General features: G+C 64.8%; 54 protein-coding genes and 1 tRNA gene (1 of these 55 running past the window's edge). 31 read left to right on the forward strand and 24 right to left on the reverse strand.

Going from position 1 to position 54,737, the window contains the following annotated elements; all coding sequences use genetic code 11:
* Nucleotides 1-138: 138 nt before the first annotated feature.
* Nucleotides 139-1,338, reverse strand: a complete 1,200-nt coding sequence (locus AC0L3C_RS32125; RefSeq protein WP_473264463.1) for a DNA recombination protein RmuC — start codon at nucleotides 1,336-1,338, stop codon at nucleotides 139-141.
* 170 nt (nucleotides 1,339-1,508) lie between these two features.
* Here AC0L3C_RS32125 and def point away from each other — a divergent pair, with 170 nt between their 5' ends.
* The 4 genes from def (at nucleotide 1,509) to AC0L3C_RS32145 (ending at nucleotide 4,191) form a co-directional block, all read left to right on the forward strand.
* Nucleotides 1,509-2,033: a peptide deformylase gene (def, locus tag AC0L3C_RS32130; RefSeq protein ID WP_473264462.1), complete on the forward strand. Its 525-nt coding sequence runs from the start codon at nucleotides 1,509-1,511 to the stop codon at nucleotides 2,031-2,033.
* 126 nt (nucleotides 2,034-2,159) lie between these two features.
* Nucleotides 2,160-3,095: a methionyl-tRNA formyltransferase gene (fmt, locus tag AC0L3C_RS32135; protein WP_473409951.1), complete on the forward strand. Its 936-nt coding sequence runs from the start codon at nucleotides 2,160-2,162 to the stop codon at nucleotides 3,093-3,095.
* Nucleotides 3,095-3,832 carry a tRNA pseudouridine(38-40) synthase TruA gene (truA, locus tag AC0L3C_RS32140; RefSeq protein WP_473409952.1) on the forward strand — a complete coding sequence of 246 codons (738 nt, stop codon included), beginning with the start codon at nucleotides 3,095-3,097 and terminating at the stop codon, nucleotides 3,830-3,832. Before fmt ends, truA begins: the two co-directional genes overlap by 1 nt.
* Before the next feature lie 23 nt (nucleotides 3,833-3,855).
* Nucleotides 3,856-4,191 carry a GIY-YIG nuclease family protein gene (locus tag AC0L3C_RS32145; protein ID WP_473278859.1) on the forward strand — a complete coding sequence of 112 codons (336 nt, stop codon included), beginning with the start codon at nucleotides 3,856-3,858 and terminating at the stop codon, nucleotides 4,189-4,191.
* Between the two features lie 151 nt (nucleotides 4,192-4,342).
* On the opposite strand, the gene dapE is transcribed toward AC0L3C_RS32145, so the two are convergent.
* From dapE to rpmH, 11 genes are all read right to left on the reverse strand, one after another.
* Complete coding sequence (gene dapE / locus AC0L3C_RS32150) at nucleotides 4,343-5,509, reverse strand: succinyl-diaminopimelate desuccinylase (RefSeq protein ID WP_473409953.1); 1,167 nt, start codon at nucleotides 5,507-5,509, stop codon at nucleotides 4,343-4,345.
* Nucleotides 5,506-6,159 carry a DUF805 domain-containing protein gene (locus tag AC0L3C_RS32155; RefSeq protein WP_473409954.1) on the reverse strand — a complete coding sequence of 218 codons (654 nt, stop codon included), beginning with the start codon at nucleotides 6,157-6,159 and terminating at the stop codon, nucleotides 5,506-5,508. Before AC0L3C_RS32155 ends, dapE begins: the two co-directional genes overlap by 4 nt.
* A 232-nt stretch (nucleotides 6,160-6,391) precedes the next feature.
* Entirely contained in the window at nucleotides 6,392-7,237 is an 846-nt protein-coding gene (dapD, locus tag AC0L3C_RS32160) for a 2,3,4,5-tetrahydropyridine-2,6-dicarboxylate N-succinyltransferase (RefSeq protein ID WP_473264456.1), read from the reverse strand.
* 189 nt (nucleotides 7,238-7,426) lie between these two features.
* Nucleotides 7,427-8,122, reverse strand: coding sequence for a pyrimidine 5'-nucleotidase (locus AC0L3C_RS32165; protein WP_473409955.1), 696 nt, complete (start codon nucleotides 8,120-8,122; stop codon nucleotides 7,427-7,429).
* A 196-nt stretch (nucleotides 8,123-8,318) separates the two neighbouring features.
* Nucleotides 8,319-9,305 carry a DUF1036 domain-containing protein gene (locus AC0L3C_RS32170; protein WP_473409993.1) on the reverse strand — a complete coding sequence of 329 codons (987 nt, stop codon included), beginning with the start codon at nucleotides 9,303-9,305 and terminating at the stop codon, nucleotides 8,319-8,321.
* A gap of 155 nt (nucleotides 9,306-9,460) precedes the next feature.
* On the reverse strand, nucleotides 9,461-10,348 hold the full coding sequence (gene argB, locus AC0L3C_RS32175) for an acetylglutamate kinase (protein ID WP_007597683.1): 888 nt from the start codon (nucleotides 10,346-10,348) through the stop codon (nucleotides 9,461-9,463).
* A gap of 110 nt (nucleotides 10,349-10,458) precedes the next feature.
* Entirely contained in the window at nucleotides 10,459-10,785 is a 327-nt protein-coding gene (locus tag AC0L3C_RS32180) for a DUF423 domain-containing protein (protein ID WP_473264493.1), read from the reverse strand.
* Between the two features lie 38 nt (nucleotides 10,786-10,823).
* Nucleotides 10,824-11,477 carry a ribosome biogenesis GTP-binding protein YihA/YsxC gene (gene yihA / locus AC0L3C_RS32185; RefSeq protein ID WP_473409956.1) on the reverse strand — a complete coding sequence of 218 codons (654 nt, stop codon included), beginning with the start codon at nucleotides 11,475-11,477 and terminating at the stop codon, nucleotides 10,824-10,826.
* 98 nt (nucleotides 11,478-11,575) lie between these two features.
* A complete protein-coding gene (gene yidC / locus AC0L3C_RS32190; RefSeq protein WP_473409957.1) occupies nucleotides 11,576-13,423 on the reverse strand; it encodes a membrane protein insertase YidC in 1,848 nt (615 codons plus the stop codon).
* Nucleotides 13,424-13,436: 13 nt separating this feature from the next.
* Nucleotides 13,437-13,892 (reverse strand): ribonuclease P protein component, encoded by a 456-nt coding sequence (rnpA, locus tag AC0L3C_RS32195; RefSeq protein WP_473409958.1) that lies wholly within the window; start codon nucleotides 13,890-13,892, stop codon nucleotides 13,437-13,439.
* 27 nt (nucleotides 13,893-13,919) lie between these two features.
* Nucleotides 13,920-14,054 (reverse strand): 50S ribosomal protein L34, encoded by a 135-nt coding sequence (rpmH, locus tag AC0L3C_RS32200; RefSeq protein WP_008542748.1) that lies wholly within the window; start codon nucleotides 14,052-14,054, stop codon nucleotides 13,920-13,922.
* A 384-nt stretch (nucleotides 14,055-14,438) separates the two neighbouring features.
* On the opposite strand from rpmH, the gene AC0L3C_RS32205 reads away from it, so the two are divergent.
* Entirely contained in the window at nucleotides 14,439-15,938 is a 1,500-nt protein-coding gene (locus tag AC0L3C_RS32205; protein ID WP_473264451.1) for an ATP-binding protein, read from the forward strand.
* Between the two features lie 162 nt (nucleotides 15,939-16,100).
* Nucleotides 16,101-16,177 (forward strand) — tRNA-Arg (locus AC0L3C_RS32210).
* 197 nt (nucleotides 16,178-16,374) lie between these two features.
* On the opposite strand, the gene AC0L3C_RS32215 is transcribed toward AC0L3C_RS32210, so the two are convergent.
* Together AC0L3C_RS32215 and AC0L3C_RS32220 are read right to left on the reverse strand one after the other, a co-directional pair.
* Nucleotides 16,375-16,899: a PaaI family thioesterase gene (locus AC0L3C_RS32215; RefSeq protein WP_473264450.1), complete on the reverse strand. Its 525-nt coding sequence runs from the start codon at nucleotides 16,897-16,899 to the stop codon at nucleotides 16,375-16,377.
* A 5-nt stretch (nucleotides 16,900-16,904) separates the two neighbouring features.
* Nucleotides 16,905-17,876, reverse strand: a complete 972-nt coding sequence (locus AC0L3C_RS32220; RefSeq protein ID WP_473409959.1) for a quinone oxidoreductase family protein — start codon at nucleotides 17,874-17,876, stop codon at nucleotides 16,905-16,907.
* A gap of 151 nt (nucleotides 17,877-18,027) precedes the next feature.
* Between AC0L3C_RS32220 and AC0L3C_RS32225 the strand changes: the two genes are divergently transcribed.
* Nucleotides 18,028-18,573 carry a TetR/AcrR family transcriptional regulator gene (locus tag AC0L3C_RS32225; protein ID WP_473409960.1) on the forward strand — a complete coding sequence of 182 codons (546 nt, stop codon included), beginning with the start codon at nucleotides 18,028-18,030 and terminating at the stop codon, nucleotides 18,571-18,573.
* A 260-nt stretch (nucleotides 18,574-18,833) separates the two neighbouring features.
* Here the strand turns inward: AC0L3C_RS32225 and AC0L3C_RS32230 are convergent, their stop codons facing one another.
* Nucleotides 18,834-19,193, reverse strand: a complete 360-nt coding sequence (locus tag AC0L3C_RS32230) for a hypothetical protein (protein WP_473264447.1) — start codon at nucleotides 19,191-19,193, stop codon at nucleotides 18,834-18,836.
* 100 nt (nucleotides 19,194-19,293) lie between these two features.
* Here AC0L3C_RS32230 and AC0L3C_RS32235 point away from each other — a divergent pair, with 100 nt between their 5' ends.
* On the forward strand, nucleotides 19,294-19,779 hold the full coding sequence (locus AC0L3C_RS32235) for a hypothetical protein (RefSeq protein ID WP_106941182.1): 486 nt from the start codon (nucleotides 19,294-19,296) through the stop codon (nucleotides 19,777-19,779).
* A 195-nt stretch (nucleotides 19,780-19,974) separates the two neighbouring features.
* Nucleotides 19,975-20,133 (forward strand): hypothetical protein, encoded by a 159-nt coding sequence (locus AC0L3C_RS32240; RefSeq protein ID WP_473409961.1) that lies wholly within the window; start codon nucleotides 19,975-19,977, stop codon nucleotides 20,131-20,133.
* Between the two features lie 32 nt (nucleotides 20,134-20,165).
* On the opposite strand, the gene AC0L3C_RS32245 is transcribed toward AC0L3C_RS32240, so the two are convergent.
* The 3 genes from AC0L3C_RS32245 to AC0L3C_RS32255 all read right to left on the reverse strand — a co-directional run bounded on the left by AC0L3C_RS32245 (nucleotide 20,166) and on the right by AC0L3C_RS32255 (nucleotide 25,088).
* Nucleotides 20,166-21,188, reverse strand: coding sequence for an LLM class flavin-dependent oxidoreductase (locus AC0L3C_RS32245; RefSeq protein ID WP_473409962.1), 1,023 nt, complete (start codon nucleotides 21,186-21,188; stop codon nucleotides 20,166-20,168).
* Between the two features lie 408 nt (nucleotides 21,189-21,596).
* Nucleotides 21,597-22,295 carry an outer membrane protein gene (locus AC0L3C_RS32250; RefSeq protein ID WP_473409963.1) on the reverse strand — a complete coding sequence of 233 codons (699 nt, stop codon included), beginning with the start codon at nucleotides 22,293-22,295 and terminating at the stop codon, nucleotides 21,597-21,599.
* A gap of 771 nt (nucleotides 22,296-23,066) precedes the next feature.
* Nucleotides 23,067-25,088 (reverse strand): YgiQ family radical SAM protein, encoded by a 2,022-nt coding sequence (locus AC0L3C_RS32255; protein ID WP_473264442.1) that lies wholly within the window; start codon nucleotides 25,086-25,088, stop codon nucleotides 23,067-23,069.
* A gap of 255 nt (nucleotides 25,089-25,343) precedes the next feature.
* Here AC0L3C_RS32255 and AC0L3C_RS32260 point away from each other — a divergent pair, with 255 nt between their 5' ends.
* On the forward strand, nucleotides 25,344-25,508 hold the full coding sequence (locus AC0L3C_RS32260; RefSeq protein ID WP_275174072.1) for a hypothetical protein: 165 nt from the start codon (nucleotides 25,344-25,346) through the stop codon (nucleotides 25,506-25,508).
* A gap of 6 nt (nucleotides 25,509-25,514) precedes the next feature.
* Here the strand turns inward: AC0L3C_RS32260 and AC0L3C_RS32265 are convergent, their stop codons facing one another.
* Together AC0L3C_RS32265 and AC0L3C_RS32270 are read right to left on the reverse strand one after the other, a co-directional pair.
* Complete coding sequence (locus AC0L3C_RS32265) at nucleotides 25,515-26,180, reverse strand: GntR family transcriptional regulator (RefSeq protein ID WP_473409964.1); 666 nt, start codon at nucleotides 26,178-26,180, stop codon at nucleotides 25,515-25,517.
* 8 nt (nucleotides 26,181-26,188) lie between these two features.
* A complete protein-coding gene (locus tag AC0L3C_RS32270; RefSeq protein ID WP_473409965.1) occupies nucleotides 26,189-27,601 on the reverse strand; it encodes an FAD-binding oxidoreductase in 1,413 nt (470 codons plus the stop codon).
* A gap of 179 nt (nucleotides 27,602-27,780) precedes the next feature.
* Here AC0L3C_RS32270 and AC0L3C_RS32275 point away from each other — a divergent pair, with 179 nt between their 5' ends.
* The 10 genes from AC0L3C_RS32275 to AC0L3C_RS32320 all read left to right on the forward strand — a co-directional run bounded on the left by AC0L3C_RS32275 (nucleotide 27,781) and on the right by AC0L3C_RS32320 (nucleotide 41,432).
* Entirely contained in the window at nucleotides 27,781-28,665 is an 885-nt protein-coding gene (locus AC0L3C_RS32275; RefSeq protein WP_473409966.1) for a dihydrodipicolinate synthase family protein, read from the forward strand.
* A gap of 206 nt (nucleotides 28,666-28,871) precedes the next feature.
* The gene (locus AC0L3C_RS32280; RefSeq protein WP_473409967.1) at nucleotides 28,872-31,196 is read left to right on the forward strand and encodes a TonB-dependent siderophore receptor; all 2,325 of its coding nucleotides are present in this window, start codon (nucleotides 28,872-28,874) and stop codon (nucleotides 31,194-31,196) included.
* 63 nt (nucleotides 31,197-31,259) lie between these two features.
* Nucleotides 31,260-32,453 (forward strand): PepSY-associated TM helix domain-containing protein, encoded by a 1,194-nt coding sequence (locus AC0L3C_RS32285; RefSeq protein WP_473278786.1) that lies wholly within the window; start codon nucleotides 31,260-31,262, stop codon nucleotides 32,451-32,453.
* Nucleotides 32,454-32,531: 78 nt separating this feature from the next.
* Nucleotides 32,532-33,764, forward strand: coding sequence for a rhodanese-like domain-containing protein (locus tag AC0L3C_RS32290; RefSeq protein WP_473409968.1), 1,233 nt, complete (start codon nucleotides 32,532-32,534; stop codon nucleotides 33,762-33,764).
* A gap of 99 nt (nucleotides 33,765-33,863) precedes the next feature.
* Nucleotides 33,864-35,108: a phosphoglycerate dehydrogenase gene (gene serA / locus AC0L3C_RS32295; RefSeq protein WP_473409969.1), complete on the forward strand. Its 1,245-nt coding sequence runs from the start codon at nucleotides 33,864-33,866 to the stop codon at nucleotides 35,106-35,108.
* Between the two features lie 82 nt (nucleotides 35,109-35,190).
* Nucleotides 35,191-36,852, forward strand: a complete 1,662-nt coding sequence (locus tag AC0L3C_RS32300) for a tannase/feruloyl esterase family alpha/beta hydrolase (protein ID WP_473409970.1) — start codon at nucleotides 35,191-35,193, stop codon at nucleotides 36,850-36,852.
* Nucleotides 36,853-36,901: 49 nt separating this feature from the next.
* Nucleotides 36,902-37,375, forward strand: coding sequence for a MarR family winged helix-turn-helix transcriptional regulator (locus AC0L3C_RS32305; RefSeq protein WP_473264432.1), 474 nt, complete (start codon nucleotides 36,902-36,904; stop codon nucleotides 37,373-37,375).
* Nucleotides 37,376-37,386: 11 nt separating this feature from the next.
* The gene (locus tag AC0L3C_RS32310) at nucleotides 37,387-38,157 is read left to right on the forward strand and encodes an enoyl-CoA hydratase (protein ID WP_473264431.1); all 771 of its coding nucleotides are present in this window, start codon (nucleotides 37,387-37,389) and stop codon (nucleotides 38,155-38,157) included.
* 126 nt (nucleotides 38,158-38,283) lie between these two features.
* Nucleotides 38,284-40,365, forward strand: a complete 2,082-nt coding sequence (locus AC0L3C_RS32315; protein ID WP_473409971.1) for a methyl-accepting chemotaxis protein — start codon at nucleotides 38,284-38,286, stop codon at nucleotides 40,363-40,365.
* A 125-nt stretch (nucleotides 40,366-40,490) separates the two neighbouring features.
* Nucleotides 40,491-41,432: a dihydrodipicolinate synthase family protein gene (locus tag AC0L3C_RS32320; protein WP_473409972.1), complete on the forward strand. Its 942-nt coding sequence runs from the start codon at nucleotides 40,491-40,493 to the stop codon at nucleotides 41,430-41,432.
* A gap of 206 nt (nucleotides 41,433-41,638) precedes the next feature.
* Here AC0L3C_RS32320 and AC0L3C_RS32325 read toward each other — a convergent pair whose 3' ends face one another.
* From AC0L3C_RS32325 to AC0L3C_RS32335, 3 genes are read right to left on the reverse strand one after another with little or no spacing between them, the layout of a single operon-like run.
* Nucleotides 41,639-42,337, reverse strand: a complete 699-nt coding sequence (locus AC0L3C_RS32325; protein ID WP_473409973.1) for a DUF1045 domain-containing protein — start codon at nucleotides 42,335-42,337, stop codon at nucleotides 41,639-41,641.
* An 18-nt stretch (nucleotides 42,338-42,355) separates the two neighbouring features.
* Nucleotides 42,356-43,549, reverse strand: coding sequence for an alpha-D-ribose 1-methylphosphonate 5-triphosphate diphosphatase (locus AC0L3C_RS32330; protein ID WP_473409974.1), 1,194 nt, complete (start codon nucleotides 43,547-43,549; stop codon nucleotides 42,356-42,358).
* Entirely contained in the window at nucleotides 43,546-44,205 is a 660-nt protein-coding gene (locus tag AC0L3C_RS32335) for an LbetaH domain-containing protein (RefSeq protein ID WP_473409975.1), read from the reverse strand. Before AC0L3C_RS32335 ends, AC0L3C_RS32330 begins: the two co-directional genes overlap by 4 nt.
* A gap of 183 nt (nucleotides 44,206-44,388) precedes the next feature.
* On the opposite strand from AC0L3C_RS32335, the gene phnC reads away from it, so the two are divergent.
* The 4 genes from phnC to phnE (AC0L3C_RS32355) all read left to right on the forward strand — a co-directional run bounded on the left by phnC (nucleotide 44,389) and on the right by phnE (AC0L3C_RS32355) (nucleotide 48,003).
* Nucleotides 44,389-45,198, forward strand: coding sequence for a phosphonate ABC transporter ATP-binding protein (gene phnC / locus AC0L3C_RS32340; protein WP_473409976.1), 810 nt, complete (start codon nucleotides 44,389-44,391; stop codon nucleotides 45,196-45,198).
* A 63-nt stretch (nucleotides 45,199-45,261) separates the two neighbouring features.
* Entirely contained in the window at nucleotides 45,262-46,197 is a 936-nt protein-coding gene (gene phnD, locus AC0L3C_RS32345; protein WP_473264422.1) for a phosphonate ABC transporter substrate-binding protein, read from the forward strand.
* A 76-nt stretch (nucleotides 46,198-46,273) separates the two neighbouring features.
* On the forward strand, nucleotides 46,274-47,158 hold the full coding sequence (phnE, locus tag AC0L3C_RS32350) for a phosphonate ABC transporter, permease protein PhnE (RefSeq protein WP_473264421.1): 885 nt from the start codon (nucleotides 46,274-46,276) through the stop codon (nucleotides 47,156-47,158).
* Nucleotides 47,116-48,003: a phosphonate ABC transporter, permease protein PhnE gene (phnE, locus tag AC0L3C_RS32355; protein WP_473278772.1), complete on the forward strand. Its 888-nt coding sequence runs from the start codon at nucleotides 47,116-47,118 to the stop codon at nucleotides 48,001-48,003. The genes phnE (AC0L3C_RS32350) and phnE (AC0L3C_RS32355) overlap by 43 nt, the downstream gene beginning before the upstream one ends.
* A 135-nt stretch (nucleotides 48,004-48,138) precedes the next feature.
* On the opposite strand, the gene phnF is transcribed toward phnE (AC0L3C_RS32355), so the two are convergent.
* Nucleotides 48,139-48,867, reverse strand: coding sequence for a phosphonate metabolism transcriptional regulator PhnF (phnF, locus tag AC0L3C_RS32360; RefSeq protein ID WP_473409977.1), 729 nt, complete (start codon nucleotides 48,865-48,867; stop codon nucleotides 48,139-48,141).
* 119 nt (nucleotides 48,868-48,986) lie between these two features.
* Between phnF and phnG the strand changes: the two genes are divergently transcribed.
* The 7 genes in view from phnG to AC0L3C_RS32395 are tightly spaced (at most 22 nt apart) and all read left to right on the forward strand, a layout consistent with a single transcriptional unit that may run on beyond the window.
* Nucleotides 48,987-49,451, forward strand: a complete 465-nt coding sequence (gene phnG / locus AC0L3C_RS32365; RefSeq protein WP_473409978.1) for a phosphonate C-P lyase system protein PhnG — start codon at nucleotides 48,987-48,989, stop codon at nucleotides 49,449-49,451.
* A 4-nt stretch (nucleotides 49,452-49,455) separates the two neighbouring features.
* Nucleotides 49,456-50,064, forward strand: a complete 609-nt coding sequence (gene phnH, locus AC0L3C_RS32370; RefSeq protein WP_473409979.1) for a phosphonate C-P lyase system protein PhnH — start codon at nucleotides 49,456-49,458, stop codon at nucleotides 50,062-50,064.
* A 2-nt stretch (nucleotides 50,065-50,066) separates the two neighbouring features.
* A complete protein-coding gene (locus AC0L3C_RS32375; RefSeq protein ID WP_473264415.1) occupies nucleotides 50,067-51,182 on the forward strand; it encodes a carbon-phosphorus lyase complex subunit in 1,116 nt (371 codons plus the stop codon).
* A complete protein-coding gene (locus AC0L3C_RS32380) occupies nucleotides 51,179-52,075 on the forward strand; it encodes an alpha-D-ribose 1-methylphosphonate 5-phosphate C-P-lyase PhnJ (protein ID WP_473409980.1) in 897 nt (298 codons plus the stop codon). The genes AC0L3C_RS32375 and AC0L3C_RS32380 overlap by 4 nt, the downstream gene beginning before the upstream one ends.
* The gene (phnK, locus tag AC0L3C_RS32385) at nucleotides 52,068-52,865 is read left to right on the forward strand and encodes a phosphonate C-P lyase system protein PhnK (protein ID WP_473409981.1); all 798 of its coding nucleotides are present in this window, start codon (nucleotides 52,068-52,070) and stop codon (nucleotides 52,863-52,865) included. Before AC0L3C_RS32380 ends, phnK begins: the two co-directional genes overlap by 8 nt.
* 22 nt (nucleotides 52,866-52,887) lie before the next feature.
* A complete protein-coding gene (gene phnL / locus AC0L3C_RS32390) occupies nucleotides 52,888-53,586 on the forward strand; it encodes a phosphonate C-P lyase system protein PhnL (RefSeq protein ID WP_473278766.1) in 699 nt (232 codons plus the stop codon).
* A gap of 11 nt (nucleotides 53,587-53,597) precedes the next feature.
* Nucleotides 53,598-54,737: the 5' portion of an alpha-D-ribose 1-methylphosphonate 5-triphosphate diphosphatase gene (locus AC0L3C_RS32395; protein WP_473409982.1), read on the forward strand. The gene runs 15 nt beyond the window's last position; only the first 1,140 of its 1,155 coding nucleotides appear in the window; it begins with the start codon at nucleotides 53,598-53,600; its stop codon lies beyond the right edge, outside the window.

A 54,737-nucleotide genomic window follows, 5' to 3' on the forward strand; every position in this document is an offset into this window, starting at 1 on the left:
CCTGCGCGGCGAAGGCGAACGCCTCTCCGGCGGCGGCCGCTCGTCCGGCCTGATGAGCTTCCTCAAGATCGGCGACCCCGCCCCCGGCGGCCAGAAGACGGCCCGCCCCCCCCGCCCCACGACAGTGTGTTCTATATTCTACTCCCCCGCCTGGAGCTTCCGCGGGAACAGTTCGGCAGCGCCGGTCGCCACGAGATGTGGGGCTTCGGGCGCATCGCTCTTGCTGAAATCGAGCTCCTCGATCCGGCCCGCGCGCTTCTCGATCTTGTCGGCGGAGATCAGGATCTGGCGGACGTCTTCGTTGGCGTCGGCAAAGTGCTTCTGCAATTTCAGCACGCGGTCGCGCAGGCGGCCGAGATCGTCGCCGAGCTTGATCACCTCGGTCTGGATCTGGTCGGCAGCGTCGCGCATACGCGCGTCCTTCATGATCTGCTGCATCACCTGGATCGCCAGCATCAACAGCGAGGGCGACACCAGCACGACACGGGCGCGATACGCCTTCTGAATCACGTCGTCGAAACCGTCGTGGATTTCGGCGTAGACCGATTCCGATGGCACGAACATCAGCGCCATGTCCTGGGTCTCGCCGGCGACGAGATATTTTTCCGCAATGTCGCTGACATGCTTCATCACGTCGCCGCGCAGCCGCTGCGTGGCGATCCGCTTCTCCTCGTCGCTGCGCGCGTCATGCAGCGCGGTCATCGCTTCCAGCGGAAATTTCGCATCGATGCAGAGTGGCCGCTGGTCGGGCAGGAACACGACGCAGTCCGGACGCTTGCCGGTCGAGAGCGTGAACTGGAACTCGTAGGCGCCCTTCGGCAGACCGTCCTGGACGATCGCCTCCATCCGCGCCTGACCGAAGGCGCCGCGCGACTGCTTGTTGGCGAGCACGTCGCGCAGGGTCGTCACCTGCGTCGTGAGGTCGGTGAGGTTCTTGTGCGCGCTGTCGATGATGCCGAGCCGCTCGTGCAGCGCGCGCAGGCTCTCCATGGTGTTGCGGGTGGTGTGCTCCATGGACTGGCCGACCCGGTGGGTCACCGAATCCAGCCGCTCGTTGACCGCGCGTGCCATGTCGGCCTGGCGGCCGGCCAGCGTCTGGGTCATGGCGTCGACGCGGCCCGAAGCCTCGCTCTGGGCATGCAGCATCTGGCTGATGCGCTCCTCGAGCTCGTCGGCGCGGATCGCGTTGGCCATCGCGAGTTCCGCCCCCCGCCGCCCGGAGCGTGCGATCACGACCGCAATCACCACCATCAGGATGAGGACCAGGGCGCCAAAGCCGATCAGCGCGTCCACGGTGCGCACCGGCCAGTCGCCGAGCATGAAAATGATCTCGTTCATGCCCTGCTTCTAGCCGATTCGCGCGCTGACACGAACGAATAGCGAACATTTATGGCAAACGCCCTGCCAACATTTATGGTTAACGAAAGGCGAAGTTTTATGGTTAGCGGAGGGTTAACGGGGTTCCCGGCCGGATTGACCGCATCGAACGCGCGGCTTAAATCGCGGCCATGGCCCTCAGAGAAATCATCATCCTGCCCGACAAGCAGCTGCGTCTGGTCTCCAAGCCGATCGAGAAGGTCACGCCGGAGATCCGCAAGCTTGCCGACGACATGTTCGAGACCATGTACGACGCGCCCGGGATCGGGCTCGCGGCGATCCAGGTCGCGCAGCCGTTGCGGTTGATCACCATGGACCTTGCCAAGCCCGACCAGGACGGCGAGACCAAGCCCGAGCCGCGCGTCTTCATCAATCCGGAAATCATCGCCTCCTCCGAGGACCTGTCGGTTTACGAGGAAGGCTGCCTGTCGATCCCCGAATATTACGAGGAGGTCGAGCGCCCCGCGAAGGTGCGGGTGCGCTACACCGATCTCGACGGCAAGCTGCACGAGGAGGACGCCGAAGGTCTCTACGCCACCTGCATCCAGCACGAGATCGACCATCTCAACGGCGTGCTGTTCGTCGACTATCTGTCAAAGCTCAAGCGCGACCGCGTGCTGAAGAAGTTCGAGAAAGCCGCCAAGCGCGCGGAGTGAGTCTCTCGCCGTCATGGCCGGGCTTGACCCGGCCATCCACGCCTTGCTTGCTTTCTCGCCAAGACCGTGGATGCCCGGGACAAGCCCGGGCATGACGGAGAAACAAGCCTTACCGAGCGCCGCCACATGCCCCTCCGCCTGATCTTCATGGGCACGCCCGATTTCTCCGTGCCGACGCTGCTCGAACTGGTCGCGCATGGCCACGAGATCGCGGCCGTGTATACGCGCGCGCCGAAGCCCGGCGGCCGGCGCGGGCTGCAATTGCAGCCGACCCCGGTGGAAGAGGCCGCGCGAAAGCTCGGCGTGCCCGTGCTGACGCCGAAGACTTTGAAAACGCCGGAGGCGCTGGCAGAATTTCGCGCCTTCGACGCCGATGCGGCCGTCGTCGTTGCCTATGGCATGATCCTGCCGCAGGCGATCCTCGATGCGCCAAAGCTCGGCTGCTACAATCTGCACGCTTCGCTGCTGCCGCGCTGGCGCGGAGCTGCTCCCATCAACCGCGCGATCATGGCCGGCGATGCCGAGAGCGGCGTGATGGTGATGAAGATGGATGTTGGCCTCGACACCGGCGACGTCGCCATGGCCGAGCGTCTCGCGATCACGGACAACATGACCGCGCTCGAGCTGCATGATCGTCTGTCCCGGCTCGGTGCCGATCTGATGGTGCGCGCCATGGCTGCGCTCGATCGCGGCGGGCTCCAGTTGAAGAAGCAGAGCGAGGATGGCGTCACCTACGCCGCCAAGATCGACAAGGCCGAAGCGCGGATCGACTGGACCAGGCCCGCGCGCGAGGTGCTGCGCCATATCCACGGCCTGTCGCCGTTTCCCGGCGCCTGGGCCGAGCTCACCGGCGTGAGCGAGAACGCGCGGGTAAAAATCCTGCGCTGTGAATTGGCGAAGGGTTCGGGCGCGCCGGGCGAGGTGCTCGACGATCACCTCACCATCGCCTGCGGTGAGGGCGCAATCCGCCTGATCGAGCTCCAGCGCGAAGGCAAGGCGCGCATGCAGGCCGCGGATTTCCTGCGCGGCGTGCCGCTCAAGCCGCCGATGCGGCTGGCCTGATGCCCCGCTACAAGCTCATCATCGAATATGACGGCGCGCCGTTCTTCGGCTGGCAGGTGCAGGAGACGCTGCCCTCGGTGCAGGGGGCGCTGGAAGCGGCCGTGAAGGCGATGACCGGCGCGGATGCGCGCGTGCACGGAGCGGGCCGCACCGATGCCGGGGTGCATGCGCGCGGCCAGGTCGCGCATGTCGATGTCGACAAGCAGTTTCCGCCGGGCCGTTTTCGCGATGGCTTGAATGCGCATCTGCGCCCGCATCCGGTGGCGGTGCTCGAGGCGGACATCGTGCCTGATAGCTTTGAGGCGCGCTTCTCGGCCGTGAAGCGCCACTACCGCTATCGCATCGTCAACACCCGCGCCAATCTCGCGCTCGATGCCGGCCACGCCTGGCGCGTGCCGCGCCGGCTCGACGCCGATGCGATGCATGCGGCGGCGCAATGCCTGCTCGGCAAGCACGATTTCACCACCTTCCGCGATACCGAGTGCCAGGCCAGATCGCCGGAGAAAACGCTCGATCAGCTCGACGTGCTGCGCGACGGACGCGAGATCACGATTCTCACCTCGGCGCGCTCGTTCCTGCACAGCCAGGTGCGCTCGATGGTGGGGTCGCTGATGTGGGTCGGCGAAGGCCGCTGGACCGCCGACGATCTCTCCGCAGCCCTCGCCGCCCGCAACCGCGCCGCCTGCGGCATCGTCGCCCCGCCGGACGGGCTGTACCTGATGCAGGTGGATTATTAGAGCGTGATGCCGCCACTGGCGTCATGGCCGGGCTTGTCCCGGCCATCCACGTGCGGCAACATGCGACCATGCATGGGGGATGGGTGTACATCCTGGCGAGCGCGGCCAACGGCATTTTATATGTCGGTGTGACGAATGACATTATTCGTCGCGTGTACGAGCATCGAAATGGACTCGTGCCTGGCTTCACCAAGAAGTACGGAGTCAAGCTGCTCGTCTATTTCGAGCGCTATGAAGACATCCAGACTGCCATCCAGCGCGAGCACAACATCAAGCATTGGTCACGGACGTGGAAGGTCAGGCTAATCCTGAAGGACAATCCCGAATGGAAGGACCTTTACGATACGATTGTCCAGTAAGGCGGGCCTGAGCTCCCGCCACAGGCGTCATGGCCGGGCTTGTCCCGGCCATCCACGAACTTTCCTGCAAGGACGCCGAAGAACGTGGATGCCCGGGACAAGCCCGGGCATGACGGCGGACTGATTGGCGGCAGCGAGATAGCCTCACAGCCTACCCAAAATACCTCGTCAAAATCCCGCGATACACCTTCGTCAGCTGCTCCAAATCCCTGACCGGCACGCGCTCGTCGATTTGGTGCATGGTCTGGCCGACCAGGCCGAACTCGATCACCGGGCAATAGCTCGAGATGAAGCGCGCATCCGAGGTGCCGCCTGAGGTCGACAGCTCCGGCTTGCGGCCCGTCACTTCCTCGATCGCGGACACCGCGAGTTCGGTGAACGGGCCAGGCTTGGTCACGAACACATTCGAGTTCGAGGGCTCCCAGACGATGCGGGCGCGGATGCGGTTGCCGCAGGCTTTTGTCAGCCGCGTCTCGACCAGCTCGCGCAGGCTCGCCTGGGTGTGGTTGTCGTTGTAGCGGATGTTGAATTTTGCGCGGGCTTGGCCTGGGATGACGTTATTGGCGGTGTTGCCGACGTCGACCGAGGTGAATTCGAGATTGGAAGCCTGGAACTGCGCGCTGCCATGGTCGAGCGGCTCGTCGGAGATCGCCACGATCAGCCGCGCGATGTCAGGCACCGGATTGGCGGCGCGGTGCGGATAGGCGACGTGGCCCTGCACGCCGTCGACATACAGCGTGCCGGATTGCGAGCCGCGGCGGCCGACCTTGATGGTGTCGCCGAGGGTCTCGACATTGGAGGGCTCGCCGAGCACGCAATGATCGAATTTCTCGCCGCGCTCGGCCGCCCACTTCAACAGCTTGATGGTGCCGTTGATGGAGACGTCTTCCTCGTCGCCGGTGATCAGAAACGAGATCGAGCCTTTGACATCGGCGCGCGGCTTGCCGTCGTTGGCGGCAAGATGCTCCAGCACCGCGGCGACCGAGCAAGCGATGCCGCCCTTCATGTCGACCGCGCCGCGGCCATGCAGAAAGCCGTCCTTCACCTCGCCCGAGAACGCGCCGACGCTCCAGGCGCTCTCGTCGCCAGGCGGCACCACGTCGGTGTGGCCGGCAAAAGTGATGTGCGGCCCGTCAGTGCCGATCCGCGCATAGAGATTGTCGACGTCGGCGGTGCCAGGCTCGCTGAAGGTGACGCGGTGGCATGTGAAGCCGGCCACGGTGAGAGCTTGTTCGAGCACGCCCAGCGCACCGGCATCGGCCGGAGTTACCGAGGGGCAGCGGATGAGATCGCGGGCGATCGAGAGAGCATCGGTCATACGCTCCGCTTAACATGCATGCCGCCGGGTGGGCTAGCACTGGGCGGGACAAATTCGATCTCGCTCTGCTGGTCCCAGCTGTTCGCCGCAGGCGAGGCGGGCGCGGAGCCACCTTCAACGTCGGCCAGTGGATCAGGGCCGAACCGGTTGTCGCCGGAGGTGCCTGGCACAATGAACATTTCCACGAGGCCCCAAAACCACGGAATGTGCACGGCCCAGGCGAGGGCAAGAACCCAGTTTGATTCGGTGGGTAGCAGGTCTGAGAATTGGTCGAACAACGCGGGCACGACGAAAAAGGGAACCAGCCACCAGCCGCTCCGGTCGCGATCGTGCAGCCGCTTGGTCGCTGTTGCGAGGTAGATCCACAGGAATAGCGAGCTGCCGAGCACCTTGAGGATGAGGGTCGCGCGATCGGTCGTAGCCAGCAGACGGTAGGCCCTGGGATCGACCACGTTGAAGATGTCATCGACACCGAAATCGAAGTCGACCTTGAGGTTGAAAGCGAAAGTTGCGGCCCCGTTCAGCACCTTGATGGCCTGGTCGATCATCCCAAGCAGGGCCGCCAACACCATGACGATCAGCAGCGCCTGCCACAGCACTGCGCGATTGATGCGGCCGTCGAAACGGAAGAGATACCAGGTCCAGTCCATGCCAAAGGCTCCGGGCGGGAGAGGTCGCCCGGATGTTGGTCGAGATTGGGGGAGGGTGGGTTCGATGCCGCTGCTAGACCCGTCATCCTGAGGTGCGAGGCCTGCGGTGCAGAGCACCGCAGGGGGAGCCTCGAAGGATGAGCGGCCACGATGCTGCCAGCAGCCGGGCCGTCGCCCTTCGAGGCTCGCCGAAGAGGCGAGCACCTCAGGGTGACGGTGAGATAGTTAGTCCCTAATCCCGCAGCAGCTCGTTGATGCTGGTCTTGGAGCGTGTGCGTTCGTCGACGCGCTTGACGATGACGGCGCAGGCGGTGCTCGGGCCGATCTGGCCGTTCTTCATGGGCTTGCCGGGCAGCGCGCCGGGAACGACGACCGAATACTCGGGCACTTCGCCGATAAAGACCTCGCCGGTGTCGCGGTCGACGATCTTGGTCGACGCACCCAGGAATACGCCCATCGACAGCACCGCGCCCTTGCGCACGATCACGCCCTCGGCGACCTCGGAGCGCGCGCCGATGAAGCAATCGTCCTCGATGATCACAGGCTCGGCCTGCAGCGGCTCGAGCACGCCGCCGATACCGACGCCGCCGGAGATGTGCACGCGCTTGCCGATCTGCGCGCAGGAGCCGACGGTCGACCAGGTGTCGATCATGGTGGATTCATCGACATAGGCGCCGAGATTGACGAAGGACGGCATCAGCACGACGTTGCGCGCAATGAAGGCCGAGCGGCGCACGATGGCGCCGGGGACGGCGCGGAAACCGGCGTCGCGAAAGCGGTTCTCGCCCCAGCCGTCGAACTTGGAGGGCACCTTGTCCCACCAGGTCGCCTTGCCGGGGCCGCCGGGAATGGCGCCCATGTCGTTGAGGCGGAACGAGAGCAGCACCGCCTTCTTCAGCCACTGATTGACCTTCCACTTGCCGTCGGCCCCGCGCTCGGCAACGCGGGCCTCGCCCTTGTCCAGAATCTCCAGCGCGTGATCCACTGCCTCGCGAACCTCGCCCTTGGTCGAGGTCGAAACGCCGTCGCGCGCCTCGAAGGCGCCGTTGATGGTGGATTCGAGGGCGGACAGGGACATCGGGATTTCCTCACAGGCAGGCGGGAATTTGCGGTGATTTGGAGCGCTTTTTCGGGATTTGGGGGGACGGAGTCAAGCTTGGTTCGGTGTCATCACCCGCGAAAGCGGGTGATCCAGTACGCCGCGGCGGTCGTGATGACTCGAGACGGCGGCGATTACTGGATACCCCGCCTTCGCGGGGTATGACGGCTACCTTGGTTGGGACAGCCTCCCCAAGAACCCCGCCAGATCATCCGTGACGTGGTCGACATGGGCGGCGTCCCGGCCCGCCAATTCCCAGTCCTCGCGCACGACCTCTTTCGTCCCATCCGGTATCACCAGCACGGTGGTCATGCCGAGCTCGTGCGGGACAGTGAGGTTGCGGGCGAGGTCCTCGAACATCGCGGCGCGGGTCGGATCGACCGAATGGTCGGCGAGAAACTTGCGGTAGGTCTGCGGCGCCGGCTTCGGCTCGAACTCGGCGGCGATGATGTCGAACACGCCGTCGAAATGCGTGGCAAAGCCGAGCCGCGCCAGCACCGCATCGACATGATCGACCGAGCCGTTGGTCAGGATCAGCTTTCGCCCCGGCAGTTTTGCAATGGCCTCGCCGAGTGCCGGGTTCGGCTCCAGCGGCGAGTGATCGATCTTGTGGACGTAGGCGAGATAGTCGTCGGCGCGGACGCCATGCAGGGTCATCATGCCGCGCATGGTGGTGCCGAAACGCTGGTAATAATCCTTCTGGATCTTGCGCGCTTCCACCGGCGTCAGATTCAGCCAGTTGCAAACGAACTCGGTGATCCGAGCATCGACCTGCTGCCACAGATTGACGTGGTGCGGATAGAGCGTGTTGTCGAGGTCGAACACCCATGTGTCGACATGGGCGAAGGCGCGGGGAGATTTCATTTTCACTCTCTATCCGTTGACCGCGGCGGCGCTCCACCCTCAATCGTCGTCCTGGCGAAAGCCAGGACCCATACGCCGTGACGGATCATTGGGGCACTCTGGTCGTCGTTCTCTGCCAAACCTAATCCTGCGGTCATGGCTCCTGGCCTTCGCCAGGACGACAGCGGAGTGCGCGTCCTGATCACAACACCACCCGTCACGGCATCGCAAACCGCAGCGTCTTGCCGCCGCTCGACATGTCCACCGCGCCAAATCCCGTCGCCACAAAGCCGCGCGCGCCGCAGTCGGTCTGCTCGTTGGTCTCGAACTTGGTCTCGCGCGTGCAAAGCTGCCTGTCGCCGCCCCAGTTCAGCGGCTTGTCCTTCAGCTTGACGATTCGGTTGTCGGCGTCGATGGCTTCCGCGAAGCTGAAGATCTGCTTCGGCTGGCCGCTTACGTCAGGGTGCAGGCAGGTCTTGGGGTCGATGCGATACCAGCCGCGGCTGGTCACCGACTTGCCGTCGTCGGTGGCGACCGCCGCCATCACCTTGTGCGTGGTGTCGTTGCACCAGGTGAGGCCGGTCGCAGACGGGGTCTGCACGGCATCGACCATGGTCTTGAAGAAGTTCGGCGACGACAGGATGTCGGACGACAATCCGCGGCTCTTCAGGAAAGCGGCCAGCGCGCCTTGCGTCTTCGGCCCGTCGACGCCGTCGATCGGCGCGGCGTCGTAGCCTGCGATCACCAAGAGCCGCTGGATGCCGGCGAGGCGGGCCTGCTCGTCGTCATATTCGGAGTCCTCGGCGAGATAGGCGACGAAATTGCCGTCCGCGCCTTGCGTCGGCGTGATCTGGGTGAAGGCGGCCTGGGTCTGGCCGCTGCGGCACTGCCGCGCGGCCGCGATGACGAAATTGTCTTGCGCGATGCACAGCGTGTCGCTGCCGTTCTGCGGGATCGGGGATGCGCCGTAGACGCCGAGCGCGCGGGCGTTGAGCAGGATGCGGTCGGCGGAGAGCGTGCCCTGCACCACCACGCGGCAGGTAGCGGGGTCGATCCTGAACCAGCCGCGCGTCGCGGTCGCCGCCTTGTCGTCGATGCCGATCGCGGCCTCGACGACATAGGACATGCGATTGCAGATTTTCAGGTCGGCGAAAGCCGGTGCGGAGGAGAACACGAACGAGATGGCTGCAGCAGGGAGCGTCATCAGGAAGCGCGTCAGGACGGAGCGGCGAGGCCGCCGAGTCCTCAACTCGTCATGCCCGGGCTTGTCCCGGGCATCCACGTTCTTGGCGCGGGACGAAAGGTCGTGGATGGCCGGGACAGGCCCGGCCATGACGGCGTCTCTCGTTTTCTCTTCTCTCACTTGTGGATCAGCGTGCCCGTGCCGGTGTTGGTGAAGAGCTCGAGCAAGACCGCGTGCTGCATCTTGCCGTCGATGATGACGACACCCTCCACGCCCTGTTCGAGCGCGTAGATGCAGGTCTCGACCTTCGGGATCATGCCGCCGGAAATGGTGCCGTCGGCGATCAGCTTTCGCGCATCCTTGACCGAGAGCTGCGGGATCAGCTTCTTGGATTTGTCGAGCACGCCCGGCACGTCGGTGAGCAGCAGCAGCCGCTTTGCCTTCAGCGCGCCGGCCACGGCGCCGGCAAAAGTATCGGCGTTGACGTTCAGCGTCTGGCCCTCTTTCGAGGTCGCGAGCGGCGCGAGCACGGGGATCAGCTCGTAGCCGATCAGCTGGTTGAGCAGCGTGAGGTCGACCTTCTCGGGATCGCCGACGAAGCCGAGATCGACCGCCTTCTCGATGTGCGAGTCCGGATCCATGATGGTGCGCGTCGTCTTGGACGCCTTCACCATATTGGCGTCCTTGCCGGACAGCCCCACCGCCTTGCCGCCGGCCTCGTTGATGTAGCCGACGATCTGCTTGTTGACGGAGCCGGCGAGCACCATCTCGACGATCTCGATGGTGGCGGCATCGGTGATGCGCAGGCCGGCTGCGAATTCCGAGACGATGCCGAGGCGCTTGAGCATGGTCGCGATCTGCGGGCCGCCGCCATGCACCACCACCGGATTGATCGCGGTCTGCTCGAGCAGCACGATGTCGCGGGCAAAATTTTTCGCGGTCTCCTCGTCGCCCATGGCATGGCCGCCATACTTGATGACGATGGTTTCCTCGTCATACTGCTGCATGTGCGGCAGCGCTTCGGACAGGATGCGGGCCTGGTCGAGCGGGGAGATTTCGGTCATGAGGCGGATCTCGCTGGCGGGATACTCGGGCCGCGTTCTATCCGATTGGCGGGCGGGGCGCAAAGCGATGTTCTTCCCCTCTCCCGCAAGGGGAGAAGGAAGAAGAGTGATTATTTCCTCACCACCGCCGCCGCGAGCGTCACCGCCAGCCAGCTCAAGATCATCACCGATCCACCCGTCGGCGCCGCATAGGGAAACAGCGAATGGCCGGCATATTGCCGCAAGGTGAGGTCGCCCGCGAACAGCGCGGCGCCGGCTGCGAAGCCGGACGCGGCGACGATGCCAATTCCGTCGTGCAGAAGGCCACGCCCGAGCAGGGCGACGGCCGCGAGTATGGCGGTTGCATGAAACAGCAGCATGGCGCTTGCGGCGGCGAGCCGGCTCGCATCGCCGCCATGCGCGGAAGCCGCGGCCAGCGCGACGCCGGCGGCGCCCATCACACCGGCAAGCCCGATCAGCAGGCGGAATGCCGCCGTCACGAGGTCCGCTCTTCCAGCAGCTTTGCGATCGCGGCGCGCAGCTCGGCCATGCCGGTCGCGCTCCGTGACGAGGTCGCGAGCACGTTCGGGAACGCGGCCGGACGCTTGGCGAGCGCGGCCTCGGTCTCGACGATGCGCGATTGAAGCTCGGTGGTCTTGATCTGGTCGGTCTTGGTCAGCACGATCTGGTAGCTGACCGCGGAGCGATCGAGTGTCTTCAGGACTTCGAGATCGACGTCCTTGAGGCCGTGCCGCGCGTCGACCAGCACGTAGACGCGCGCGAGGCTGGCGCGTCCGAGCAGGAATTTGTGGATCAGCTCGGTCCAGGACGCGACTTGGCTCTTCGGCGCCTTGGCATAGCCATAGCCGGGCATGTCGACGAGGCGCAGGTCACTTTTCCCGGGGACCTCGAAGAAGATCAGCTCCTGGGTGCGGCCCGGCGTATGCGAGGTGCGCGCCAGCGCGTTGCGGCCCGTCAGCGCGTTGATCAGGCTGGACTTGCCGACATTGGAGCGGCCGGCAAAGGCGATCTCCAGCCCCGCCATCGGCGGCAGCGTTTCAGTCGATGGCGAGGCCCAGATGAACTGCCAGTCGCGCGTGAACAGCTTTCGCCCGACCTCGATCAGCTTCGCATCTTTGTCGTCGGTCATGCGAAGGCTTTCAGTTGGTTTACCTCGTCATTGCGAGCGACTTGTCCGCCGTAGCTCGAAGAGCGAAGGCGGAAGCGAAGCGCTCGCAATAACTGTGGCTACGTCGCCTTCTTCGCGAACGTCGCCTTGAGATTATCGAATAACTCCACCTTCACGCCATTGCGGCGCATGATGAAGCTCTGCTGCAGCACCGAGAGCGTGTTGTTCCAGGCCCAGTAGATCACGAGGCCTGCCGGGAAGCCCGCCAGCATGAAGGTAAAGATCAGCGGCATCCAGTTGAAGATCATCTGCTGGGTCGGATCCGGCGGCGTCGGATTCAGCTTCATCTGGAACCACATCGTGATGCCCATGATGATCGGCCAGATGCCGAGCGCCAGGTAGTGGCCGAACACCGGGATCGTGGTCGGATCGAACGGGATCAACCCGAACAGAGTGAACAGGTTGGTCGGGTCCGGCGCGGAAAGATCCTTGATCCAGCCGAAGAACGGCGCGTGCCGCATCTCGATAGTGACGAACAGCACCTTGTACAGCGAGAAGAACACCGGGATCTGGATCACCACGGGAAGACAGCCGGCGACCGGATTGATCTTCTCCTTGCGGTAGATCTCCATCATCTCCTGCTGCTGCTTCACCTTGTCGTCGGGGAAGCGCTCCTTCAGCGCCTGAAGCTGCGGTTGGACCGACTTCATCTTCGCCATCGAGGCGTAGGACTTGTTCGCCAGCGGGAAGAACAGGAGCTTCACGATCACGGTCACGAGCAGGATCGAGATGCCGAAATTGCCGAAGAAGCGGTAGAAGAAGTCGAGGCCGAGGAACATCGGCTTGGTGATGAAGTAGAACCAGCCCCAGTCGATCAACAGATCGAAATGGTTGAGGCCGAGTTCCTTGTTGTAGCCGCCATGGCCGGCGAGCGGGAAGTTGATGCCGACGACGCTGGCTTCCTTGGCGCCGGCGAACAGCCGCGCGTTCGCGGTCGCGGAGCCGCCGATCGCGACGGTGACGGGATCGAGCAGATAGTCGGTCTGGTAGGTGTGGACGTTGCCGCTCGGGTTCGACGAGAAGCGCGCCTGAATCTGCGCGCTGGTGTCCGGCAGCAGCGCCGAGGCCCAGTACTTGTCGGTCATGCCGAGCCAGCCATTGGTGGCCTTGAAGTTCACCGTCCTGGCTTCGTCGATTTTCTTGTACGCGTATTCCTGCAAGCCATCGAGATAGCCGATCAGGCCTTCATGCAGGATGTAGTAGCCGGAGACCTGCGGCGTACCGTGGCGCGAGATCAGCGCGAACGGATAGAGCGTGACCGGCGCGTTGCCGACATTGCTCACCTCGTCCTTGACGGTGAAGAGGTAGTGGTCGTCGACCGCGATGGTGCGGCGGAAGCTGAGGCCTTCGCCATTGTCCCATTTCAGCACCACCGGCGTGGTCGGCGTCAGGCTGCCGCTGCCGTCCTGCTGCCAGACGGTCTGCGCGTCCGGCAGTTTCGCCGTCACGCCCGTCGCCGGCACCCAGCCGAACTCGGCGTAATAGGGCTCCGCGGTCCCCGAGGGCGAATACAGAACGATCGGCGGTGACTTCGGATCGACCGTTTCGCGGAATTGCACCAGCGCGACATCGTCGATGCGTCCGCCCTTCAGCGAGATGCTGCCTGCGATTCGCGGCGTCTCGATCTTCACGCGCGGGCTGGCGGCAATCGCAACGTCGCGCGCAACGACCGGCTGGGCTTGCTGGTTCGTGCTCGGCGTCGCCGGTTGGGCCGTGCTGCCGGCCTGCGGCGTGGCGCCCGGCGTCGCGGACGCCGTCGGCTGCGGCGTGGTCTTCTGCAGCTCGGCCTGCGCCTGTTGTTGGGCGCGCTGCTTCTCCATCGCCGGCATGTTGTAGAAATATTGCCAGGCGATCAGCACGAAGCCCGACAGAATGACGGCGAGGATGGTATTGCGGTTGTCGGTCATCATTCTCTCGTCATCAATCCGGTTTGCGGCTGGTCGCAGGAGCGGGGCCGGGCTTTGAGCCGTCGGTTCTTGAGTCGGTTGTTGGGCTGCTTTTTGAGCCGCGTCCCTTGTGCGTATGCCGCGCGGGCTTCGCGAACGCCATGCGCAGATCGTCGAGCATGGTGGCGAAGTCGCGCGAGAGCGCGTCCCGTCGGCCGACCAGCACATAATCATGATGGGGCTGCATCGACACCGGATCTAGCCGCTTCACCAGTTCGCGAAGCCGGCGCCGGATGCGATTGCGCTGGGGGGCGTTGCCGTTCTTTTTGGTGACGGTGAAGCCGATCCGGATCGGGCCGCTGTCGTCTCGGCCAAGGTTTTGGCGGTCAAGGCTTCGGCGGTCAAGGCTTTGCAGGACGAACGCGGGACTATTCACCCGCGCGCCATTGGCAACGGCGAGGAAATCCGCTCGCTGCCTCAGCCGATCCATGATGAAATCCCAAAAAGGGGGTCCGGCTCAGGCGCTCAGACGCTTGCGGCCGCGGGCGCGGCGGGCGGCGAGCACCTTGCGGCCGCCGGCCGTGGCGAGACGGGCACGGAAGCCGTGACGGCGCTTGCGCACCAGTTTGCTGGGTTGATAAGTCCGCTTCACGGGTTTTTCTCCGCTGACCGGGCAATTTGCCTGTAGAATTGATGATAAAGTCCGGAAGATGCTGCCCAAAACGGGCCTTTTTCGGCCCCAAGAGAGCCGCTCCCGGCGGTCACACCGGGTCATCGCGGACAATTGGCCGGCTTATATGCGAGCGCCTTCTTTTCGTCAACGCCGCACAAGAGCTCAATTCCGGCGAATATCGCTGTCCGTGCGGGGTTTTTAACCCTTGAGGTAGCGACTCGCCAGATCTGCGCTTACATCCGACCTTGGCAGATTGACGATCTGTAATTTGACCGCGCTGGGGGCGGGCCGCATCTTCATACGCGCCAACACCCTTCACCCGGCGACATCTTTCATCCGGCAAAGGCAGCGAGGGCGAATTTCGTGGCAGCGACAGACCTCCAGCCGGTCCAGGATGTGGATCAGCGGGACCCGCCGGCGGCGCTGCCGCGGGGGACGCGCGGGCTTGGGCTGTCCGGCAAGCTGCTGCTGCTCACCGTTCCCCTGGTGATGATCGCGGCCATCCTGCTCTACGTGCCGGCCATCGCCAACTTCTGGGTCAACCGGCTCAACGACCGCGTCGCCGCGGCCAACACGGCGGCGCTGGTGCTCGATGCGGCGCCGCTCGGCATGGTCCCGGATTCGCTGTCGCGCGAGATCCTGAAAAGCATCAATGCGCGCGCCGTCGCCATCAAGATGGGCCAGCAGCGCCGTCTGCTCGCCAGCGACAATCTGCCGGCCGCCATCGAGCACGACATCGACCTGCGCGACATGACGGCGTGGGAGGCGATCACCGGCTCGTTCCGGATGATGCTGGAGACCGGCAACCAGGCCATCCGGATCGTCGGGCCCGGCGTCGGCAACGCCCAGTTCATGGAGATCGTCACCGACGAGCTGCCGCTGCGGCAGTCGATGTACCGCTTCTCCCGTAACGTCGTGGTGGTCGCGCTGATCATCGCGGTGCTGACCGCGGGCCTCGTCTATCTCGCCATGCATTATCTCTTCGTGCGCCCGATGCGGCGGCTGACCGCGAGCCTGGTCGGCTTCCACGAAAATCCCGAGAGTTCGGCGGGGATCATCGTGCCGAGCCAGCGCAGCGACGAGATCGGCGTTGCCGAGCGCGAATTGTCGGACATGCAGCGCGACCTGATGTCGATGCTGCATCAGAAGAGCCGGCTCGCCGCCCTCGGCCTCGCCGTCTCCAAGATCAATCACGATTTGCGCAATCTGCTGGCCTCGGCACAACTCCTGTCCGACCAGCTCGCCAGCGTGCCGGATCCGCGGGTGCAGCGCTTTGCACCAAAACTCGTGCGCTCGCTCGAGCGCGCCATCGCCTTCTGCCAGTCGACCTTGTCTTACGGCCGCGCCCAGGAAGCCGCGCCCGACCGGCGCATGATCATGATCGAGCCGGTGGTGCTGGAGGTGCGCGAGACCGCTGGCCTTGCCTCCGACGCCTCGATCGCTTGGGTCGCCGCAATCGAGCGCGGGCTCGCGGTCGACGCCGATCCCGATCAGCTCTTCCGCGTGCTGCTCAACCTCGTCCGCAACGCCGCCCAGGCGTTGGAAAGCCATGCGTCCGCCGAGGGCGGCGCGCAGCAGATCCGGATCACGGGAAAACGCGAGGGCGCGGTCGCCATCATCGAGGTTTCCGACACCGGCCCCGGCGTGCCCCAGAAGACCCGCGATCACCTGTTCGAGGCGTTCCAGACCTCCGGCCGCCCCGGCGGCAGCGGCCTCGGCCTTGCCATCGCCGCCGAGCTGGTCCGCGCCCATGGCGGCGACATCCATCTGGTCGAAGGCACCATCGGCGCCACCTTCCGGATCGTCATCCCCGACCGCCCCGTGGAACTGCTCTCCGTCCGCAACGAGCGGGCGCGAGCGTAGTCGGCCAGCGGCCGAGTGCGGAAACCGTCATTTCCCAGCAAAATCTCCCCAATCCGGACCTTGCCAATCGGGGCAAGAGCGGTTAGTCAGAGCGCTCTTTCGCACCCCTCCGGCGTCGCCGGGGGCTGCCTGCGGGCCACGCCCGCACTGTCAGCGAAAAACGCGCCCGTAGCTCAGCTGGATAGAGCATCAGACTACGAATCTGAGGGTCGGACGTTCGAATCGTTCCGGGCGCGCCATTTACGCCAAAGCACGATATGGACGGCCTGCGGCTACCGTTCGACGCAAACGCTCTTGATCTCCGCCATTTTTCCCACAGCTCGCGCGCTGTTTGACCAGCTATATAGCTCTGATTTGGTCTGGTTGGCGCTGTGATGAAGTCGCAGTCATTAGCTCGCAGCAATCGATCTTTCACGGTGGCAGCGATCATGCGACGTCACGGTTCTCTATGCGGTACCACCTCGAAGATCAGGCAGGTCGTGCTCGCCTGGGCGAAAAGCCTGCCACTCGCATCCGACAAGCTCGCTTCCGCCATCGCTGTCTGGCGGCCCAGATGGATGACGCGCCCGACCGCCTTCATTGGTCCGGACTCGCGCTTGACGCCCCGGAGGTAATTCACCTTGATCTCCAGCGTCGTGTACGCCCGTCCGAAAGGAAGCTTGGTGTGGACGGCGCAGCCCATTACCGAGTCGAGAACCGTGGCGATTATGCCGCCATGGACTGAGCCGATCGGATTGTATTGCGACTCTTGCGGCTTCAGAACCATTTCAACGCTGCCATCCCCAACTCGGTCGATGCTGAAATCGACCAGACGGCAGATCGGCGGGAGCGGAACGTCGCCTCGAAGCATAGCTTCGAGGAAATCTCGCCCGCTCATCGTCTGACCTGCTGCGGCCAAGGCTTGCGGATCGTCCCAGCGAATTGTGCGCTCGCGCGGGAGCTGTGCGGATAGCGTCGGCATGTCGATCATCCAGCGAGGACGACTTTGCCAAACGGTCGATCCTCGATCAGATGGCGCAGGGCTTCGCCCGCTTCACCGAGGAGATAGACCCGCTCGACGACAGGTTTGACTGACCCGCCCACGATCAACGGAATGATGTCCCGCCATGCCGCGGCAACGTCGAGCGGAGACTGGGCGAACAAAGAGAAACCGCTCATACGCGCGCCTTTCCAGATCAGGTCTGTCACATCGATCGTGGTCTTGCGTCCGGCGGAATAGCCCAGCGTAATCAGGACACCGCCGAATGTGAGGGTGCTCAGCGCCTCACTGGTCACGGTGCCGCCGATGCCATCGATAACGATGTCGACGCCCTTGCCGTCCGTTATCCGGCGCACGCCGTTGGCAAGATCTTCCGCGGAAAGGTCGATCACGTCTTCGAAACCAAGCTCGCGTGCTCTGGCGGCTTTCGCAGCGCTGCCGGCCGTTGAAATCACCTTGCCGGCGCCCTGTGCCCGCGCGAGCTGATAGGTCGCGTTGCCCACCGACCCACCGATTGCCGGAGCCAGCACCGATTTGCCCGGTTTGAACCCTGCGAGCGTCAGCGTGATCTGCGCCGTCAGATAGGCCACCGGGAGGCTGGCCGCGACGACATTGTCGATCGCGTCGGGCACGAGCGCTGCATCTTTGGGGCTCACCAGCAGCCATTCTTGCCATGCGCCGCTTTCGCGAACGCCATAGGGACCGGCGAACATCACGCGACTTCCCACCGCAAAACCGGAGTCGCCGGCATCCTCGATCACGCCGACGCCTTCATTGCCGAGCACCAACGGCGCCTTCGCCCGGGGCAGCCCACCCGACAGAATTGTGTGATCAAGCGGCGTGACGCCGGCGGCCGTGATGCGAACCAGCAACCTGTCCTTTGCCGGTTTCGGTTTGAGCAATTCGATCTGCCGCAGCCCGCCATAGCCGGAGAACGTTTCCGCCTGGATCGCACGCATCGATATTCTCCATTAAAGTTACAGACCTGTTAGTAACTTTTATATTACGGACAGGTCTGTAACATTGTCAAACGATAAGTCGTCAAGGCGAGAGCAAGCGGATATGGAGACAGTAACCCGACCCCGGCGGGGCGCCCCGCCAAAGGGCGAAGTGAGCGCCCGCGAGCGTATTCTTGCGACGGCAAGCGAATTGTTTTACCGCGAAGGCATCCGCGCCATCGGCGTAGACACGGTCGTCGAGCGATCCGGTGTCTCGAAGACGAGTCTCTATCGCCTTTTTGAATCGAAGGACGCTTTGATTGCTGCCTTCGCCGCCGAACAGGATCGGTTGTTCTGGGTGTGGTGGGATCGTGTGGAAGACCAGCACGCGGGTGATCCACGCGCTATTCTCGAGGCTTTGCTTTCCGGTATCGCAAAGCGGATCGCGCACCCCGCCTATCGCGGTTGTCCGTTCCTCAACCTGGCGACGGAATTTCCTGACGACAACCATCCGGGCCGGGTCATCGCCCGGCGCAACAAGAAGGAAATGCGGACGAGGCTCGCGGCCGTGCTTGGCAAACTTGGCGTCGGTGATCCCAACCGCACCGCGTCACAAATAGCGCTGATCATCAACGGCGCATACGTCACGGGCCTCATCGCACAACCGGCTGATCTGACGGGCGACCTCAGCGATGCCGTCATGAAGTTATTGGTCTAGTGATTCCATCGCGTGAGCGCGCTACATCATACGCGATCACATATCTTCGGGTTCTGACGTGATTTTGGATACAGCATCATAGCGTCAGGGCGAACCGATAGTGCCCATCTTCATCGGCCGCGGCGCGCCATTTCGGAATACGCGATCAGCGCCGATTTCCCCACCCGACCCGTTCGGTTTCATCCCCAGCGGCGTACGCGATTCGCGAGTACAACTCGCTGCACTGCTTCCAGGATTCCGCGTGCCGTGACCAAACTCGCTTAGCGCCGCCCAACTTCCTGCGCCGCCGGATCCGAACCAAGCCCCTTGCTCGTCAGCAAACGGTTGAACTGATCGGCGGAAAAAAGCTGCCCGTCCGGAGCCGTTATCGACACCGCAAAACCATTCACCGCGTGCTTGCGGGCCAGGATCACCGCAACGATCGCGCTGTCACGGAAATCCACGGTGCGGCAGTCGTCTTTTATAGCTTCGATGATAAATGTCATTTGGCCCACGACCAACGTTGGCACGCGCCAATTGCGCGCCGGGCAATTCAATCCCGTATCGGTGAAAATGATATTGCCGACAAGCCAGCTATTGACCCGATGGAACCGCGACCATACCCATATTGGGGTAAACAACAGACCGATCCTGCCTCACGCCCTCCGCCACGGATACGGACAACCGGCTTGCAACGGGCTTGTGGCGTCGGACCGGAAAACCGTAGAAACGGGACTGGTGATGGTTGGTACGACTGAAGGCGAGGACATCGCGTCGGATTTGATCCGAACCGTCTCTCGGCACTCGTTGGCCTACATGCTGTGCGCGGCCAGCGAAATGTTCCGCCACTACGATTTCGATCCGCTGGATTTGATGATCATTCATGCGGTCTTGAACGCCAACGTTCTCAAGATCATGAAGAACCCCGAACTGGACCGGCAATTTGGCAGTATCCAGGCGGTCGAGCCGGACAAGATCAAGCAGGGCGTTTCCCGTGCCGCCCTGTCCCGCTTTTTCGGCCTGCCGATCGAAACCGTCCGGCGGCGCGCCGATCGCTTGAAGAAGCAAGGCATTTTCCGTGAGACCGACCAGGGACTGATCGTAACTGAGGCTAACCAGTTCAAGTTCGGCAATAATCACGAGCTGCAGCGAACCAACATGCTCCTGGTGCGGAAATTCCTCCGGGACCTGACGGAAGCGGGCGTCGAGCTTCCGGGCGGGATTTGATGGCCGGATCCGGCGCTTGTTTGCCGGCGGCATCCTTGGCGCCAAGGTGAGACGATCCGGTTGAATCTTCTTCGCGCATCGCTGCCGTGAGGTGCGGCACGCAAGATCACCTGTAATCTGCTTCACACGCAAATGCCCCTAATGACGCTAGATGGAATAGGCGGCGCCTTCCGCGTGGCCTGTTCGGAGCTGGCGATGATGGCTGCACTGGCAAAGGCGATATCCCGCGCGACGAGAACCAACGTCGACGTCGAAACTCTGAAAGTCCTCGCGATCTTTTCCGGCGCGGGTTTGCTGCTCTCTCTCGTGGCCGCAATGATCTACGGACAGGCTGCCAGCGCCGCTTTGTTTTGAGAGCGCGCGCTTCGCCAAGTCGAGGGTTCGCTTCAGCGCCATCCCAGCGCCGGCGCCACGTGCGTGAGGATCGCCTCGATCGCGTGCGTGCAATAGTCGACACCGAGCTGGTTCGGGATCGTCAACAGCAACGTGTCGGCCTCGGCGATCGCTTCGTCCTGCTTGAGCTGTTCGATCAGCACATCCGGCTCCGCGGCATATGAGCGGCCGAAGATCGCGCGGGTGCGCGGGTCGATGAAGCCGACCTGGTCCTCGCTGCCGCGCTCGCCACCGAAATAGGCGCGGTCGCGATCGTCGATCAGCGCGAAGATGCTGCGGCTGACGGAGACGCGGGGCTCGCGGGCGTGGCCGGCCTCATTCCAGGCTGCGCGATAGGTGCGGATCTGTGCGGCTTGCTGCACATGGAAGGCCTCGCCGGTCTCGTCGTTCTTCAGCGTCGAGCTCTGGAGATTCATGCCGTGCTTGGCGGCCCAGACCGCCGTCGCATTCGAGCCGGCACCCCACCAGATCCGTTCGCGCAGGCCTTCCGCATGCGGTTCGAGCCGCAACAGCCCCGGCGGATTTGGAAACATCGGCTGCGGGTTGGGCTTTGCAAAACCTTCGCCGCGCAAGATGTCGAGAAAGACCTCGGCATGACGCCGCCCCATGTCGGCGTCGCTCTCGCCCTCGGCCGGCTGGTAGCCGAAATAACGCCAGCCGTCGATCACCTGCTCGGGCGAGCCGCGGCTGATGCCGAGCTGGAGGCGCCCGCCGGCGATGAGATCGGCAGAGCCTGCGTCCTCCGCCATGTACAGCGGATTCTCGTAGCGCATGTCGATCACGGCCGTGCCGATCTCGATCTTGCTGGTCCTGGCGCCGACCGCGGCGAGCAGCGGAAAGGGCGAGGCGAGCTGGCGCGCGAAATGGTGCACCCGGAAATAGGCGCCGTCAGTGCCGAGCTCTTCCGCCGCAACCGCAAGCTCGATGGATTGCAGCAGCGTGTCCGCGGCCGAGCGGGTCTGCGATTGCGGCGAGGGCGTCCAGTGCCCGAAGGAGAGGAATCCGATCTTTTTCATGGAGGCAACATAAGGATGACGGGCAGAGTTTGCGACAGCTCGGCCGTAGGAAAGATGGCAAATATCCAAAGGCGTGTGCTCGTAGGTGAAGCCGCCCCGGGGGAAGCACACCTGAACGGACAAAGCTGCAAGCGCGCCTTTTTGACCCGGAGCTGAAATTCAGCGCATTGCCCCGTGTTGCTGTCGTGAGCAACTGAAGGTATTTTGGTCGCCTCTGAGCAGAGGCCACACCTTGTTCGGGCTCGGTAATCTTCCGCCACAGGCGTGGAGGTCCGATCATCAGCTGACATCAGGTAGTTTCTGGAGAGCTTGGCAAAACCGCAAGCCGCCAACGCGCGCCCAGTCATTCCGGCTTATGATAAAGGGCCAGCCCGTATGGCTGGCCCTCCAAGTATCTTATGTAAATCGTCAGTAACGTGAAGCCGACGCGGCGCCCCAGTTGAACCGGTAGTTCAGGCCGGCCTTGATGGTGTGCTCGTCATTGCGGAAGCCGACGGCGGTAACAACACCAGCGGCGCTGGTGAAGAGAGCGTTGCGCGTGCCGAAGTCGTAGTACTGATATTCGACCTTGCCCGACCAGTTCTGGGCGAACATGTATTCGAGACCACCGCCCACGGTGTAGCCGTCGCGGCCGCCGCCGTTGTTGGTGAAGGTGCCGCCGCCGAAACCGTTCGTAAGGCGGGAGTCAGCCCAGGCATAACCGCCTTTGACGTACAGCAGCGCCGGACCCCAGGTGTAGCCGAGGCGACCGGCGACGGAACCGAGCCCACGGTTGACGAAGGGATTGTTATTGGTGTCGAGGAAGCTGTAGTTCGCTTCAATGCCCAGCACCCAGTTCGGCGAGAACTGATGGTCGTAACCGACCTGCACGCCGCCCATGAACACACCATCGTTGCTGCTGGTGCCGGTGAAGCCGGGGGCCAGAATGTTGTTGCTGCCGCCGAATGCGCCGCCGACGTGACCGCCGATGTAAAAGCCGGTCCAGTTGTAAATCGGCGAGGCCGCCATCGGTGGGGCTTTGGTGTAAGGACGCGCGGCCATATCAGCTGCCGATGCTGTACCCGCCAGGGCGGCGAAAGCGATAGTAGCGAGAAGGAACTTTTTCATTTCGAGTCTCTCAGGTTTAAACAACGTGTGCCAAACGCTTAACCCAACTCACCGAATTTGCTGTAGCGCGCCAGACACACGTGTCCGATCTGGGTGTGGAACGCTCTGGTCATTTGTTAATTGAGGAACCGTGAAGATTCGGAACCGGGCATCTGAGCGACAAGTTCCACGGGTCCGCCATCGCGAAGCACTGATCATTTGAGCATTCCAAATCCCGGTATGATGCGGGGCTTTTTTTGCCGTTCATACTGGAAGCTCATCAACCGGGGATGTCGCATCTTGGCCGACTTTTGCAACAAAATCGGCCCGTAGCTGACTCACAAAGCCGGACTGGCCATGTCCGGTTTCGCGGACAAAGCGGATACCGCCTACCCCGCGATCGGGTTTACGACTACGCTCCCCAGCGCATCAGGCGCGCACCGTTGCCTGCTGTGTTGATAGATTGCAAGTCGGGGGACGGTTGCTTCGAGCCTGCGCGCGAGACGCGGTGTGAAGCTCGAGGATATCGATACGGAGTAGCGGCTGGGGCTCGCCCTGTCACGCGTGCCGCGACAATGGCATCCTGCGCCTGTTTTGCCCGACGAGTCAATATTTCGTCGAAACCTAATTTTCGCTTTTCCGTTATCTCGCCCGGCGGCTTCAAAGGATTCGCAAAGCGCCTAAGTCATTGATCCCGCTCATGCCGGCTACTGTGCATGGGGTTGTTTTCGAGGTTTTTGTTTTGAGGGCACGACGGTGCGAGAATGAACCGGACCTGATCCGGCTCGCCCGCTACTTCATCACCCGCAGATTCTTGGTCGTGAACCGCTGCGTCTTGTCGCCGGGACGAACCGGCCGCCGCGTGCCGGCGGCCTTGCCGGTGCCGGGCGGCTGGTGCGCGGGGACCAGCTGGTCGGGGCGCGAGCCGATCAGATCGGCGCGGCCCATCTCTTTCAGGGCTTCACGCAGCACCGGCCAATTGTCGGGGTCGTGGTAGCGCAGGAACGCCTTGTGCAGGCGGCGCTGTCGCAGGCCCTTGATCGCCTCGACCTTGTCGCTGCCGCCGCGCCGCACGCCGCGCAGCGGATTGACGCCGGTGTGGTACATCGCCGTTGCGGTCGCCATCGGCGAGGGCAGGAAGGTCTGCACCTGATCCGCGCGGTAGCGGTTCTTCTTCAGCCACAGCGCGAGGTTCATCATGTCCTCGTCGGTCGTGCCCGGATGCGCCGCGATGAAATACGGGATCAGATAATATTTCTTGCCGGCCTGTTCGGCCGCGGCATCGAACATCCGCTTGAACTGGTTGTAGGCGCCGATGCCGGGCTTCATCATCTTGTCGAGCGGCCCGCGCTCGGTATGTTCGGGCGCGATCTTCAAATAGCCGCCGACATGATGGGTGACGAGCTCCTTGATGTATTCGGGGCTCTCGACCGCGAGGTCGTAGCGCACGCCGGAGGCCACCATCACCTTCTTGATGCCCTTGGTCTCGCGCACCTTGCGATAGAGCCGGATCAGATCGTCATGCGAGGTGTTGAGGTTCGGGCAGATCTCGGGGAAGACGCAGGACGGCCGCCGGCACGCCGCCTCGACCTTCGGGTCCTTGCAGGCCATCCGGTACATGTTGGCGGTGGGGCCGCCGATGTCCGAGATTACGCCGGTGAATCCGGGCGTCTTGTCGCGGATCTTTTCGATCTCGCGCAGGATCGAGCCCTCGGAGCGGTTCTGGATGATGCGGCCTTCGTGCTCGGTGATCGAGCAGAAGGTGCAGCCGCCGAAACAGCCGCGCATGATCGTCACCGAGAATTTGATCATGTCCCACGCCGGGATCTTCGCGTCGCCGTAGGACGGATGCGGCGCGCGCGCGTAGGGAAGATCATAGACCGCGTCCATCTCCTCGCTGGTCAGCGGGATCGGCGGCGGGTTGAGCCAGAGGTCGCGGTCGCCGTGACGCTGCACCAGCGGCCGCGCATTGCCGGGATTGCTCTCACGATGCAGCACGCGTGAGGCGCGCGCATAGGCTTCCTTGTCCTGCTCGACCTGCTCCAAAGCGGGCAGCCGGATCACGGTCAAGCCTTTCGTCCGCGAAGCGCCTTCGTCGGCGGAATCGAGATCGTCGGCGTGCAGTTCGACGTAGTCCTCAGGCACGCGGCGGAACAGCGCGACGCCCCTGATGTCGTCGAGCTCGCGCGGCGCCTCGCCGGCGGCAAGACGGTTGGCCACTTCGACGACGGCGCGCTCGGCATTGCCGTAAAGCAAGAGGTCTGCCTTGGCGTCGGCCAGCACCGAGCGGCGCACCTTGTCGGACCAGTAATCGTAATGCGCGATCCGGCGCAGCGAGGCCTCGATGCCGCCGAGCACGACCGGGACGCCCTTGAACGCCTCGCGGCAACGTTGCGCGTAAACGACGGTGCAGCGGTCCGGCCGCTTGCCGCCTTCGCCGCCCGCGGTATAGGCATCGTCGCTGCGTATGCGGCGGTCCGCGGTGTAGCGGTTCACCATGGAGTCCATGTTGCCGCCGGTGACGCCGAAGAACACCTTGGGCTTGCCGAGCGCCTTGAACGGCTCGGCCGAATGCCAGTCCGGCTGCGAGATGATGCCGACGCGAAAGCCCTGCGCCTCCAGCAGGCGGCCAATGATGGCCATGCCGAAGCTGGGGTGGTCGACATAGGCATCGCCCGTCACCAGCACGATGTCGCAGGCGTCCCAGCCGAGCGCGTCCATCTCGGCGCGGCTCATCGGGAGGAACGGCGCCGGCTTGCGCGGGCGCGCCTGCGCCATCAGGGGTTTTTCGGCGGCGATGATCTGGATGTCCATGGCGCCTACGCATAGGACTCCGGGACGGCGAATACAACCGACGGGCACGTGAAAGTCCGGTTCCGTGTCCGGCAGCCCGGGCGTGCGACCGCGTTAACCGTTCGCGAGCGCCGCCATCACCTTCTCGGGTCACGCGCAGGAACCAACTGCCCTCGCGAACATTCTGATGCAGGGTTTGCGCCGGCCCGGCTGGCGTGCGCCCGCGCCCGGGGTCTAATATTGCCTCGATGTTCGCCTCGGGCGGATGGGGGAGCCGTGAGTACAGTCATAGAGAACTTGCTGCTCCGAAAACAGAAGCTGGTTGAGCAGCTCGAAAAGGCGCCCACGGTCGAAGATCGCGACAGGATCGAGCACCAGCTCGAACAGATCAACACCGCGCTGGATTTTCTGGACAGGCCCGGCACGAAAGGCGCGCGGTAGCAGCGCTCAATCGACCTGCAGCGCTTTGGCGTAGACCACGCCCGAATTGGTGACGTGCGTGGTCATCAGCGTCGCGAAGGTGGCGAACTCGCCGCGCGCGAACAGATCGAGCAGCTTGCGATGCTCGTCGAAAGACGTGCGCGTGCGCACGTCGATCGGCGAAGTCAAATTGGTACGCAGTGCTGCGACGCGGCTGGAGGCGAGCTGATAGGATTCGGCGAGATAGCGGTTGCCGCAATGGCTGAACAGCGCCTCGTGGAAAGCGGCATCGGCGCGGCCATAGGCGATATTGTCCCTGGCTGCGATCGCCGGCTCCATCGCCGCGATCGCCTCGCTCATCGTCGTGATCGCACCGGTGCGATCGTGGTGGAAGGCGAGCTCGGCTGCCTTGGGCTCGAGCGCGATCCTGAATGTGCAAAGCGAAGTGATGTCTTCCGCGCTTGGCGTAAAGACAAAACTGCCGACCTGCGGCCGGATCACGACGAGGCCCTGGGCCTGCAGCTGGCCCATCGCCTCACGCACCGGGGTGCGGCTCACGCCGAAGGAGGTTGCCACCATCTCCTCGGAAATGGCGGCGCCGAGCGCGAACTCGCCGTCGATGATGGCTTGACGAAGCCGCTGCATCACCCGCTGCGACAGCGATTTCGGTGCATCGAGCTTCAGCGATCGCATGGTTGCCCTCAGATCACCTTGCCGGGGTTGAGCAGATGATCGGGGTCGAGCGCGGCCTTCAGCGTGCGCATCAGTGCGATCTCGGCCTCGCTGCGGGCATGACCGAGCCACTTCTTCTTCAGCGTGCCGATGCCGTGCTCGGCGGAGACGCTGCCGCCCATCTCGCGCACGAGACCGTAGATGATGGCGTCCATCGCTTCCTTCGGCTGCCGCTCGACGGGAAGGCCGGTCACCCAGGAGACGAGATGCAGATTGCCGTCGCCGATATGGCCGTAATAGACGCTCTCGCAGCCCTCGATGCCGTCGGCCAGCGCCGCCTTGCAGCGCGTGACGAACTCGTCCATCCGCGCCACGGCGAGGCCGATGTCGTAAGAGATGTGCGGCCCCAGCACCTGGCCGAACTCGGCGCAGATGTCGCGCACGCGCCAGAAGCTTTGCGTCTGCGCCAGCGATTGCGCCACGGCGGCGTCGGCGAGCAGTCCGCGCTCCATCAGCTCTTCGAGCCAGCTTTGGAAGCGCGGCGCGTCGAGGCTCTCGTCGGTGCCTTGGGCTTCGACCAGCACGTAGAGGCCGTGGCCTGCGGCGACCGGCGGCTTGACGCCGGCGCGAGTCGTGATCACGTCCCAGTAATCCGGCCACATCACCTCGAACGCCGACAGCAGCGGGCCGAGCCCGCTTCGCGCGGCGCCGAGCAGCGCGATCACCGCGGCATAGTCCTCGAGCGCGCAGAGCGCGGCCATGGTCGAGCGCGGTTTTGGAAACAGCCGCAGCACCACGCGGGTGATGATGCCGAGCGTGCCTTCCGAGCCGATGAACAGATGCTTCAGATCGTAGCCGGCATTGTTCTTCATCAGCTTGTTGAGGCTGGTGATGATGGTGCCGTCGGGCAGCACGACTTCGAGCCCGAGCACCAACTCGCGAGTCATGCCGTAGCGGATCACGCGGTTGCCGCCGGCATTGGTCGAGAGATTGCCGCCGATCGCGCAGGAGCCGCGCGAGCCGAGGTCGAGGGGAAAGAAGAAGCCGGCTTCGTCGGCCGCCTGCTGGATCGTCTCTAGCGGCGTGCCTGCCTTCACCGTCATCGTCATCGAGGCGTGATCGATCTCCTCGATGCCGCTCATGCGCTCCAGCGAGATCGCGACCCAGCCTGCCTCAGGCGATGCGCCGCGGCACAGCCCGGTCAATCCGCCCTGCGGCACGAACGGCAGATGCGCCTGCCCGCAAGTCCGAATCGCATCCGCAACGCCTTGCGCGTCGACCGGGTGGATCACCGCGAGCGGCGTTTGCGGCAGGCTCGCGCTCCAGTCGTTGCAATTGCGCGCGGGCACGTCGGTGCCGACAAGCACAGCAGCCGCGCCGAGCTTGTCGCGCAACGCGCCAAGCAACTGGGTGGGCCGCTCGACGGGGGTCACCATGTTCATGCGAGACCTCCTCGGAATCTGGCTGCGTGTCATGCGCGCCATGACGGGGGAAAGGATTTGCGCCTTTGTTGTATGTAAGGTACAAGGTGGAAAGTAAAGCAAAAACAGCGTTCGGGAAGCCTTCCTCAGATCTTTCGAGATCAGAGGCGTGGTCCGAAGCCACAGCAACGGATGGTGTGATGACGGAGGCAATTCGCGGGTTCTGGGTGGCGTCGGCGACGCCGCTGACGACGGACGGCAGCGTGGACTCCGCAAAGCTCGCGGCCCACGCCAAGCAACTCTTCGGCAAGAGCGTCGACGGTGTCGTGCTGTTCGGCACCACCGGCGAGGGCACCTCCTTCAATGTCACCGAACGGGTCGCGACCATCGAGGCCGTGCTCAAGGCCGGCGTCGCGCCGGACCGAATTGGAATCGGCGGCGGCTTCCCCGCGATCAGCGACAGCATCGCATTGACGCGCGCCGTGCTCGGCCTCGGCCTCCGTCACGTGCTGTATCTGCCGCCTTACTTCGACCGCAGCGTCACCGCTGAAGGCATCGAGGATGCCTTTGCGGCGATCCTCGACGGCGTCGCCGACGATCGCCTGCGTGCCTACCTCTATCATATCCCGCAGATCTCGGGTGTCGCGATCCCGACCGGCGTCGCCGCGAATTTGCGCAAGCGCTACGGCAAGGTCGTTGCAGGCCTGAAAGACTCCAGCGGCGACTTCAAGCAGTTCCAGGCATTCCGTGCCGCCGCGCCCGAGCTCGCCATCACCGTCGGCAACGAGGTTGACATCACCCGCGCGATCGCCGCCGGGGGTGCCGGCACCATCTGCGGCATGGCCAACATCGCGCCGGAGCTGGTCAAGGCAATGATCGACGGCAAGGATGTCGAGGCACGGATGCAGGCTGCCGTGGACATCGTGGTGAAATCACCATCCTTCCTCACGACGCTGAAAGCCATCCTCGCTGCACAGAGGGGCGATGTGAGCTGGCTGCGCGTGCGGCCGCCGCTCCGCGCGTTGTCCGACGGCACCGTGCTCAAGCGGAAGCTCGACGAGCTGACGGCTCCCGCCATCGCGTGAGAACGCGCAAAACCGCGACACGTTGCCGCGCATTCGCGCGCTACGTGTCGCGACCGCTGCGCAATCAATCGAGGATTGCCAAATATCGCGATTGGAGCCTAGAACCATTCAACACTAGAGCGATTCAAGTCCGCTTGCCGTTCTCTTCACGCGCAGCGGCTGTTAGACGCGCCAGCTTCTGCGTCTGACTTGGAAGTGAATCGAAAGTGCGTGTCTATCTGGACGGCCAGCGCGTCAGCGGCCGTCGAACGCCTGCCGGCGAGAGCTGCGCGGGTCTTCTCGTCGGAGCGGCCGTGCTGCTCGCCGAATGTCTCTCCAGCTCGGCGACCGCGCAGGCCCAATCCGCACTGCCGCCGGTGACGGTGGAGGCGCCGGCGCCGCGGCCGAAAGCGGCGCGTGCATCGGAGCAGGCTCCACGGCGCACGCAAACCGCCGCGCGCCAGCGCAATCGCAATCCGGCCCCCGCAGCGCCGACGCTCTCGGAGCGCGCCGCCGCGGAAGCCGCAACGCAACAAGCCGCAAAGCTCGGCTACCGCGCGATGCCGAGCGCAACCACGTTGCGCAGCGGCGCCTCGCCGCTCGACACCTCGCAGGCCGTCAACGTCGTACCCGAGCAGGTGTTGAAGGATCAACTCCCGCGCAACATCGACGACGCGCTCATCAACGTCTCCGGCGTCACCCAGACCAACACGCTGGCCGGCAGTCAGGATGCCGTGATCCGCCGCGGCTTCGGCGATAACCGCGACGGCTCGATCATGCGCAACGGCATGCCGCTGGTGCAGGGACGCAGCTTCAATCCCGCAGTTGAAAGCGTCGAGGTGCTGAAGGGGCCGGCCTCGCTGCTCTACGGCATCATGGATCCCGGCGGCATCGTCAACACCATCAGCAAGCGCCCGGAGCTCTATCAGCATGGCTCGGTCACGCTCCTCGGCTCCGCCTTCAGTGCTTCCAAGACGGGCGCCGACGGCTTGCTCGACGTCACCGGTCCGGTTGGTGACCAGGGCCTCGCCTATCGCTTCATCGGCTACGGCGTCAGCGAGGATTACTGGCGCAATTTCGGCCGCCATCGCGAGATGCTGGTTGCGCCGTCACTGGCCTGGTACGGTCAGGACACCACGGTGCAGCTCAACTACGAGCATCGCGAGTTCATCTACCCGTTCGATCGCGGCACGGCGTTCAATCCGGTGACGAAGGCGCCGCTGGCGGTGCCCACGACGCGCCGGCTCGACGAGCCCTTCAATAACACATGGGGCACGTCGGACCTGATCCAGGCGTCGGTCGAGCACCGCTTCAATCAGGACTGGAAGCTCTACGCCGGCTACAGCTACAACACCGAGACCTTCAGCGCCAACCAGCTCCGCATCTCCACGCTCAACTTTACGACGGGCGTCGAGACCCGCAGCAACGATGGCACGCAGGGCTCGCTCAGCAACGCCAGCTACGGAACGTCCTACATATCCGGGGGCTTCTGGCTCGGCAACATGCGCAACGATGTGGTGTTCGGAGGCGACGGCCAGTATCGCACCATCTACCGGGACAATCTGATCCGGCAGGCAACTCCCGCCTTCAATGTCTACAATCCCGTTTACGGCCTGATCGGGCCGGGAACGACGGTGTCCAATCCAGACAGTGCGCAGACCGACAAGCTCGGCCAATGGTCGATGTTCGTCCAGGATACGCTACATCTGACAGAGCGGTTCGCGTTGGTCGGCGGCGTGCGCTACATGGACTACGACCAGATCGCCGGGCGCGGGAAGCCGTTCGTCACCAACACGAATGTGTCCCACGACAAGGTGCTTCCGCTCGGCGGCGCTTTTTTTAAGCTCACCGACCAGATCTCGCTCTATGCAAGCTACACCGAATCGCTGAAGCCGAATTCGACTATTGCGCCGATCGGCGTTTTGATCGGCTCCAACGTCGCACCGGAAGAAGGCGTCTCATACGAGACCGGCGTGAAGTTCGATCTGAACAAGCGTGTCTCCGGAACGCTGGCGCTCTACGATCTCGACAAGAAGAACGTGCAGACGACGAAGACGAACAGCGCAGGCGTGGTAGAGCTCCACACCGTGGGCCGTGCCCATTCGCGCGGCGTCGAGTTGGACGTCACCGGCAGGCTCACCGATAGCTGGGCCTTGATCGGCAGTTATGGCTACACCGACGCCCGCGTGACGGCATCCGAGGATGCCACTCTCCTCGGTAGGAAACTGCAGAATGTCGCTCTGAACACGGCCTCGCTCTATCTGGTCTATGACTTTGGCACGGCCTTGCCGGGTCAGCTCCGCCTCGGCGGCGGCGCGCGTTATGTCGGTGATCGTCCCGGCGATTCGATCAACTCCTTCTTCCTGCCGTCTTATGTGGTCGCCGATATTTTCGCGACCTATGAGACGAAATACCAGAACACGCCGGTGATATACCAGTTCAACGTCAAGAACCTGTTCGACACCGTCTACTATCCTTCCGCCGTCAACAATCTGAACGTCGCCATCGGCGACGCGCGGCGGGTCTCGCTGTCGGCGACGGTGAAGTTTTAGCGATGGGCATGTCGCGCAGGAACGTCCGTCCGATGATCGCGCCGAGCAGGAGGCGCTGCGCCGATGCGTGAGTCCTGGCGCGCGATCAAGGCGGTCTTGCTTCAGGTCCACTCCATCGCCGGCCTCGTGCTCGCGCTGCTGCTTGCCATGATCGCGCTGACCGGCGCGATCATGAGTTTCGAGGACGAGATCGTCGATCATCTCAACGTCGGCATCATGCAGGTCGCGTCGCGCCAGGCACCGGCGCTGATGCCGGACGAACTGGTTGCGCGCCTGACCGCGATGCAGGACGTCGGCAGGGTCTCCGCCGTCACGCTGGCGAGCGACCCATCCGCCGCGGTGCATGTGCGCTTCGCCCGCGACGAACGAGGCGCGCGGCCGTCCTCGCTCTATGTCGATCCCTATGACGCGCGCGTGTTGGGCGCACCGCGCGGCGAAGAGTTTTTCGCGACCGTGCGCAAGCTGCATCGCTGGCTGTTGATTCCCGGCGACGCCAAGGGCTGGGGGCGTCAGATCACGGGCGTGGCCGCGGTCGGCTTGATCGTGATGCTCATCTCGGGCCTCGTGCTGCGCTGGCCGCGGCGTGCAGGCAGCGTGAAGATGTGGCTGAAGCCCAAGCTCGGTCTCAGCGGACGCGGCCTCCATCGCTCGCTGCACGCGGTGATCGGCACCTGGGTCCTGCCGGTCTATCTGGTGATGACGCTGACCGGGCTGTGGTATTCGTTCGACTGGTACAAGGATGGCGTCGTCTGGTTGCTGTCACGCCCGCAGATCGCCGCCGCGAAGATGCAGCCGAAGATGCCTGCAAAGGCGTCGCGTCCCTCCGGCGCCAGCGAGGCGGCACAGCCGATCGGCTTTGACCGCGCGTGGGCCGCCTTCCAGCGCGAGGAGGGCAGCCGCTTCTCCAAGGCGTTGCTGACGCTGCCCGCCGGCTCGGGCACGGTGATACGGATACGCTCGTGGGGTAAGAATTCCACTCTCGATACCGCGCGCGACGAATTCCGCATCGACGCCGTGACCGGTCAGTTGGTCTCCGCGGAACGCTACGCCGACAAGACGTTTGGCGAGAAGATCATCGCGAACGTGCTCGACATCCACCGCGGCGCGATTCTGGGTTGGCCCGGCAAGCTCGCGTTCATGCTCGCGGCTGTGCTGATGCCGCTGTTCGCGGTCACCGGCGTCCTGCTCTATCTGTCGCGCCGCAGGCTGCGGCGCCCGGCGCAGCCGCGGGTCGGGCAGCTTGTTCCCGGCGAGTGAACGGGCTGTCGCAAAGGCTAGCCAACACTTCTGCAATCGTTCAAAAGCCCATGGCCAATCCTCGTCAGGGTTTACGCCATGAAGCTCACCTCCGTCACTCCCGCCGATATCCGCCGTGCACTGCTGCTCCGCGAGGAGATCGCGCTGCTCGATCTCAGGCACGAAGCTGGTTTCGCGACGGGACATCCGCTGTTTGCCGCCAACATGGCCGCGGACCGGATCGGGATCGAAGCTGAGGTGCGGCTGCCGAGCAAGGACGTGGCGATCGTGCTCTATGATGACGGCGAGGGCCTCGTCACTGCCGGCGCCGACCGGCTGGCCGCGCTCGGCTATACCAATGTCCGCGCGCTCGATGGCGGGCTGAAGGCCTGGCGCGAGGCCGGCTATCAAATCTTCGAGGACGTCAACTCCTACTCAAAAGCCTTTGGCGAGCTGGTCGAGTCGCGCCGGCACACGCCGTCGTTCAGTGCCGACGAGGTGGCAAAACTCATCGCGGACAAGGCCAACATCGCCATCCTCGACGTTCGCCGCTTCGACGAATATGCCACCATGAACATTCCGGGCTCGGTCAGCGTGCCCGGCGCGGAGCTGGTGCTGCGGGCAGGGCAGGCGGCACCCGATGCCGACACCACCATCATCGTGAATTGCGCCGGCCGCACCCGCTCGATTATCGGCACCCAATCGCTGATCAATGCCGGCGTGCCGAACAAGGTCCGGGCGCTGCGCAACGGCACCATCGGCTGGACGCTGGCGCGGCATACGCTCGACCATGGTGCTAAAAGGCGTGGCGCGATCGGATCGTTTAACGGCGGCCCGGCTAATGCGCGCGACGTCGCCTATCGCGCCGGTGTGCGCCACATCGACGCGCGCGAGATGTCTGCGCTTGTCGCGCAGACCGATCGCACGCTCTATCGCTTCGACGTGCGTGACGCCGAGGAATATGCCGCCGGCCATCTCCCGGGCTTTCGCCACTATCCCGGCGGCCAGCTCGTGCAGGAGACGGACATGGCGGCACCGGTGCGCGGCGCGCGCATCGTGCTGACCGACGACAAGGGCGTCCGCGCCGACATGACAGCGTCCTGGCTCGCGCAGATGGGTTGGGAGGTCTATGTGCGGGACGGCGGCTATGACGGCGCACTCGAAATCGGCCCGTCGCACGTCCTGCCCAGGCCCGACCCCGCCCACCGTTACCGCCGCCCCTATGAAGGCACCGGCGTCGACGAGCGCGCGATGCAGGCCTATCTCGACTGGGAATATGGTCTGGTCGACCAATTGCGTCTGGACGAAACGCACGGGTTTTACGTGATCTGACGACCGCCCCGCCATCTTCTCCCCGTATCCGAACCCTATTGTGCTGCGCATCCCCCGCGGTCTATGAGCTGCGGCGAAGCTGTGACCCACGGAGATTCCATGCCAGCCCCAGGCCAAAGCCCTGAGCGGAACGCGAAGGCGCTGCTGCTCGAAGGCGTCAACGACAGCGCCGTGGACCTGTTCAGAACGGCGGGTTTCACCAATGTCGAGCGCCTGACCAAGGCGCTGGACGGCGAGGACTTGCGGCGGGCGCTCAAGGGCGTGTCGTTGCTCGGCATCCGCTCGCGCACCCAGATCACCGATCAGGTGCTGGCGGCGGCCGACCAGCTTCTCGCCGTCGGCTGCTTCAGCGTCGGCACCAACCAGGTCGATCTGCTGGCGGCGCGCAAGCGCGGCGTTCCGGTGTTCAACGCGCCGTTCTCCAACACGCGCAGCGTCGCCGAGCTCGTGATCGGCGAGATCGTGATGCTGCTGCGGCGCATCTTCCCGCGCTCGGTGTCGGCCCATGAGGGCGGCTGGGACAAGTCGGCGACCGGCAGCCGCGAGGTGCGCGGCCGCACCCTCGGCATCATCGGCTACGGCAATATCGGCTCGCAGCTCTCGACGCTGGCGGAGGCGATCGGCATGCGTGTGATCTATTTCGACCGCACCGACAAGCTCCGCCACGGCAACACCGAGCCGGTCGAGAAGCTGGAAGAGCTGCTGGCGCAGAGCGACGTCGTCAGCCTGCACGTGCCCGAGACGCCGGAGACATCAGGGATGATCGGCGAGAAGGAGCTGCGGGCGATGAAGCCCGGCTCCCTCCTGATCAACAACAGCCGCGGCACCGTCGTCGATCTCGACGCGCTGGCGGGAGCTCTGCGCGATGGCCATCTCGCGGGTGCGGCCATCGACGTGTTTCCGGTCGAGCCGTCCTCGAATTCGGACCGCTTCAAGAGCCCGGTGCAGGGCCTCGGCAATGTCATCCTCACGCCGCATATCGGCGGCTCGACCGAGGAGGCGCAGGAGCGCATCGGCGGCGAGGTCGCGCGCAAGCTGGTCGATTTTTTCATCACCGGCTCGACCACGGGGGCCGTGAATTTTCCGGAGGTGCAGCTGCATCTGCGTCCCTCCGGCGCGCGCTTCAGCCACGTTCATCGCAACGTGCCGGGCATGTTGCGCCGGCTGAACGAGGTCTTCCTCCAGCGCGACATCAATATCGCCGCGCAGTATCTGGAGACCTCCGGTGACCTCGGTTACGTCGTGCTCGATGCCGACCTCGGCGGCCAGGATTCAGGCGCGCTGCTGCAGCAGATCCGCAGCCTCGAGGGCACCGTCGGCGCGCGGCTGGTGTTCGAGCACTAGCGTCATTGACGTCCGGCCGGAGGGCGCCTTGAATACGGCCTCCTGGCGGAACGAACGAGAACAGGAAGTGCAGGGGGAAACGATGGCGCAAGGGCGTGCGAAGCTGTGTGTATTGCTCGTGGGCGCAGTGACTGCACTGGGCGCGAGCTCCGCCTCGGCAGCGACGCTGGCCGAGGATGCGGACACCGTCTGCAAGGGTCTCGTCGGCAGCATTGACGCCGTAAAGGTGGATTCGGCGACGTTGCTGGCGCCGTCGCAACTGGCCGTGGCCGAACGCGGCCCGACGCCGTCCGGGCGCGTCACGCCCGCCAATCCCGGCTTCTGCAAGCTGCTCGGCCATATCGATCCCACCGATCCCAAGGCGCCGCCGATCAAATTTCAGGTCAATCTTCCCGTCGAATGGAACGGCCGCTCGCTGCAATATGGCGGCGGTGGATTCAACGGCGTGCTGATCACGGGCCTGATGCTGCCGCCGGCCTATCCCTTCGACAAGCCGTCGCCGCTCGCGCGCGGCTTCGTCACCTACGGCACGGATTCCGGCCACGAATCCAAGCCGGGCGAGCCGCCGCAGCTGTTCGCGCTCAACGACGAAGCCTTCGGGAATTTCGCCCATCGCGCCTACAAGAAGGTGCGCGATGCCGCCGTCGCGCTGATGCAGCGCGCCTACGCCAAAAGACCTGAGAAGATGTATTTCATGGGTTCGTCCGAAGGCGGCCGCGAAGGCCTCACGATGGCGCAACGCTACCCTGATGATTTCGACGGCATCTTTGCCCGCGTGCCCGTCATCAACTGGGTTGGTTTGCAGCATGCCGGCACGCGTTCCGGGCTAGTGACCATGGGTGACGGCTGGATCAATCCCGCCCAGGTGAAGCTCGTGGGCGATGCCGTGCGGGCGGCTTGCGACAAGGCCGACGGCTCCGATGACGCGCTGGTGCAAGATCCCGTGTCCTGCAAGGCGGCGTTCAAGGCGGAGACGCTGCGTTGCGCGAGCGGCAAGACGGGCGATCAGTGCCTCACCGACGCACAGATCAAGGCAATCGAGACCTTGCATGCGACCTACAAATTCCCGTTCCCGCTCGCCAACGGTCTCGACGATTATCCGGGCTGGGGCGTGTCGGGCGAGGATACGCCGGCGGTCGGCCCGACCGGCGGCTGGGTTGCATGGTGGCTCGGCACGGCGCCTCCCGCGCAGCCGCCCGCGCCCAATAACGGCATCGCCTGGATCTACGGCGCCGGCGGCATCCAATATGTGTTCGCGCGCGATCCCAAGCTCGACGTGACGACGTATAAGCCCGAAGAACACAAGGCGCGGCTGCTCGAGGTCTCCAGCCTGATGGATTCAACCGACCCCGATCTCAGCCGCTTTCGCGCTCGCGGCGGGCGGCTGATCATGCTCGAACACATGGCGGACTACGCGCAGAGCCCCTATGCCGGCATCCGTTATTTCGAGAACGTCGAACGCAAGCTCGGCAAGGCCGAGACGGCCGAGTTCGCGCGGCTCTACACCGCGCCCGGGGTCGACCATGTCGGCTCCGGCGCGCCGGCCAATGTCGACATGCTGAGCGTGCTGGTCGACTGGGTGGAAAAGGGCAAGGCGCCCGGCGACCTCGAAGTCGCCGAGCAGAAGGTCGAGGCGCCGTCGTTTGCGACGCTTCGCGCGCTGCCGCTGTGCCGTTGGCCGGCCTGGCCGCACCACAAGAGCGGCCCGGTGACGGAGGCGTCGAGCTTCACCTGCGCGCCGTGACAAGACCAACACGTTTGACAAGAGCCTTGCGCGCCGCTATCTATTTCGCATGCGAAGTAAAGGAGCCGGCGCGGGGCACCATCGGCTGATCTACCTGCTGAGCGTTGCGCAGCGGCGGTTGCAGCGCTGGATGGCGGCGCAGCCTTCGAGCGAGGTCACGCCGGCGCAGGCAGGACTCCTGTTCATCCTGGGCAAGCAGGACGGCGTCCTGATGGGCGAGGCGGGCACGGCGCTCGATCTGGGGCCGGCCGGCATCTCCGGCCTCGTCGACCGCACGGCAGCTGCAAAATTGATCGAGCGGCGAGCCGATCGCGAGGACGGGCGCGCTTGGCGCGTCTGGCTGACGCCGAAGGGCCGTGCAGCGCTCGCACAGGCGAAAACCAACGCGGCACGGGTCAACGCGGCGTTGACGGATGGATTCACCAGTGCGGAGATCGATATCGTCGCGCGCTGGCTGACCAGCATTCGGGACAAGTTTCCAAGAGAACTTTCAACAGAGCTTTCGAAAGATCCAGAGGAATAGAGGAGAGACCCATGACCGAGCACGTCCGGATCGAGAACGACGGCGGAATTCTTGCGCTCACGCTGGCACGCCCCGACAAGAAGAACGCGCTGACGGATGCGATGTACGGCAAGCTCGCCGATGCCATCGAATCCGCCGAGTCCGATGCGTCTGCCCGCGTCATCCTGATCCGCGGCGAAGGCGACATGTTCACTGCCGGCAACGATGTCGGCGAATTCGCGGCGGTCGCAGCGGGCAAGTCGGAAGGAAGCCGCAACGTCGTGCGCTTCATCCAGTCGCTGGCGCGCTGCACCCGGCCCTTGGTTGCGGCGGTGCAGGGCCGCGCCGTCGGCGTCGGCACCACGATGCTGCTGCATTGTGACCTCGTCGTGCTTGCCGACAACGCGCAATTGTCGACGCCGTTCGTCAGCCTTGCGCTGGTGCCGGAAGCAGCCTCCAGCCTGCTGATGCCGGCGCGCATCGGCTACGCCCGGGCCTACGAGATGTTCGCGCTGGGCGAGACGGTGCCGGCCAAATCCGCGCTGGAATGGGGGCTCGCCAACCGCGTGGTGCCGCTCGACAGGCTCGATGCCGAGGCGCTCGCGCTGGCGCAGCGTCTTGCCCGTCAGCCGGCCGGCGCGCTCACCGCCACCAAGAAGCTGATGCGCAATGGCGAGGCGCTGGTCGCGCAGATGAATGCCGAGGGCGAGCAGTTCGGATTGCGCCTGCGCACCGCCGAGGCGCGCGAGGCCTTCACGGCGTTCGCAGAGCGCCGCCCGCCGGATTTCTCCAAGGTTGCGTGATATGGGGGCACCGAGCCTCGTCCGGGGGTGCTCACAGCAATTCGATTAAACTTAACGGAACATTGGCATGTCGCGGGGCAAGGTGGCGCCCGAAGAATAGGCCCCCGACCCCAGGCCCGCGACACCATGGCAATGTTTAAGAAATCGGTAAGTTCGCTTCTCCTGACCTTGATGGCGCTGCTGGCCGCGGGTGCGCTAGCCTCCACGGCGATCCAGATGGTCGGGGCGTTCGGCCGCTATAGCGACAGCCTCGAGACCGCGCGGCTTGCCGCCGCCGACAAGGCGATCTTCCATGGCGTGCTGGCGCTGCGGAACAATCGCGGCGATGCGCAGAGCGCGATCCTCGGCGAAGACGACCCGCGGGCAAAACTCGACGCGGCGGAGAAGGCCGAGCAGGGCGGCTATGACGCTATCGGCGCCGCGCTTGCCACCGTCGACTTCGCCCGCCGCGACGAACTTGCTGGCACATTGAAGCAAGGCTGGAGCGCCGCCTCCCCGCAATTCCAGCTGTTCTACGACGAAGCCAAGCGCCCGCGCGCGGAGCGCAAGATCGAGCGGACCAATTCCTGGTATGATGCCGTCACCAAGGTGATCGAGACGGCCAACCTCGCCTCCACCGCGGTGTCGAACCGTGCCTGGATGGACGATCCCTTCATCGCCCGCATGATCCAGGTCCGGCGCTTCGCCTGGCAGGTGCGCGACCGTTATGGAATCCATTGTTCGTCCCTTCGCTCCAACGTCAACGCCAGCAAGCCGCTCGACGACGCTCAGAAGCGGTCAGTGGCGCAATGGGATGGCACGATCGCCTCCGGCTGGGCGGGCATGGCCGAGTTGCTGGCCGCGCCCGGCGTGGCGGCGGAGCTGGTGACGGCAGCGGCGGACGCGAAGGCCAAGACCGACGGTGCCCTCAAGCAGATCGGCGACCTCACGAAGAATTTCGACGGCAGCGGCAAGCCCGCGATGCCCGCCTCGGAATGGAACACGCTGTGCCAGTCACCCTTCGCGTCCATCGTCGCGGTGGCGAACAAGGCGCTCGACCAGTCGATCGTCCGGGCGGAAACGGTGCAGGCCAAGGCGCTCACCAATCTCGTCGTGCAGTCGCTCGCGTTCCTGCTCGCGCTGGCCGTGACCCTCACCGGCGTGTACGTGGTCCGCAATCGCCTCATGCGCCCGGTGCGCGCCATCCTGGATGCCATTGCCAAGATCAGCGCTCGCGACTACGCGACGCCCGTCCCGCAATCCAGGCATCCCGACGAGTTCGGCACCATGGCCGCCGCACTCGAAAGCCTGCGCGAGAGCGCGGCGACCGCGGAACGCCTGGGCCGCGAGCGCGAATCGCAGCAGGCGCTGCAGCTTGCCCGCTCCGGCACCGTCGATGCGGCCTGCCGCAGTTTCGACGACACCGTGCAAGCCGTCATTCACAGCGTTGCGGCGTCGACCAAGGAACTCGACGCCACCGCGACCGACGTGCGCTCGCTGGTTTCGGAATCGAGCAGCCAGACCGCGGCGGTCTCGTCCTCCGCCGAGCAGGCCACCAACAATCTCGAGACCATCGCGGCCGCGACCGAAGAACTCTCGGCGTCCGTCGGCGAGATCTCCGCGCAGGTGCAGGCCAGCGCCCGCGAGGCTCGCGAAGCCGTGTCGCAGGCAGCGCAGACCAATGCGACGGTCGAGATCCTCGATCAGACCGCTGGCCGCATCGGCGAGGTCGTGAAGATGATCAACGCCATCGCAGGGCAGACCAATCTGCTGGCGTTGAACGCCACCATCGAAGCCGCGCGCGCGGGCGAGGCCGGCCGCGGCTTCGCCGTGGTCGCCGGCGAGGTCAAGAGCCTCGCCTCGCAGACGGCGACGGCGACGGAAGAGATCTCCCGCCAGGTCGCGGAGATCCAGGGCGCGACCGGCCAGGCGGTCACTGCCATCCGCGCGATCGGCGGCGCGATCAGCGGCATCGACGAGAAGATGACGGCGATTGCCGCCGCCGTCGAACAGCAGCGCGCGGCCACCACCGAGATCTCCCGCAACTTCCAGCAGGCCGCGCAGGGAACCCGCGAGGTCACCGACACCATCGGCAGCGTCGCCAGGCTCAACCAGGAAACGGGCAATGCCGGTTCGGTGCTGTCGGTGTCCGTGTCGAAAATGTCCGCCGACGCCGATCGTCTCCGCGTGGCGGTCGAGGGCTTTTTGGGCGCGGTGAGGACCGCATAAGTTCGACAAATCCTTCCTCCCTACGTCGCGCGATCGGCATTGCCGCAGATGCGCGGGGCGGGTACATCTGTGACGCTGCGCGAGCGTTGCGGCAGATGTAAGAGATATCAGGGATGGAGAGTTCGATGCCGGTCACGCCCCAACACAAGGCGCAGCGCCCCTATCGCGGCGTGTTCCCGGTCGCACCCACCATCTTTAACGAGCGCGGCGAGCTCGACCTCGACGGACAGCGCCGCTGCATCGATTTCATGATCGACGCAGGCTCGAACGGTCTGTGCATTCTCGCCAATTTTTCCGAGCAGTTCGTGCTCACCGATGCCGAGCGCGAGACCGTGATGCATGCGGCGCTGGAGCATGTCGCGGGCCGCGTTCCCGTGATCGTCACCACCACGCATTTCAGCTCGGCCGTCTGCGCCGCGCGCAGCCAGCAGGCCGAGGCGGCCGGCGCCGCCATGGTGATGGTGATGCCGCCCTATCACGGCGCAACCTTCCGCGTGCCCGAGAAAGGCGTCGTCGAATTCTTCAAGGTGCTCTCCGGCGCGATCAAGATTCCGATCATGATTCAGGATGCGCCTGTCGCCGGCACGCCGCTGTCGGTCGAGCTGCTCGCGCGGCTGGCGCGCGACTTCTCCAACATCCGCTATTTCAAGATCGAGGTGCCGGGCGCCGCGTCAAAGCTGCGTAGCCTGATCGAGGCGGGCGGCAAGGATATCGAGGGTCCCTGGGACGGCGAGGAAGCGATTACGCTGCTCGCCGATCTCGATGCCGGCGCCACCGGCGCGATGACCGGCGGCGGCTACCCCGACGGCATCCGCCAGATCGTGGATCCCTATTTCGCCGGCAAGCGTGAAGAGGCCAAAGCCGCCTACGAACGCTGGCTACCACTGATCAACTACGAAAACCGCCAATGCGGCCTGATCGCCTGCAAGGCGATGATGCAGGCCGGCGGCGTGATCAAGTCGGACACGGTGCGGCATCCGCTCCAGCCGCTGCACCCGGCGACGCGGGCAGGGCTGCTGGAGCTCGCGAAGGAACGGGATGCAATGGCGTTGAGGTGGGGGAAGTAGGGCGCTGCCTGCTCGGCGGTCGCCATATAACTCAGCCGTCGTCCTGGACAAGCGTAGCAAAGCGGAGCGCAGATCCAGGACCCATTACCCCAGGATGTCGTTTGGCGAAGACTCGGGAGGCTATGGCTCGCGCTATAACCGCTCCCTGGGGTAATGGGTCCTGGCTTTCGCCAGGACGACAGCGAGAATGACGCGCGAGCGCAATGCTATCTCGTTAACATCCACTCGCCGACGAGACGAAACCGCGCCCCCGCACCGTCCTGCCTGAACAGCGCGATGCGATCGATCGCCAGCGTCTCAAGCTCGAGCGCCGCGAACCGCGCGCGCAGCATCTCCAGAATCGGGCCGCGCCGCTCCGCGTCCAGCCGCCCCGTCAGCGTCATGTGGAAGCGGAATTCCTCCATCACGTACGGGTAGCCCCAGCGATCGAGATAGTCGCGCTGCCGTTCGCTGAGCTTCTCGGGTTTGCGACGCGCACGATCTTCCGCCGTCAGGGCGGTGCGAAAGCGGTCGAACGCGCGGACGCAATCAGCGGCGAGCTCTTGGAGCGCATCGACCTGCTCGGCCGGAATGACCGCAATAAAGCCGCTGATGGCATCGACGACCGGGCGGATCACCGGGATCTTCCGCGCCTCGCCGGCAAAAGCCGCGCAGGCCGCAAAAAGCTCCGCTTCGGTCTTGCCCGGCGCGAGCGCCATCGGCGCCTTCAGCGTGCCGTGAAAACCGTATTTGCGGGGATCGGCGGTGATGTCGCGCCAGTCCGGCGCGAGACGGGATGCGTCGGCGGGAAAGGGCAGCTCGTTGCAGCTATAGGCATCGTAGCCGAGCAACTCCGCGCCGAAGCGGAACAGGGCGCTGTTGCTGCCTGCGGCAAAATAGATCGCGTAGCGGGGGAAACTTGTCATCGTCCGAGCATAGCGGGTTTATGCTGCGACGACAGCTTCGCGCGGGGTAGCTGCCATGCCAAGCAACCGCGTCGCGTCGGTGAGATGTACGAGCTTGCCGCCTGATATCACGGCGATCAGCCGCGGCCGCAGCGGCATGCTGTCGTCGACCAGCAGAATGTCCGCGCGCCGGCCTTCCGCGAGCACGCCGCGATCTGCAAGACCGGTCGCGCGCGCGGGCGCGGCGGAAACCAGGTTCCAGGCCTCGGTCAGCGGCAGCACGCCATCGGCGGCGAGCCGGAACGCAGCGAGCAGCTGCGCGGGATAGTAGTAGTCCGAGGCCAGCACCGAGCAGAGCCCTTTGGCGATCATGTCGGATGCCTTGGTCCAGCCGGTGTGGCTGCCGCCGCGCACCACGTTCGGCGCGCCGTAGACGATGGCGTCTCCGTGGCTTGCCGCCGCCCGCGCCGTCTCCTCGTTGATTGGAAACTCCGCGATCGCCACGCCCATGGCGCGAAAGCCCTGGCGCATCGCCGGCGTCGCATCGTCGTGCGATAGCATCCGCACGTCGGCGGCGCGCGCCGCCGCGGCGAGGCGCGACACGGAAGCCGGCACTTCACTGGCGCGGGAGAGCACACGCTCGACCAGGCGGTCGAATTCCTCGCTCGACAGGCCGGTACGCTCCACCATGCGGTTGCGCTTGCGGGGCTTGGCCATGTCCCCAACCGTGCCGTCCATGTGGTCGTTGAAGGCGAACAGGTCGACGCGGCCCTCACTGAGCCACTGGGTGATCTCGGCTTCGGCGTCGAGATTGTAAGTCTCATGACGCAGGTGAAAGCGGGTGTCGGCGGCGAATTGCGGGCGCTGCCGTTCGATCGCCTCCATCAGACCGCGCGCATTGTCGGCGCTGCGCAGGCCCGGCTCCCATGAGCAGGTCGTGGCGTGAAATACCGTGGTGATGCCGTTGCTGATCGCCTGGCGGTCGCTGTCGGCGAGCGCGACGTCGATCGGGAAATCGACCCCGGCGCGCGGCATCATCTGTCGCTCGAAGGCATCGCCATGCAGATCGACGATGCCCGGCAGGACCAGCAGATCGCGGGCATCGATCGCAAGTCGCGCTCGGCCGCGAGACGCATCGATCTCTGCGATGTCCGTTCCGGACACGAGAAGCGACGTTTCGGCGAACTCGGAGCCGATCAGGGCCCGCCCGCCCTCGAGGAATATGTCTGTCACGCGACCGCGCTTCGTTTGCTGGCAGAGGAGGGTGCCCCTGCTTCGTATGCCGTGAGAAAATCCTCAATCCCGAGCTTGCGGAAATCGGGCAGGGCGTCACGCAACTTGTCGTGATCCCAGTCCCACCAAGCGAGCCTCGCAAGCCGCCCAGCAACCTCTTCCGAGAACCGCCGCCGAACGATGCGCGCCGGATTGCCGGCGACGATGGTGTAGGCCGGTACGTCCTTGGTGACGATGGCGCCGGCCGCGATCACCGCGCCGGTGCCGATGTTGCGGCTCGGCAGCACGATCGCGCCATGGCCGATCCAGACGTCGTGGCCGATATGGACGTGGTGCTGGCGCCGCCAGTCGAAGAAGTCGGTGTCGTCGGTCTCGCCTTCGAAATAGGCGCTCGAACGATAGGTGAAGTGCGCCTGCGTGGCGCGGTGCATCGGGTGATTGCCCGGATTGATCCGTGTCATCGCCGCGATCGAGCAGAATTTTCCGATGGTGCTGTAGGTGATCTGGGCGTCGTTCACGACATAGGAGTAATCGCCCATCGTCACGTCGTGCAGCATCGTGCGGGCGCCGACCTCGGTATAGGCCCCAAGCCTGGTGTCGTGCAGCTTCGCCGAGGGATCGACAGTCGGCTGGACCGAAAGAGCTTTGGCGGCCATGTTGCATCCGAACGAGAGGGCGGGCGTTTCTCTTCGAGCGGCTTGATGACAATGTCATGACGACGCGATGACAGGGCAAGAACAGTGGATGACGTGTGTAGGATCGCCGCACCGCAACGTCCGTGTCACACAAGTGTCAAGCGCCGGCGCTAGCGGTGGGTCCCAGCTACTCTGGAGCCCTGCATGCTGGTGGTTGAAGGTCTGACGTGTCGCTTCGGCGTGAAAGCCGCGGTGGACGACGCTTCGTTTCAAGTCCCTCCCGGCGGCTTCGTCGGCGTGATCGGACGGTCCGGCGCCGGCAAGTCGACCCTGCTGCGGACCATCAACCGTCTCGCGGCCCCTTCGCAGGGCCGCATTCTGTTCGACGGTCTCGACGTCACGGCGCTACGCGGCAAGGAGCTGCGGCAGTGGCGGGCGCGTTCGGCGATGATCTTTCAGCAGTTCAACCTGGTCGGCCGGCTCGATGTCCTCACCAACGTCCTGATGGGACGGCTCGCGACGATGCCGGCCTGGCGCTCGCTGTCGCAGACCTGGCCCGAGCAGGACAAGGCGCTGGCGATGTCCGCGCTTGAGCAGTTCGATATCGCCCCGCTCGCGGCCCAGCGCGCCGACCAGCTCTCCGGCGGCCAGCAGCAGCGCGTCGCGATCGCCCGCGCGCTGGTGCAGCAGCCCGACATCATCCTCGCCGACGAGCCGATCGCCTCGCTCGATCCCCGCAACACGAAGATCGTGATGGATGCGCTGCTGCGCATCAACAAGCACTTCGGCATCACCGTGCTCTGCAATCTGCATTCGCTCGACCTGGCGCGCAGCTATTGCGACCGCCTGATCGGCATGGCGCAGGGGCGCGTGGTGTTCGACGGCGCGCCGGCCGAGTTGACCGAGCACGTTGCGCGCGAGCTCTACGATCTGGAAGCCGCCGATGTCATGGGCGGCACGCCTGCACCGGTGCGACAAGGCATTCCGGCGCTTGGAACGGCGGCCGCCGCCTGAGCGGCGCCGCATCAGGACTCACCAGTTTTGCGTCAACCGACCTCAACCAATGAAGAGGCTATCATGATTACTCGCAGATTGATTCTTGCTGGCGCCGCCGCGCTCGCGTTCACGGCTTCGGCTTCGGCCGAGGACTGGAAAGCTAGATATCCCGAGCTGACCTTCGCGGTCATTCCGGCGGAAAACGCCTCGGGCGTGACCGAGCGTTGGGCGCCGTTCATGAGCTATCTCTCCAAGGAACTGGGCGTGAAGGTCACGCTACGCATCGCCAACGACTACGCCGCCGTGATCGAAGGCCAGCGTGCCGGCAACATCCACATCGCGAGCTATGGCTCCGCGTCGTTCGCTCGCGCCCGCCTGACCGGCGTCAAGACCGACGCTTTCGCCAACGACATCAATTCCGACGGCTCGACCGGCTACTACTCGGTGTTCTTCGTCAAGGCGAACAGTCCCTACAGGAGCATCGACCAGCTCAAGGGCAAGAACCTCGGCCTGGTCGACCCGAACTCGACCTCCGGCAACAACGTGCCGCGCTTCGAGCTCGACAAGATGGGCATCGCGGACGCCGACACCTATTTCAGCAAGGTCGTCTTCACCGGCAGCCATGAGAACGCGATCCTGGCGCTGGCGCAGGGCACGGTCGACGTCGCCGCCAACCAGTGGACCAGCGACGACGATTCGACGCTGGCGCAGATGCTGACCAAGGGCATGCTGAAGAATGCCGACGGCTCCGCGATGAAGAAGGACGATTTCCGCATCATCCACAAGTCGGCGCCGATCATCAACGGCCCCTATGCCTACAATTCCGACCTGCCGGAAGAGGCCAAGGCCGCGATCGCGAAGGCGTTCTTCGACGCGCCGGCCAAGGACAAGGCTGCGTTCGATCGCCTCCAGGACGGCCAAAAGAAGGGTTTTCATCCCGCGACTACCAAGGATTGGGATGGCACGATCGAGCTGATCAAGTTCGTCGATGCGCTGCGTAAGAAGAAGGCGTCCTGAGTATCGGGACGATGCCACTGGAGCCGGGTCGATGGACCCGGCTCTTTCTCTTTGATCGACCATTTTTCCTGATCAGATGACCGTCGCGGTTTCGATCCTCCCCGAGCAGCAGCTCGCCGTGCTCAGCGCCGCCTATCGCCAGGCGGTCGCGCGCAAGCGGCTCCGACTCCTGTTTGCAGCCGTGATCTTCGCCGCTGCACTGTGTCTGGCGGCGATCGGCGCGGAAGTGAATTTGCGCACGCTGTTCGCCCATTTCGGCAACTTCATCAGCTATTTCGACCGCATCCTCACACTTGACACCGGCCAGCGCGTCTGGACCGATGTCGGCGAGTGGCTCTGGGGCTGGCGCAAATGGCTGAAGATGCTGGGCGAGACCCTGCTGATCTCCTATGTCGGCACGTTGATCGGCGCGACTTTTGCGTTTTGCCTGAACTTCCTCGCGGCTGAAAACACCTCGCCCGCGCCCTGGCTGCGCTTCGTGGTGCGGCGCCTGCTCGAATTCGCGCGCACGGTGCCCGGCATCGTGTTTGCGCTGATCTTCGTGATCGCGTTCGGGCTCGGACCGATGGCGGGCGTGCTGGCGATTGCGATTCACTCCACCGGCGCGCTCGGAAAGCTGTTTTCGGAGATCGTCGAGAACGCCGACATGAAGCCGGTCGAAGGCGTTCGCTCGACGGGCGCGAGCTGGCTCTCCTGCATGCGCTTCGCGATCCTGCCGCAGGTCACGGCTGGCTATGCCAGCTACGCGCTGCTGCGTTTCGAGATCAATGTCCGCGAGGCCTCCGTGATGGGCTTCGTTGGCGCCGGCGGCATCGGCCAGGAGCTCGTCGTCGCCATCCGCAAGTTCTATTACTCGGACGTCAGCGCCATCCTGCTCACCATCATCGTCACGGTCTTCATCATCGACATCAGCACCGGATGGCTGCGCGGCCGTCTGTTCGGCAAGGAGGCGCGGACGTGACGGGACTGCGGGAGACCGATACCGCGGCGCTTCGCGCGCGCTATCCTGACGTGTTCGACCGGCCGGCGTCGGCGCGGCTCGCCATGCCGGCGACGATCGTCGCGGCGCTCGCGATCCTGATTTACGGCCTCGTCGATCTCGACTTCTCGCCGTCGCGGTTCGTCGCGGGCCTCAACCAGCTCGGCTGGATCAGCCTGATGATGATCCCGCCGGATCCCGGCTCGTCGCTGCCGATCTATCTGAAGGCGCTCGGCGAGACGCTGTCGATCGCGCTGCTCGGCACGACTCTGGCCGCGCTGTTCGCGCTGCCGGTCAGCCTGCTGGCCGCGCGTAACGTCGTGCCGTCGAGCATTTTGCGTTTCCCGATTCGGCGTTTCCTGGATTCGATCCGCGGCGTCGACACGTTGATCTGGGCGCTGGTGTGGATCAACGTGGTCGGGCTCGGCCCGTTCGCCGGCGTGCTCGCCATTGCCGTGTCCGATTTCGGCGCGTTTGGAAAACTGTTCTCGGAGGCGATCGAGGGCGCCGACCAGAAGCAGGTCGAGGGCATCCGCGCCTCCGGCGGCAGTGCGCTGCACGAGATCCGCTTCGGCCTGCTGCCGCAGGTCCTGCCCGTGATCGCCGGACAGGTGCTCTATTTCATCGAGTCGAACACGCGCTCGGCCACCATCATCGGCATCGTCGGCGCCGGCGGCATCGGCCTCCAGCTCGCCGAGCAGATCCGCGTGCTGGAATGGCAGAAGGTGTCGTTCCTGATCCTGATGATCCTGGTCGCGGTCGCCGCGATTGATTTCGTCTCGGGAAAGTTGCGGTTTGCGATCATCGGCCGAAGGGCAGTGGCGTAGGTCTTCGCCTCTCCCCGCTTGCGGCGGGTGAGGGGGACTCTCCGCGAGTCCGTCTCTTACGGTGATTGTGGAGGCAGCCCCTCACCCCAACCCTCTCCCCGTAAGAACGGGGCGAGGGAGAACAAGCAGCCCACCCTACGGCTCCACCAGAAATTCCACCCGCTCCGCGGCAAAGCGCGAATGCTTGGTCACCAGCGGCTTGCCGTCGAGATCGTGGTCGGTGGCGTCGACCACCAGGATCGGCCCCCCCAGCGCCAGATCGAGCCGTGCGGCGTCGGTTGCGTCGACGATGCCGGCGGTGATCCGGGTCGCGCCGCGGCGATAGTCGCGGACGCCGTAATGCTCGAGCAGTTTCGTCATCGAGCGGGTCGCGGCAAAGATGTCGCCCGCACCCGGGAACAACTGCGCCGACAGCCATGTCGTGGAGACGCAGATCGGCGTGCGGTCGGCGAGGCGCATCGCCTCGATCCGCACCAGCGGTGCGCCGGTCTTGAGACCGAGTTCTCGCGCGAGTTCGCGGGTCGCGACATCATCGGACGCCTCGATCAGCCGGCCATGCGGTTCGCGGCCGTCCGCGCCGACGATCTCGGAGAAGCGGGTCCGGGAACGCAGCGGATAGGCGAGCTTCTGCGCCTCGACATAGGTTCCGCTGCCGCGTTCGGCCCGCACGATGCCGCGCTCGGCAAGTGCAGCCAGCGCGCGCCGCACGGTGTGGCGGTTGACGCGATAGGTTTCGGCGATCTCCATCTCGCCCGGCAGCTTGTCGCCGGCCGCAAAGCGGCCGTCGGCGATGCCGCGCTCGATGCCGTCGGCAACGAGGCGCCACAACGCGACGCCGGAGGAGGCTGTGTCCTGCATGCTCATGTGGCCGGGAAGCTACTCCAGAAATCACGCCTTTGTCACGAAACAGTCATGGCGCTCCGGTATCAAGTTGTCTAGTATCATAGACAACTTGGATTCGGCAAGTTGTTGAGAAAAGTTCGGTGGATCTGGTGACCCAGCACAACAATCAGCAAGCCCAGCGCAAGGCCGCAATGGCCGTGCTGGCGCACGCGGAGGCGGGCGAGATCGCCGCTCGCCTCCGCGCTCTCGCTCTGCCGGCGCATCAGGATCTGCGCGCGCCGGAAAACGGCCTCGTCATGCTGCGCGGCCGGGTCGGCGGCGACGGTGCGCCGTTCAATCTCGGCGAAGCCACGGTATCGCGCGCCGCGGTGCGGCTCGCGAGCGGCGAGGTCGGCTTCGGCTACACGCTCGGTCGCGACGGTGAGAAGGCGCGGTTGATCGCGCTGTGCGATGCGCTGGTGCAGTCCAGGGATTTCGGCGGCGCCGTGGAGCGGGACGTTATCGCGCCGTTGCGTGAGCAGCTTATGGTCAGGCGCAAGCAGGCGGCGGCCGAGACCGCCGCGACGAAGGTTGATTTCTACACCATGGTGCGCGGTGAGGGGTGAGATCATGACCACGATTGCGGAACTGCCGCCGGGATTCGCCGACAAGGTGCTGTCGGCGCAATCGACCTTTCGTTCGGTCATGGACGCGATGGCGCGGCCGGGATCGGTCCAGCGCATCGTGCCGACATCAGGGGCGCCTCATATGATGATGCGCGGCACGGCCGCGATCGCGCTGACGCTGTTCGATCACGACACGCCGCTCTGGCTCGATGCGCACACGTCTGAAAGTTCCGACGTCGTGAAATGGCTGAAATTCCATACCGGCGCGCCGGTGGTGCAGGATTCCTCCATCGCAAGCTTCGCCCTGATCAGCGACGGCGGGGCGCTGCCTTCGCTTGAGCGCTTCGCGCTCGGCACCAGCGAATATCCGGATCGGTCGACCACATTGATCCTGCAGGTCGAGAGCCTGGACGCAGGACGCAGCTTCGAGCTGCGCGGTCCCGGCATCGACGGTGTCGCGGCGCTCCATGCCTCGATCAAGCCGTTCGACCTGTTCGAGCGCTTGCGCGTCAACGAAGCGCTGTTTCCGCGCGGCGTCGATGTGGTGCTGGTCGCCGACCATGCCGTGGTTGCGATCCCGCGCACCACGCGCGTCGTGAGCAAGGGAAGCTAAGCATGTATGTCGCAGTCAAAGGCGGCGAACGCGCCATCGAGAACGCTCATCGCCTGCTCGCCAGTGCGCGGCGCGGCGACCAAAGCGTGCCGGAAATCTCCCTCGACCAGATCTCGGAGCAGCTCGGCCTCGCCGTGGACCGCGTCATGAGCGAAGGCTCGCTCTATGACCGCGAGCTCGCGGCGCTCGCCATCAAGCAGGCGCGCGGCGATTTGATCGAGGCGATCTTTCTGGTCCGCGCCTTCCGCGCCACGCTGCCGCGCTTCGGCGCCAGCGAGCCGGTCGAGACCGGTGCGATGCGCGTGCGGCGGCGGGTGTCCTCGACCTTCAAGGACATTCCCGGCGGCCAGATCCTCGGCCCGACCTTCGACTATACCCACCGTCTGCTCGATCCCTCGCTCGCCGACGGCTTTGTGCCGGAGGCGCCGGCGACGGCCGAAGCATCGACGGCGCCCACGCCGCGGGTGACGGATATTCTCGGCCGCGACGGGCTGATCGAATCATCGCCGCAGGCCGAGGAAGGCGCCAGCGTCGGCGATCTCACCCGCGAGCCGCTGAATTTTCCTGCGGATCGCGACCTGCGCCTGCAGAACCTCGCGCGTGGCGACGAAGGGTTCTTGCTGGCGATGGGCTATTCCACCCAGCGCGGCTACGGCCGCAACCACCCCTTCGCCGGCGAAATCCGCTTCGGCGAGGTCGAGGTCGAATTCTCGGCGGAAGATGTCGGCTTCGCCGTTCCGCTCGGCTCGATCGAACTCACCGAATGTCAGATGGTCAACCAGTTCAAGGGCTCCGCCACCGAAGCGCCGTGCTTCACCCGCGGATATGGCCTCGCCTTCGGCCAGAGCGAGCGCAAGACCATGTCGATGGCGCTGGTCGACCGCGCGTTGCGCGCGCGCGAGCTTGGCGAAGAGGCACTCGCGCCCGCGCAAGATGAGGAATTCGTGATGTCGCATTCGGACAACGTCCAGGCGACCGGCTTCGTCGAGCATCTGAAGCTACCGCATTATGTCGATTTCCAGTCGGAGCTCGGCCTGTTGCGCAAGCTGCGCCAAGAGTTTTCTAAAGCGTTCACCGAGGCCAATGCGCCTGACGCCATGAAGGAGGCCGCGGAATGAACGCGCCCGCCTACAATTTTGCCTATCTCGACGAACAGACCAAACGGATGATCCGCCGCGCGATCCTCAAGGCAATCGCGATCCCCGGCTATCAGGTGCCGTTCGCCAGCCGCGAGATGCCGATGCCCTATGGCTGGGGCACCGGCGGCGTGCAGGTGACGGCCGCGATCCTCGGGCCGCAGGACGTGCTGAAGGTGATCGACCAGGGCTCCGACGACACCACCAACGCGATCTCGATCCGGAAGTTCTTTGCCAAGACCGCCGGCGTTGCCACGACGACGGCGACTGAAGATGCGACCGTGATCCAGACCCGCCATCGCATTCCCGAGACGTCGCTGCACGAGAATCAGGTGCTGGTCTATCAGGTGCCGATCCCGGAGCCTTTACGTTTCCTCGAACCGCGCGAGACCGAGACGCGGCGCATGCATGCGCTCGCAGAATACGGCCTGATGCATGTCAAGCTCTACGAGGACATTGCCCGCTTCGGCCACATCGCGACGGCTTACGCCTATCCGGTGAAGGTCAATGCGCGCTACGTGATGGACCCATCGCCGACGCCGAAATTCGACAATCCCAAGATGGACAATTGCCCGGCGCTGCAATTGTTCGGCGCCGGCCGCGAGAAGCGCATCTATGCGATCCCGCCCTTTACGCAGGTCGTGTCGCTCGACTTCGAGGATCATCCTTTCGAGCCCTATCGCTTCAACGCGCCTTGCGCGTTGTGCGCCTCGGAAAATTCCTATCTCGACGAGATCGTCACCGACGACAAGGGCGGCCGCATGTTCGTCTGCTCCGACACCGATTATTGCGAGGGACGCCAGGCCGCCGGCCATCACGGCAGCCTCAGCGCCGCGCCGTGCAAGGACAAGGCGCAGGAGGCATCGAATGGCTGATCAAGACATGCTCGAAAACGACGAGCCGCTGCTGGTCGCAGAATCCCTCAGCAAATCCTATGGCCGGATCGCCGCCTGCCGCGATGTCTCGTTTTCGCTCTACCCCGGCGAGGTGCTCGCGATCGTCGGCGAATCCGGCTCGGGCAAATCGACGCTGCTCCAGCTGCTGTCGGGTCAGCTCGGAGCCAGCGGTGGGCACGTCTCCTACCGGATGCGCGACGGCGTCAGCCGCGATCTCGCCACGCTGGGCGAGGCCGAGCGGCGGTTTCTGTTTCGCACCGATTGGGGTTTCGTCCACCAGGATCCCGCGCAGGGTCTGCGCATGGCGGTCTCGGCCGGCGCCAATGTCGGCGAGCGGCTGATGGCAGTGGGCTGGAATCATTACGGCCGCATCCGTGATGCCGCGTCGGACTGGCTGACCCGCGTGGAGATCGACATCGCACGCATCGACGATGCGCCGCGGACCTATTCCGGCGGCATGCGCCAGCGCCTCCAGATCGCCCGCAACCTCGTCACCGAGCCGCGGCTGGTGTTCATGGACGAGCCGACCGGCGGCCTCGATGTTTCCGTGCAGGCCCGCCTGCTCGACCTCGTGCGCAGTCTCGTCGCGGAGCTGCACCTCGCGGTCATCATCGTCACCCATGATCTCGCGGTGGCGCGCCTGCTGTCGCATCGGGTGATGGTGATGAAGGGCGGCCGCGTCATCGAGACCGGCCTCACCGACCAGGTGCTCGACGATCCCCGCGAGCCCTACACCCAGCTCCTCGTCTCCTCGATTCTGCCGCCATGAGCCTTCCAGGAAGAGTTTTTCAATGACCGCCATGATCGACGTCGCCAACGCCAACAAGACCTTTACGATGCACCTGCAGGGCGGCATCGAATTGCCTGTCGTCAGCGGCGTGACCTTTCACGTCAATCCTGGCGAATGCGTCGTGCTGTCGGGGCCATCAGGCGCCGGAAAATCGTCGATCCTGAAGATGATCTTCGGTAATTACCGCTGCGACTCCGGCCGCATCGGCATCCGCCATCGCGGCGCGCTGGTCGATCTCGCCACCGCCGAGCCGCGGCAGGTCCTCAACATCCGCCGCGCGACCATTGGCTATGTCAGCCAGTTCCTGCGCGCGGTGCCGCGCGTCGCGACCGTCGACGTGGTCGCCGAGCCCCTGATCGTCAACGGCATGGCGCGCGCGGAGGCGCAAGCCCGCGCCGGCGAACTGCTGCATCGTCTCAACATCCCCGAGCGACTCCGGCAGCTGCCGCCCGCGACCTTCTCCGGCGGCGAGCAGCAGCGTGTCAACATCGCGCGCGGCTTCATCTCGGATCTGCCGATCCTGCTGCTCGACGAGCCCACCGCCTCGCTGGATGCCGCCAACCGGGCCGTCGTGGTCGAGCTGGTCGCCGAAAAGAAGCGCCGGGGCGTCGCCATGGTCGCCATTGTCCATGACGACGAAATCCGTCATCAGATTGCCGACCGCATCGTCGACGTCACCAGCTTCGCCGCCGCGGCTTGAAGGAAATGGACATGAACGCCAAGAAGGACATCGTGATCGCCAACGCCAGGATCGTGCTGGCGGACCGGGTGATCGAGCAGGGCTGGCTTGCCCTCGCCGATGGACGTATCGCCGAGATCGGTGAGGGCAGGGCGCCTGCGGGGGCCGAGGATGCCGGCGGCGATTTGATCATGCCGGGATTGATCGAGCTTCACACCGACCATCTCGAAGCGCATTACGTGCCGCGGCCAAAAGTGTTCTGGAATCCGGTCGCGGCCGTGGTCTCCTATGACGGTCAGCTCGCGACATCGGGCATCACCACGGTGTTCGACTCGCTCCGGGTCTGGCGCGAGGACGGCGCCGAGGAAGTCGACGGCCGCGCCGGCACGCTCGCCGCCGCGATCACGACCGCGCGCGATGCCGACCTGCTGCGCGCCGATCACTTCCTGCATCTGCGCTGCGAAATCCCGATGCCGAGCGTGGTGGAGGAGGCCAGGGAGCTGATCGACCGTCCCGACGTGCGGCTGATGTCCCTAATGGACCACACCCCCGGCCAGCGCCAGTTCCGCGACGAAGGCAAGCTGCGCGACTATTACCGCGGCAAGGGCGGCGGCAAGACCGATGCCGAGCTCGACCAGCTGTTCGCGAAGCGCTTCGAATATCAGAAGGCCTATGCGGCGACCAACATGCGCGAGATCGTGGCACTGGCACACAAGTACAAGATCCCGCTGGCGAGCCATGACGATACCACCGAGGAGAACGTCGTGGACGCCGTGCGCGATGGTGTTTCGGTGGCGGAATTCCCGACCACGCTGGAGGCCGCGCGCGGCCTGCACGAGGCCGGGATCGACATCTTGATGGGCGCGCCGAACGTCGTGCGTGGCGGCTCGCATTCCGGCAATATCGCCGCGGTCGATCTCGCCCGCGAGGGCCTGCTCGACATCCTGTCGTCGGACTACATTCCCTCGAGCCTTTTGATGGCTGCATTGCATTTGCCCGAGCACGTGCCCGTCATCAGTCTTGCGGCGGCGATCCGCACGGTGACGAAGGCGCCCGCCGAGGCGGTCGGCCTGTCCGATCGGGGTGAGATTGCCGTCGGCAAGCGTGCCGATCTGATCCGCGTGCACGTCGCGGGCCACGTTCCCGCGGTCCGCAGCGTCTGGCGCGAAGGA

It is taken from the genome of Bradyrhizobium sp. WSM4872, assembly GCF_055811715.1.

What these genes read in the sequence shown, in the direction of transcription:
- AC0L3C_RS32170 (WP_473409993.1), bottom strand. Translation starts at nt 9,305, where the DNA reads ATGACGCTCCCTGCTGCAGCCATCTCGTTCGTGTTCTCCTCCGCACCG.
- AC0L3C_RS32145 (WP_473278859.1), top strand. Translation starts at nt 3,856, where the DNA reads ATGGCCGGGCTTGTCCCGGCCATCCACGTGCGGCAACATGCGACCATG.
- AC0L3C_RS32320 (WP_473409972.1), top strand. Translation starts at nt 40,491, where the DNA reads ATGCCGGTCACGCCCCAACACAAGGCGCAGCGCCCCTATCGCGGCGTG.
- phnK (WP_473409981.1), top strand. Translation starts at nt 52,068, where the DNA reads ATGGCTGATCAAGACATGCTCGAAAACGACGAGCCGCTGCTGGTCGCA.
- AC0L3C_RS32245 (WP_473409962.1), bottom strand. Translation starts at nt 21,188, where the DNA reads ATGAAAAAGATCGGATTCCTCTCCTTCGGGCACTGGACGCCCTCGCCG.
- phnH (WP_473409979.1), top strand. Translation starts at nt 49,456, where the DNA reads ATGACCACGATTGCGGAACTGCCGCCGGGATTCGCCGACAAGGTGCTG.
- AC0L3C_RS32165 (WP_473409955.1), bottom strand. Translation starts at nt 8,122, where the DNA reads ATGAAATCTCCCCGCGCCTTCGCCCATGTCGACACATGGGTGTTCGAC.
- AC0L3C_RS32220 (WP_473409959.1), bottom strand. Translation starts at nt 17,876, where the DNA reads ATGCGTGCGATCCAGGCGGAAACGTTCTCCGGCTATGGCGGGCTGCGG.
- AC0L3C_RS32375 (WP_473264415.1), top strand. Translation starts at nt 50,067, where the DNA reads ATGTATGTCGCAGTCAAAGGCGGCGAACGCGCCATCGAGAACGCTCAT.
- phnD (WP_473264422.1), top strand. Translation starts at nt 45,262, where the DNA reads ATGATTACTCGCAGATTGATTCTTGCTGGCGCCGCCGCGCTCGCGTTC.
- truA (WP_473409952.1), top strand. Translation starts at nt 3,095, where the DNA reads ATGCCCCGCTACAAGCTCATCATCGAATATGACGGCGCGCCGTTCTTC.
- AC0L3C_RS32290 (WP_473409968.1), top strand. Translation starts at nt 32,532, where the DNA reads ATGAAGCTCACCTCCGTCACTCCCGCCGATATCCGCCGTGCACTGCTG.
- AC0L3C_RS32155 (WP_473409954.1), bottom strand. Translation starts at nt 6,159, where the DNA reads ATGGACTGGACCTGGTATCTCTTCCGTTTCGACGGCCGCATCAATCGC.
- AC0L3C_RS32285 (WP_473278786.1), top strand. Translation starts at nt 31,260, where the DNA reads ATGCGTGAGTCCTGGCGCGCGATCAAGGCGGTCTTGCTTCAGGTCCAC.
- dapE (WP_473409953.1), bottom strand. Translation starts at nt 5,509, where the DNA reads ATGACCGATGCTCTCTCGATCGCCCGCGATCTCATCCGCTGCCCCTCG.
- AC0L3C_RS32240 (WP_473409961.1), top strand. Translation starts at nt 19,975, where the DNA reads ATGATGGCTGCACTGGCAAAGGCGATATCCCGCGCGACGAGAACCAAC.
- phnE (WP_473264421.1), top strand. Translation starts at nt 46,274, where the DNA reads ATGACCGTCGCGGTTTCGATCCTCCCCGAGCAGCAGCTCGCCGTGCTC.
- phnC (WP_473409976.1), top strand. Translation starts at nt 44,389, where the DNA reads ATGCTGGTGGTTGAAGGTCTGACGTGTCGCTTCGGCGTGAAAGCCGCG.
- AC0L3C_RS32125 (WP_473264463.1), bottom strand. Translation starts at nt 1,338, where the DNA reads ATGAACGAGATCATTTTCATGCTCGGCGACTGGCCGGTGCGCACCGTG.
- phnE (WP_473278772.1), top strand. Translation starts at nt 47,116, where the DNA reads ATGGCTGCGCGGCCGTCTGTTCGGCAAGGAGGCGCGGACGTGACGGGA.
- AC0L3C_RS32300 (WP_473409970.1), top strand. Translation starts at nt 35,191, where the DNA reads ATGGCGCAAGGGCGTGCGAAGCTGTGTGTATTGCTCGTGGGCGCAGTG.
- fmt (WP_473409951.1), top strand. Translation starts at nt 2,160, where the DNA reads ATGCCCCTCCGCCTGATCTTCATGGGCACGCCCGATTTCTCCGTGCCG.
- AC0L3C_RS32310 (WP_473264431.1), top strand. Translation starts at nt 37,387, where the DNA reads ATGACCGAGCACGTCCGGATCGAGAACGACGGCGGAATTCTTGCGCTC.
- AC0L3C_RS32270 (WP_473409965.1), bottom strand. Translation starts at nt 27,601, where the DNA reads ATGAACATGGTGACCCCCGTCGAGCGGCCCACCCAGTTGCTTGGCGCG.
- AC0L3C_RS32215 (WP_473264450.1), bottom strand. Translation starts at nt 16,899, where the DNA reads ATGCCGACGCTATCCGCACAGCTCCCGCGCGAGCGCACAATTCGCTGG.
- yihA (WP_473409956.1), bottom strand. Translation starts at nt 11,477, where the DNA reads ATGACCGACGACAAAGATGCGAAGCTGATCGAGGTCGGGCGAAAGCTG.
- phnL (WP_473278766.1), top strand. Translation starts at nt 52,888, where the DNA reads ATGACCGCCATGATCGACGTCGCCAACGCCAACAAGACCTTTACGATG.
- AC0L3C_RS32380 (WP_473409980.1), top strand. Translation starts at nt 51,179, where the DNA reads ATGAACGCGCCCGCCTACAATTTTGCCTATCTCGACGAACAGACCAAA.
- AC0L3C_RS32255 (WP_473264442.1), bottom strand. Translation starts at nt 25,088, where the DNA reads ATGGACATCCAGATCATCGCCGCCGAAAAACCCCTGATGGCGCAGGCG.
- dapD (WP_473264456.1), bottom strand. Translation starts at nt 7,237, where the DNA reads ATGTCCCTGTCCGCCCTCGAATCCACCATCAACGGCGCCTTCGAGGCG.
- AC0L3C_RS32335 (WP_473409975.1), bottom strand. Translation starts at nt 44,205, where the DNA reads ATGGCCGCCAAAGCTCTTTCGGTCCAGCCGACTGTCGATCCCTCGGCG.
- AC0L3C_RS32265 (WP_473409964.1), bottom strand. Translation starts at nt 26,180, where the DNA reads ATGCGATCGCTGAAGCTCGATGCACCGAAATCGCTGTCGCAGCGGGTG.
- AC0L3C_RS32325 (WP_473409973.1), bottom strand. Translation starts at nt 42,337, where the DNA reads ATGACAAGTTTCCCCCGCTACGCGATCTATTTTGCCGCAGGCAGCAAC.
- rnpA (WP_473409958.1), bottom strand. Translation starts at nt 13,892, where the DNA reads ATGGATCGGCTGAGGCAGCGAGCGGATTTCCTCGCCGTTGCCAATGGC.
- AC0L3C_RS32275 (WP_473409966.1), top strand. Translation starts at nt 27,781, where the DNA reads ATGACGGAGGCAATTCGCGGGTTCTGGGTGGCGTCGGCGACGCCGCTG.
- AC0L3C_RS32180 (WP_473264493.1), bottom strand. Translation starts at nt 10,785, where the DNA reads ATGGGCGCCGCCGGCGTCGCGCTGGCCGCGGCTTCCGCGCATGGCGGC.
- phnF (WP_473409977.1), bottom strand. Translation starts at nt 48,867, where the DNA reads ATGAGCATGCAGGACACAGCCTCCTCCGGCGTCGCGTTGTGGCGCCTC.
- AC0L3C_RS32235 (WP_106941182.1), top strand. Translation starts at nt 19,294, where the DNA reads ATGGTTGGTACGACTGAAGGCGAGGACATCGCGTCGGATTTGATCCGA.
- serA (WP_473409969.1), top strand. Translation starts at nt 33,864, where the DNA reads ATGCCAGCCCCAGGCCAAAGCCCTGAGCGGAACGCGAAGGCGCTGCTG.
- argB (WP_007597683.1), bottom strand. Translation starts at nt 10,348, where the DNA reads ATGACCGAAATCTCCCCGCTCGACCAGGCCCGCATCCTGTCCGAAGCG.
- yidC (WP_473409957.1), bottom strand. Translation starts at nt 13,423, where the DNA reads ATGACCGACAACCGCAATACCATCCTCGCCGTCATTCTGTCGGGCTTC.
- AC0L3C_RS32315 (WP_473409971.1), top strand. Translation starts at nt 38,284, where the DNA reads ATGGCAATGTTTAAGAAATCGGTAAGTTCGCTTCTCCTGACCTTGATG.
- AC0L3C_RS32250 (WP_473409963.1), bottom strand. Translation starts at nt 22,295, where the DNA reads ATGAAAAAGTTCCTTCTCGCTACTATCGCTTTCGCCGCCCTGGCGGGT.
- AC0L3C_RS32305 (WP_473264432.1), top strand. Translation starts at nt 36,902, where the DNA reads ATGCGAAGTAAAGGAGCCGGCGCGGGGCACCATCGGCTGATCTACCTG.
- def (WP_473264462.1), top strand. Translation starts at nt 1,509, where the DNA reads ATGGCCCTCAGAGAAATCATCATCCTGCCCGACAAGCAGCTGCGTCTG.